At 47.6% G+C, this 57671-nt stretch carries 44 protein-coding genes and 1 other annotated feature (2 of these 45 only partly in view); of the genes, 13 read left to right on the top strand and 31 right to left on the bottom strand.

All coding sequences use genetic code 11. From position 1 onward, the window contains the following. On the bottom strand, positions 1-142 hold the beginning of the coding sequence (locus tag SERAS12_RS08030) for a sodium:solute symporter (protein ID WP_013812225.1). It extends 1241 nt beyond the left edge of the window; 142 of the gene's 1383 nt are visible here — the first part of the coding sequence; it begins with the start codon at positions 140-142; its stop codon lies off the left edge, out of view. Between the two features lie 71 nt (positions 143-213). Beyond that, positions 214-1146, bottom strand: a complete 933-nt coding sequence (gene speB / locus SERAS12_RS08025) for an agmatinase (RefSeq protein ID WP_013812224.1) — start codon at positions 1144-1146, stop codon at positions 214-216. A 248-nt stretch (positions 1147-1394) separates the two neighbouring features. Here speB and SERAS12_RS08020 point away from each other — a divergent pair, with 248 nt between their 5' ends. After that, on the top strand, positions 1395-2336 hold the full coding sequence (locus SERAS12_RS08020) for a LysR family transcriptional regulator (protein WP_013812223.1): 942 nt from the start codon (positions 1395-1397) through the stop codon (positions 2334-2336). Here the strand turns inward: SERAS12_RS08020 and SERAS12_RS08015 are convergent. Beyond that, positions 2329-3153 carry an SDR family oxidoreductase gene (locus tag SERAS12_RS08015; RefSeq protein ID WP_004942456.1) on the bottom strand — a complete coding sequence of 275 codons (825 nt, stop codon included), beginning with the start codon at positions 3151-3153 and terminating at the stop codon, positions 2329-2331. The genes SERAS12_RS08020 and SERAS12_RS08015 overlap by 8 nt on opposite strands. 229 nt (positions 3154-3382) lie before the next feature. Here SERAS12_RS08015 and hisL point away from each other — a divergent pair, with 229 nt between their 5' ends. From hisL to hisIE, 9 genes are all read left to right on the top strand, one after another. Continuing rightward, positions 3383-3430 (top strand): his operon leader peptide, encoded by a 48-nt coding sequence (gene hisL, locus SERAS12_RS26180; RefSeq protein ID WP_110605893.1) that lies wholly within the window; start codon positions 3383-3385, stop codon positions 3428-3430. Further along, positions 3406-3532 (top strand) — a sequence feature (His leader region). It overlaps the preceding gene by 25 nt. A gap of 70 nt (positions 3533-3602) precedes the next feature. Then, positions 3603-4502 carry an ATP phosphoribosyltransferase gene (gene hisG, locus SERAS12_RS08010; protein ID WP_004942454.1) on the top strand — a complete coding sequence of 300 codons (900 nt, stop codon included), beginning with the start codon at positions 3603-3605 and terminating at the stop codon, positions 4500-4502. Between the two features lie 4 nt (positions 4503-4506). Beyond that, the gene (hisD, locus tag SERAS12_RS08005) at positions 4507-5814 is read left to right on the top strand and encodes a histidinol dehydrogenase (protein WP_013812222.1); all 1308 of its coding nucleotides are present in this window, start codon (positions 4507-4509) and stop codon (positions 5812-5814) included. Beyond that, positions 5811-6899 carry a histidinol-phosphate transaminase gene (hisC, locus tag SERAS12_RS08000; protein ID WP_013812221.1) on the top strand — a complete coding sequence of 363 codons (1089 nt, stop codon included), beginning with the start codon at positions 5811-5813 and terminating at the stop codon, positions 6897-6899. Before hisD ends, hisC begins: the two co-directional genes overlap by 4 nt. Next, positions 6896-7963: a bifunctional histidinol-phosphatase/imidazoleglycerol-phosphate dehydratase HisB gene (hisB, locus tag SERAS12_RS07995; RefSeq protein ID WP_013812220.1), complete on the top strand. Its 1068-nt coding sequence runs from the start codon at positions 6896-6898 to the stop codon at positions 7961-7963. The genes hisC and hisB overlap by 4 nt, the downstream gene beginning before the upstream one ends. Next, positions 7963-8553 carry an imidazole glycerol phosphate synthase subunit HisH gene (hisH, locus tag SERAS12_RS07990; RefSeq protein WP_004942445.1) on the top strand — a complete coding sequence of 197 codons (591 nt, stop codon included), beginning with the start codon at positions 7963-7965 and terminating at the stop codon, positions 8551-8553. Before hisB ends, hisH begins: the two co-directional genes overlap by 1 nt. Before the next feature lie 5 nt (positions 8554-8558). Next, entirely contained in the window at positions 8559-9296 is a 738-nt protein-coding gene (gene hisA / locus SERAS12_RS07985; protein ID WP_013812219.1) for a 1-(5-phosphoribosyl)-5-[(5-phosphoribosylamino)methylideneamino]imidazole-4-carboxamide isomerase, read from the top strand. Continuing rightward, on the top strand, positions 9278-10054 hold the full coding sequence (gene hisF, locus SERAS12_RS07980) for an imidazole glycerol phosphate synthase subunit HisF (RefSeq protein WP_004942441.1): 777 nt from the start codon (positions 9278-9280) through the stop codon (positions 10052-10054). The genes hisA and hisF overlap by 19 nt, the downstream gene beginning before the upstream one ends. Beyond that, positions 10048-10662, top strand: a complete 615-nt coding sequence (gene hisIE / locus SERAS12_RS07975; RefSeq protein WP_004942439.1) for a bifunctional phosphoribosyl-AMP cyclohydrolase/phosphoribosyl-ATP diphosphatase HisIE — start codon at positions 10048-10050, stop codon at positions 10660-10662. Before hisF ends, hisIE begins: the two co-directional genes overlap by 7 nt. Before the next feature lie 342 nt (positions 10663-11004). Here the strand turns inward: hisIE and gndA are convergent, their stop codons facing one another. Next, positions 11005-12411 carry an NADP-dependent phosphogluconate dehydrogenase gene (gene gndA / locus SERAS12_RS07970; RefSeq protein WP_013812218.1) on the bottom strand — a complete coding sequence of 469 codons (1407 nt, stop codon included), beginning with the start codon at positions 12409-12411 and terminating at the stop codon, positions 11005-11007. 261 nt (positions 12412-12672) lie between these two features. Between gndA and SERAS12_RS07965 the strand changes: the two genes are divergently transcribed. Next, positions 12673-13713: an acyltransferase gene (locus SERAS12_RS07965; RefSeq protein ID WP_013812217.1), complete on the top strand. Its 1041-nt coding sequence runs from the start codon at positions 12673-12675 to the stop codon at positions 13711-13713. A 290-nt stretch (positions 13714-14003) separates the two neighbouring features. On the opposite strand, the gene SERAS12_RS07960 is transcribed toward SERAS12_RS07965, so the two are convergent. The 25 genes from SERAS12_RS07960 to galU all read right to left on the bottom strand — a co-directional run bounded on the left by SERAS12_RS07960 (position 14004) and on the right by galU (position 50750). Continuing rightward, positions 14004-17636, bottom strand: a complete 3633-nt coding sequence (locus tag SERAS12_RS07960; protein ID WP_013812216.1) for a glycosyltransferase — start codon at positions 17634-17636, stop codon at positions 14004-14006. A gap of 2 nt (positions 17637-17638) precedes the next feature. Continuing rightward, the gene (locus SERAS12_RS07955) at positions 17639-18961 is read right to left on the bottom strand and encodes an ABC transporter ATP-binding protein (RefSeq protein ID WP_013812215.1); all 1323 of its coding nucleotides are present in this window, start codon (positions 18959-18961) and stop codon (positions 17639-17641) included. Then, a complete protein-coding gene (locus SERAS12_RS07950) occupies positions 18951-19784 on the bottom strand; it encodes an ABC transporter permease (RefSeq protein WP_013812214.1) in 834 nt (277 codons plus the stop codon). The genes SERAS12_RS07955 and SERAS12_RS07950 overlap by 11 nt, the downstream gene beginning before the upstream one ends. Positions 19785-19908: 124 nt before the next feature. Further along, positions 19909-20751, bottom strand: coding sequence for a glycosyltransferase family 2 protein (locus SERAS12_RS07945; protein ID WP_013812213.1), 843 nt, complete (start codon positions 20749-20751; stop codon positions 19909-19911). Positions 20752-20922: 171 nt separating this feature from the next. After that, entirely contained in the window at positions 20923-21789 is an 867-nt protein-coding gene (rfbD, locus tag SERAS12_RS07940; RefSeq protein ID WP_013812212.1) for a dTDP-4-dehydrorhamnose reductase, read from the bottom strand. Further along, complete coding sequence (rfbC, locus tag SERAS12_RS07935) at positions 21789-22322, bottom strand: dTDP-4-dehydrorhamnose 3,5-epimerase (protein ID WP_004942423.1); 534 nt, start codon at positions 22320-22322, stop codon at positions 21789-21791. The genes rfbD and rfbC overlap by 1 nt, the downstream gene beginning before the upstream one ends. Positions 22323-22721: 399 nt before the next feature. Beyond that, positions 22722-23738, bottom strand: a complete 1017-nt coding sequence (gene galE, locus SERAS12_RS07930; RefSeq protein WP_013812211.1) for a UDP-glucose 4-epimerase GalE — start codon at positions 23736-23738, stop codon at positions 22722-22724. Positions 23739-23852: 114 nt separating this feature from the next. After that, positions 23853-25220, bottom strand: coding sequence for a phosphomannomutase CpsG (gene cpsG / locus SERAS12_RS07925; RefSeq protein ID WP_013812210.1), 1368 nt, complete (start codon positions 25218-25220; stop codon positions 23853-23855). A 15-nt stretch (positions 25221-25235) separates the two neighbouring features. Further along, a complete protein-coding gene (locus SERAS12_RS07920) occupies positions 25236-26660 on the bottom strand; it encodes a mannose-1-phosphate guanylyltransferase/mannose-6-phosphate isomerase (RefSeq protein ID WP_013812209.1) in 1425 nt (474 codons plus the stop codon). A gap of 301 nt (positions 26661-26961) precedes the next feature. After that, complete coding sequence (locus tag SERAS12_RS07915; protein ID WP_013812208.1) at positions 26962-28338, bottom strand: TolC family outer membrane protein; 1377 nt, start codon at positions 28336-28338, stop codon at positions 26962-26964. Positions 28339-28340: 2 nt separating this feature from the next. Beyond that, positions 28341-29672: an HlyD family type I secretion periplasmic adaptor subunit gene (locus SERAS12_RS07910; protein ID WP_013812207.1), complete on the bottom strand. Its 1332-nt coding sequence runs from the start codon at positions 29670-29672 to the stop codon at positions 28341-28343. Positions 29673-29728: 56 nt separating this feature from the next. Beyond that, positions 29729-31495, bottom strand: a complete 1767-nt coding sequence (locus SERAS12_RS07905) for a type I secretion system permease/ATPase (RefSeq protein WP_013812206.1) — start codon at positions 31493-31495, stop codon at positions 29729-29731. A gap of 383 nt (positions 31496-31878) precedes the next feature. Next, positions 31879-34866 (bottom strand): DUF4214 domain-containing protein, encoded by a 2988-nt coding sequence (locus SERAS12_RS07900; protein WP_013812205.1) that lies wholly within the window; start codon positions 34864-34866, stop codon positions 31879-31881. Positions 34867-35653: 787 nt separating this feature from the next. After that, on the bottom strand, positions 35654-36817 hold the full coding sequence (locus tag SERAS12_RS07895) for a hypothetical protein (RefSeq protein WP_013812204.1): 1164 nt from the start codon (positions 36815-36817) through the stop codon (positions 35654-35656). A gap of 102 nt (positions 36818-36919) precedes the next feature. After that, positions 36920-38353 carry an undecaprenyl-phosphate galactose phosphotransferase WbaP gene (gene wbaP, locus SERAS12_RS07890; RefSeq protein ID WP_013812203.1) on the bottom strand — a complete coding sequence of 478 codons (1434 nt, stop codon included), beginning with the start codon at positions 38351-38353 and terminating at the stop codon, positions 36920-36922. Between the two features lie 100 nt (positions 38354-38453). After that, complete coding sequence (locus SERAS12_RS07885; protein ID WP_013812202.1) at positions 38454-39611, bottom strand: glycosyltransferase family 4 protein; 1158 nt, start codon at positions 39609-39611, stop codon at positions 38454-38456. Between the two features lie 66 nt (positions 39612-39677). Continuing rightward, positions 39678-40751: a glycosyltransferase family 1 protein gene (locus SERAS12_RS25440; RefSeq protein WP_013812201.1), complete on the bottom strand. Its 1074-nt coding sequence runs from the start codon at positions 40749-40751 to the stop codon at positions 39678-39680. A 137-nt stretch (positions 40752-40888) separates the two neighbouring features. Continuing rightward, positions 40889-43042 carry a tyrosine-protein kinase Wzc gene (gene wzc, locus SERAS12_RS07875; protein WP_013812200.1) on the bottom strand — a complete coding sequence of 718 codons (2154 nt, stop codon included), beginning with the start codon at positions 43040-43042 and terminating at the stop codon, positions 40889-40891. A gap of 15 nt (positions 43043-43057) precedes the next feature. Beyond that, the gene (locus tag SERAS12_RS25435; RefSeq protein WP_013812199.1) at positions 43058-43489 is read right to left on the bottom strand and encodes a protein-tyrosine-phosphatase; all 432 of its coding nucleotides are present in this window, start codon (positions 43487-43489) and stop codon (positions 43058-43060) included. A 9-nt stretch (positions 43490-43498) separates the two neighbouring features. After that, positions 43499-44635 (bottom strand): polysaccharide export protein, encoded by a 1137-nt coding sequence (locus SERAS12_RS07870; protein WP_013812198.1) that lies wholly within the window; start codon positions 44633-44635, stop codon positions 43499-43501. Positions 44636-44670: 35 nt separating this feature from the next. Continuing rightward, a complete protein-coding gene (locus SERAS12_RS07865; protein ID WP_013812197.1) occupies positions 44671-45765 on the bottom strand; it encodes a glycosyltransferase family 4 protein in 1095 nt (364 codons plus the stop codon). Between the two features lie 318 nt (positions 45766-46083). Further along, complete coding sequence (locus tag SERAS12_RS07860; RefSeq protein WP_013812196.1) at positions 46084-47067, bottom strand: polysaccharide pyruvyl transferase family protein; 984 nt, start codon at positions 47065-47067, stop codon at positions 46084-46086. A gap of 20 nt (positions 47068-47087) precedes the next feature. Beyond that, positions 47088-48608, bottom strand: coding sequence for a membrane protein (locus tag SERAS12_RS07855; protein WP_013812195.1), 1521 nt, complete (start codon positions 48606-48608; stop codon positions 47088-47090). Between the two features lie 305 nt (positions 48609-48913). After that, the gene (locus SERAS12_RS07850; protein WP_013812194.1) at positions 48914-49810 is read right to left on the bottom strand and encodes a UTP--glucose-1-phosphate uridylyltransferase; all 897 of its coding nucleotides are present in this window, start codon (positions 49808-49810) and stop codon (positions 48914-48916) included. Positions 49811-49850: 40 nt separating this feature from the next. Further along, the gene (gene galU / locus SERAS12_RS07845; protein WP_013812193.1) at positions 49851-50750 is read right to left on the bottom strand and encodes a UTP--glucose-1-phosphate uridylyltransferase GalU; all 900 of its coding nucleotides are present in this window, start codon (positions 50748-50750) and stop codon (positions 49851-49853) included. Between the two features lie 679 nt (positions 50751-51429). Here galU and SERAS12_RS07840 point away from each other — a divergent pair. Then, positions 51430-53016, top strand: coding sequence for a TerC family protein (locus SERAS12_RS07840; RefSeq protein ID WP_013812192.1), 1587 nt, complete (start codon positions 51430-51432; stop codon positions 53014-53016). Between the two features lie 28 nt (positions 53017-53044). Here the strand turns inward: SERAS12_RS07840 and dcuC are convergent, their stop codons facing one another. Then, complete coding sequence (gene dcuC, locus SERAS12_RS07835) at positions 53045-54403, bottom strand: anaerobic C4-dicarboxylate transporter DcuC (RefSeq protein ID WP_013812191.1); 1359 nt, start codon at positions 54401-54403, stop codon at positions 53045-53047. Positions 54404-54709: 306 nt separating this feature from the next. Between dcuC and SERAS12_RS07830 the strand changes: the two genes are divergently transcribed. Continuing rightward, positions 54710-56503 (top strand): hypothetical protein, encoded by a 1794-nt coding sequence (locus tag SERAS12_RS07830; protein ID WP_013812190.1) that lies wholly within the window; start codon positions 54710-54712, stop codon positions 56501-56503. Positions 56504-56554: 51 nt separating this feature from the next. Here the strand turns inward: SERAS12_RS07830 and asmA are convergent, their stop codons facing one another. Then, positions 56555-57671 carry the 3' portion of an outer membrane assembly protein AsmA gene (asmA, locus tag SERAS12_RS07825; RefSeq protein ID WP_013812189.1) on the bottom strand. 716 nt of this gene lie beyond the right edge of the window, so only the last 1117 of its 1833 coding nucleotides appear in the window; its start codon lies beyond the right edge, outside the window; the stop codon is at positions 56555-56557.

Raw genomic sequence — 57671 nt, 5'->3', positions numbered from 1 at the left:
ACGTACCCAGATACAGCCCCGGCCCCAGATTGCGGCCGGCAACCAGATAATCCTCTTTGGTGGTGGCACGCCGTACGCCCAACCAGCCCACCGCCCCTATCATCAAAAAATAAAACACCACTACCAGCAGATCGAGATTCATCGGCAACTCCGTATGCTTGTTGTTATTTGAACTCAGGCGCAACGGCTCCGCCGGTCCAGGTTCGCAGCGTCTTATCTGTCAGGCAGGACGCACAGCATTTCAAACAGCAGGTTTGCCGCCAGCAGAGCTGTGTTGCCGGAACGGTCATAAGCCGGCGAGACCTCCACCACGTCCGCGCCGATCAGATTTAGCCCCCGACATCCCCTGACAATCTCCAGCCCCTGCCAGACCGACAGCCCCCCCACCTCCGGCGTCCCGGTGCCTGGCGCAAACGCCGGATCCAGCCCGTCGATATCAAAGCTGAGGTAAACCGGAGCACCGCCCATTTGCTGACGCACCTCCGCCATCAACGGCACCAGCGAGCGATACCAGCACTCCTCCGCTGGCACCACACGGAACCCCTGCCGCCGCGACCAATCAAAATCGTCCGCCGCATAACCGCTGCCGCGCAGGCCAATCTGCACCACCCGTTGCGGCTCCAGCAGCCCTTCTTCATAGGCGCGGCGAAAAGTGGTGCCGTGGGCCAGCTTTTCGCCAAACATCTCTTCGTTGGTGTCAGAATGGGCGTCAACATGGATTAACCCAACCGGGCCATGGCGACAGGCTACGGCGCGCAGGATCGGCAGCGTCAGCGTGTGATCGCCCCCCAGCGTCAGCGGAACGCAGCCGTGGGACAAAATGCCGTTATAGGCCAGCTCAATGCGACGAACGCTGTCCTCCAGGCTGTAGGGATTAATGGCGATATCACCCAGATCGGCGACTTGCAGCCGCTCAAAAGGCGCGGCGCCGGTGCCCATGTTGTAGGGACGGAGCATCACCGACTCCTGGCGAATTTGCCGTGGCCCGTAGCGCGTTCCACTGCGATTCGAAGTGCCTATATCGAGAGGAACGCCGACAAAGGCCGCAGCCAGCCCCTGGGCATCATCGGCTACGGGCAGGCGCATCATGGTGGGGATGCCGGCAAAACGCGGCATTTCATTACCGCTCTGGGGTTGATTCAACATGTTTTTTCCTTTTCTCAGACGTCGAAAATGCCAACATTCAGATAACAAACACAGGCTACCCGCCGCCAGAAAGGGCTACCATTCCCTCTTTGGAATGTAAGCATCGAAAACGCCGATGCCAGTAACACATTGAACTATTGATTTTTATTTCAAATCCATGACATATGAACGCAGGCTTCCAACCTTGGATGCCCATTGCGATGATGTTATCAGAGGGTTAACGGCCGGCTATTCTTGCGGAGGGAAAGGTGCTCACCAACCTAAGCGATATCGATCTCAGACTGCTGCGGGTTTTTGTCGCCGTAGCCGAAGCCCAGGGCGTCAGCGCCGCCCAGGAGGCGCTGTTGATGAATCAGTCGACCATCAGCACCCACCTCGCCACGTTGGAGACTCGGCTGGGTTTTCGCCTGTGCCAACGTGGCCGATCCGGTTTTATGCTGACCCCGAAAGGGGAACGCATACTGATCGCCTGCCGCAGTCTGTTCAACGCGGCACGCGACTTTACCCGGGTCAGCCAGTCGCTAAATGGGTTGCTGACCGGCGATCTGCAGATCGGTCTGGTGGATAACCTGGTGTCGCTGCCGGGCAATCCGTTCAGTCGCGCCATCAAACATTTTCAGCACCGGCATCAGGATGTTCAGTTGCAGTGCCGGATTTGCGCCCCCGCCGAACTCGAACAGGGGCTGCTGAATCAACAGCTCGATCTGGGGATCGGGTACTTTGGCCAGCAGTTGAATGAATTACAGTATCAGCCGTGGCTCCAGGAAACGCAGGCGATTTATTGCAGCAACGATCATCCGCTGTTTACCGTCGAGCAACCGAGCCGCGAACAGATCGAAAATGCGCGCTGGGTTAAACGTGGCTATCTGCTGGCGCAACGGCTGTGCCCTGTCGCACCTTTAAACCTCGGCGCGGTTGCCCACCATATGGAAAGCGTTGCCCATTTGGTGCTTAGCGGGGAATATCTCGGCTACCTGCCGACCCATTACGCCGCGCGCTGGGTGGAACAAGGGGTATTGAAACAATTGGGTGGGCAAGCGCTCTCATATCAGGCGGCGTTAAACCTGGTGACACGGCCCGGCCAGCCGAAGGAGGCGTTGAGCGCGTTGCTGGAGGATTTAAATCAATTGGTGCGGGAAGCGCAAAAAACAAACCCCGCAACAGCGGGGCTTGAGAGGCGAATTAGTTGACCGGCATACGTGCCGGATCCGGGTACTGGTACTCAAACCCCAGTTCGTTGCAGATGCGGCTGCCGTCCACCAGCCGACCGCCCTGCTCGCTCTCGGCGGCAAACTGTGGCGGGGCCAGATGCAACTGCTCCGCCAGCGCCGGGTAGAACTCGCGTTTGGTCGGATGGGCCGGCGCGCACAGATTATAAACGTGGCCGCCTTTCGGCAGCTTCAGCAGCAGTTGAATGGCGGCAATCACATCATCCTGATGTACCAAATTAACCCCTTGCGAGCCGCCCTTGACGTCGACTTTGCCGGCCAGGAAACGGCCTGGGTGACGATCCGCGCCAACCAGCCCCGCCAGACGCAAAATATCCACCGAGGTGTTAGGCAGTTCATGCAACCAGCGCTCGAGCTCCGCCAACACACGCCCGGAGGGCGTCACCGGCCTCAGAGGCGAATCTTCACGCACCGTGCCGGCCGTTTCGCCATACACCGAGGTTGAACTGGTAAAAATGATGCGCGACACGCCAAAGGCCATCGCACTGTCCACCAGCATGCGAACCGCATTGAAGTAGTTTTCGCTGCCTTCTACGGTACGGCGAGCGGGCAACGTCACCACCAGCGCATCGACACTCAGCAACGGCTCCAGATCGTCCGGATCGCAAATCAGATCAGGCGTCATTTCCAGCCGATAACATTCAATCCCGCTCATGCGCGCGGCCTCGACGCCATCCGGCGTAGTTTTACTGCCGACCACGTCAAACCCACGGCTCATCAGCGACAGGGCCAGCGGCATCCCCAGCCAGCCCAGACCAATAATGGCTACCTTTTTCATTATCTTCCTCTCTTGAAGATCGCAGCGCTCTGCCCATTAAGGCTACGCCACTCCGTGAGGTGATACAATCCACCCTGCTTAAGCTTAGGTAAAACCGTGTCTAGCTAATAACCCACCCTGTTTCAATAAATTAAATTTATGACTGTAAAAAAGGGTTGCGCGACAGACAGCGGATAGTTTAGGTTAATTAGCAATTCGGTTTGTACCGACATTTTACAGAGAAAACACCATGACACGCATTCAGTTCAACCACCATCATCACCATCATCCTGACTAGTCTTTCAGGCGATGTGTGCTGGGAGACGGTTTCTTAATCTTCCAGTGGCGCGCAGAATGCAAGAGAGAGCCCTCGGAAGATTTCTTCCGAGGGTTTTTTTTTGGCTCCGGACAGACAGAAAAATAATTTTTACAATAAATTCATAAAATTACAGATTAAAACAGAGGTTACCATGCTGGACAAAACACGTTTACGGATAGCAATGCAGAAATCAGGCCGCCTGAGTGATGAATCCCAGGAACTGCTGGCGCGTTGCGGGATCAAAATCAACCTGCAACAACAACGCCTGATTGCCTTCGCCGAGAATATGCCGATTGATATCCTGCGCGTACGTGATGACGATATCCCGGGGCTGGTCATGGATGGCGTGGTTGATCTGGGCATCATCGGTGAGAACGTGCTGGAAGAAGAGCTGCTGACCCGTCGCGCACAGGGCGAAGACCCACGTTACTTCACCCTGCGCCGCCTGGACTTCGGCGGCTGCCGCCTGTCGCTGGCCGCACCGCTCGACAGTGAATACAACGGCCCGCAAAGCCTGCAAGATTCCCGTATCGCCACCTCTTACCCGCACCTGCTGAAGCAATACCTCGACAAACAGGGCGTACGTTTCAAATCTTGCCTGCTGAACGGTTCCGTCGAAGTGGCACCGCGTGCCGGTCTGGCCGACGCCATCTGTGACCTGGTCTCTACCGGCGCAACGCTGGAAGCCAATGGCCTGCGTGAAGTCGAAGTGATTTACCGCTCCAAAGCCTGCCTGATCCAGCGCGACGGCGAAATGCCGGAGGCGAAACAACAGCTGATCGATCGCCTGATGACCCGTATTCAGGGCGTGATCCAGGCACGTGAATCCAAATACATCATGCTGCACGCGCCGAGCGAGCGCCTGGACGAAATCGTCGCGCTGCTGCCGGGTGCAGAGCGCCCTACCATTCTGCCGCTGGCTGGCGCGCAAAACCGCGTGGCAATGCACATGGTCAGCAGTGAAACCCTGTTCTGGGAAACCATGGAGAAACTGAAAGCGCTCGGTGCCAGCTCCATTCTGGTGCTGCCAATTGAGAAGATGATGGAGTAACGCCATGTCGACCTTCAATACCCTCGTCAATTGGGCGGACTGCAGCGAACAACAGCGGGCAGAACTGCTGATGCGCCCGGCGATCGCAGCCGAAGACAGCATCACCCGCACGGTGCGCGAAATCCTCGACAACGTGAAGGCCAACGGTGACCAGGCGCTGCGTGACTACAGCGCCAAATTTGATAAAACCGAGGTTGGTGCGTTGCGCGTCACCGCAGAACAAATCGCCGCAGCCGGCCCCCGCCTGACTGACGAGGTCAAGCAGGCGATGGCGGTGGCGGTGGCCAATGTGGAAACCTTCCACAATGCGCAACAACTGCCGCCGGTCGATGTGGAAACCCAACCTGGCGTACGTTGCCAGCAGGTAACCCGCCCGATCGACTCCGTCGGTCTGTATATTCCCGGCGGTTCCGCACCGCTGTTTTCTACCGTGCTGATGCTGGCAACCCCGGCGCGCATCGCCGGCTGCCGCCGCGTAGTGCTTTGTTCGCCGCCGCCGATTGCCGACGAAATTCTCTATGCCGCGCAGTTGTGCGGCGTACGGGAAGTGTTTCAGGTGGGTGGCGCACAGGCGATTGCCGCCATGGCGTTCGGCACCGATTCCGTGCCACGTGTGGCGAAAATCTTCGGACCGGGCAATGCCTTTGTCACCGAAGCCAAACGCCAGATCAGCCAACGGCTGGACGGTGCGGCTATCGATATGCCGGCCGGCCCTTCCGAAGTGCTGGTGATCGCCGACAGCGGCGCCACCCCGGCGTTTGTCGCCTCTGATCTGCTGTCGCAGGCGGAACACGGCCCAGACTCCCAGGTGATCCTGCTGACCCCGGACGCAGCCATGGCGCAAGCAGTGGCCGTTGCGGTGGAGCAACAGTTAGCTCAGTTGCCGCGCGCCGAAACCGCCCGTCAAGCGCTGGCCAGCAGCCGACTGATCGTCGCCAAAGATTTGGCCGAGTGCATTGCCATCAGCAACCAATATGGCCCGGAACACCTGATCATTCAGACCCGTAACGCCCGCGAGCTGGTCGACAGCATCACCAGCGCCGGTTCGGTGTTCCTTGGCGACTGGTCGCCGGAGTCCGCCGGTGACTACGCTTCCGGCACCAACCACGTATTGCCGACCTATGGCTATACCGCCACCTGTTCCAGCCTGGGCCTGGCGGATTTCCAGAAACGCATGACGGTGCAGGAACTGACGCCGCAGGGCTTTATGAATCTGGCGGCCACCATTGAAACGCTGGCCACCGCCGAGCAATTGATTGCCCACAAAAACGCCGTCACCCTGCGCGTTGCCGCCCTGAAGGAGCAAGCATGAGCATAGAAAATCTGGCACGCGCCAACGTTCGCGAGCTGACCCCTTATCAATCGGCACGCCGCCTGGGCGGCAACGGCGACGTGTGGCTGAATGCCAACGAATACCCGACGGCGCCGGAATTCCAACTGACCGCCCAAACCTTTAACCGTTACCCGGAGTGCCAGCCCGCGTTGGTGATCGAGCGCTACGCCGATTACGCCGGGGTTAACAAAGAGCAGGTGCTGGTCAGCCGTGGGGCGGATGAGGGCATTGAGCTGCTGATCCGTGCGTTCTGCGAGCCGGGCAAAGACGCTATTTTGTTCTGTCCGCCGACCTACGGCATGTACGCCGTGAGCGCCGAAACCTTCGGCGTGGAGCGCCGCACCGTAGCGGCCAAGCAAGACTGGCAGTTGGATTTGCCGGCTATCGCCGACAGCCTGGACAACGTGAAACTGATTTATGTCTGCAGCCCGAACAACCCGACCGGCAATCTGATCGATCCCGACGACTTGCGCACGCTGCTGGAGATGGCCAAAGGCAAGGCGATCGTCGCGATTGACGAGGCCTATATCGAATTCTGCCCACAGGCAAGCTGTGCCGGTTGGTTAAAGGACTACCCGCACCTGGCGATCCTGCGCACTCTGTCGAAGGCCTTCGCGCTGGCCGGCCTGCGCTGCGGTTTTACGTTGGCTAACGAAGAGCTCATTACCCTGCTGCTGAAGGTAATTGCCCCCTACCCGCTGTCGACGCCGGTGGCCGACATCGCCGCTCAGGCGCTCAGCACCGAAGGGATCCGCACCATGCGTCAGCGCGTTACCGAGATCTCGGCCAACCGCAGCTGGCTGCAACGCGAACTGGAAAACTGCGCCTGCGTTGAACAGGTTTTCACCAGCGACAGCAATTACCTGCTGGCACGATTCACTGCCTCAAGTAATGTGTTTAAAACCTTATGGGATCAGGGCATTATCTTAAGAGACCAAAATAAACAGCCTGGGTTGTCCGGTTGCCTGCGCATCACCATAGGCACCCGCGAAGAATGTCGGCGTGTCGTCGATGCGCTGTCAGCCCTGCCCGGAGCAACCAAGACTCGCCAGGAGCCAATGTGAGCCAGAAATTCCTCTTTATTGACCGTGACGGCACGCTGATTGCTGAACCGCCAGAAGACTTCCAGGTCGATCGCCTGGACAAGCTGGCGCTGGAGCCGGACGTGATCCCTTCGCTGCTGAGTTTGCAGCAGGCGGGTTATCAACTGGTGATGATCACCAATCAGGATGGCCTCGGCACCGCCAGTTTCCCGCAGGAAACCTTCGATGCGCCACATGGCCTGATGATGCAGATCCTCAGCTCACAGGGCGTCCACTTTGAAGATATCCTGATCTGCCCGCACCTGCCGGCGGACAACTGCGACTGCCGCAAGCCGAAGACCGCGCTGGTGACAGGCTATCTGGAGCCGGGCGTGATGGATACCGCCCACAGCTATGTGATCGGCGATCGTCCGACCGACGTTCAGTTGGCGGAAAACATGGGCATTCAGGGGCTGCGCTATCAGCGCGACACGCTGGGCTGGAAAGAGATCACGCGCCAATTGACCCAACGTGACCGCCACGCGCGGGTTAATCGCGTCACCAAAGAAACGCAGATCGACGTCAACGTTTGGCTGGATCGCGAAGGCGGCAGCAAGATCAAGACCGGCGTCGGCTTCTTCGACCACATGCTGGATCAGATCGCCACCCACGGCGGCTTCCGCATGGACATCGACGTGAAAGGCGACCTGTATATCGACGATCACCACACGGTAGAAGACACCGGCCTGGCGCTCGGCGAAGCCTTGAACAAAGCGCTGGGCGACAAGCGCGGCATCGCCCGTTTCGGCTTCGTGCTGCCAATGGACGAGTGCCTGGCGCGCTGCGCGCTGGATATCTCCGGCCGCCCGCACCTGGAATATAAAGCCGAGTTCAACTACCAGCGCGTCGGCGATCTCAGCACCGAAATGGTCGAACACTTCTTTCGTTCGCTGTCGTACACCATGGGTTGCACGTTGCACCTGAAAACCAAAGGCAAAAACGACCACCACCGGGTCGAAAGCCTGTTCAAAGTGTTTGGCCGCACGCTGCGCCAGGCGATCCGCGTTGAGGGCAACACCCTCCCAAGTTCGAAAGGAGTGCTGTGATGAACGTGGTGATTCTGGACACCGGCTGCGCCAACCTTTCGTCTGTCACCTATGCGGTGCAGCGGTTGGGTTACCAGCCGGAGGTGAGCCGTGATCCGGAGATCGTGCTGCGCGCCGACAAGCTGTTCCTGCCGGGCGTCGGCACTGCGCAAGCGGCGATGGACCAATTGAAAGAGCGCGAGCTGATTGATCTGATCAAAGCCTGCACTCAGCCGGTGTTGGGCATTTGCCTCGGCATGCAGCTGCTGGCGAAAAGCAGCGAAGAAAGCGGCGGCATCAATACGCTGGGCATTATCGACACTCCGGTGATGCAGATGACCGACTTCGGCCTGCCGTTGCCGCACATGGGCTGGAATCAGGTTTCCGCGCAGGCAGGCCATCATCTGTTCCGCGGTATCGAAGACGGTGCCTACTTTTACTTCGTTCACAGCTATGCGATGCCGATATGCTCAAGCACCATCGCCCAGGCGAACTACGGCGAGCCCTTCACCGCCGCCGTGCAAAAAGACAATTTCTTCGGCGTGCAGTTTCATCCAGAGCGATCTGGAGCGGCCGGCGCGCAGCTGTTGAAAAACTTTCTGGAGATGTAGGCAGCATGATTATTCCGGCTTTGGATTTGATCGACGGTAACGTGGTGCGTTTGCATCAAGGCGATTATGGTCAGCAGCGCGACTACGGCAACGATCCGCGCTCACGTCTGCAGGACTACCAACAACAGGGCGCGCAAGTCTTGCATCTGGTCGACTTGACCGGTGCCAAGGATCCGGCGGCGCGCCAGATCCCGCTGCTGCGCAAACTGCTGGCAGGGGTTGACGTACCGGTACAGGTCGGCGGCGGTATTCGCACCGAGCAGGACGTCTCGGCCCTGCTCGAGGCTGGCGCGACCCGGGTCGTCATCGGCTCCACGGCGGTCAAGCAGCCGCAACGGGTACAGAGTTGGTTCGAACGTTACGGCGCGGAAGCCCTGGTGCTGGCGCTGGATGTACGCATCGACGCCGAAGGTACCAAGCACGTGGCAATTAGCGGCTGGCAGGAGAACTCCGACGCCACGCTGGAACAGGTGGTCGAGCAGTTTCTGCCCTACGGCCTGAAGCATGTCCTGTGCACCGACATTTCGCGTGACGGCACGTTGGCCGGCTCTAACGTGGCGCTGTATCAGGAAATCAGCCGCCGCTATCCGCAGATCGCCTTCCAGGCATCCGGCGGTATCGGCAATCTGGATGATATCGCCCAGTTACGCGGTAGCGGGGTTGAGGGCGTCATCGTAGGCCGCGCCCTGCTGGAAGGTAAATTTAGCGTTGAGGAGGCTATCGCATGCTGGCAAAACGGATAATTCCCTGTCTGGATGTGAAAGACGGGCAAGTAGTGAAAGGCGTGCAGTTCCGCAACCATGAGATCATCGGCGATATCGTGCCGTTGGCGCAACGCTATGCGCAAGAAGGCGCGGACGAGTTGGTGTTCTACGATATTACCGCCTCCAGCGATGGCCGGGTGGTAGACAAGAGCTGGGTGTCGCGCGTAGCGGAGGTGATCGATATTCCCTTCTGCGTCGCCGGCGGGATTAAAAGCCTGGAAGATGCCAGCCAGATCCTCTCTTTCGGCGCAGACAAGATTTCCATTAACTCACCGGCGCTGGCCGACCCGACGTTGATTAGCCGCCTGGCGGATCGCTTTGGCGTGCAGTGCATCGTGGTAGGGATTGATACCTGGTTCGAAGCCGACACCGGCAAGTATCACGTTAATCAGTACACCGGCGACGAAAGCCGCACCCGCGTCACAGAGTGGGAAACTCTGGACTGGGTTAAGGAAGTGCAAAAACGCGGTGCCGGCGAGATTGTGCTGAACATGATGAATCAGGACGGCGTGCGCAACGGTTACGATCTGGAACAACTTCGGCGGGTGCGGGAAGTGTGTAAAGTGCCGCTGATCGCCTCCGGCGGTGCGGGTACCATGGAACACTTTCTGGAAGCGTTCCGCGATGCGGACGTCGACGGCGCACTGGCCGCTTCGGTGTTCCACAAGCAAATCATTAATATCGGCGAACTGAAAAAGTTCCTGGCAGACCTTGGCGTGGAGATTCGCGTGTGTTAACAGAACAACAAAGAAACCAGCTGGACTGGGAAAAAACCGGGAGCCTGCTGCCGGTTATCGTTCAGCACGCCGTATCCGGCGAAGTGCTGATGCTCGGCTATATGAACCAGGAAGCGCTGGCCACCACCGAACAGAGCGGCAAGGTCACCTTTTTCTCTCGCACCAAACAGCGACTGTGGACCAAGGGCGAAAGCTCCGGCCATTTCCTGAACGTGGTCAGCATCACTCCCGATTGCGACAACGATACGCTGTTGATTTTGGCCAACCCGATTGGCCCAACCTGCCACCTGGGCAACAGCAGTTGCTTCCACCCGGCCGCCAGCGATTGGGGTTTTCTGTATCAGTTGGAGCAGCTGTTGGCGGAACGCAAGACCGCCAGCCCGGACAGCTCTTACACCGCCAGCCTGTACGCCAGCGGTACCAAGCGCATTGCGCAGAAGGTGGGTGAGGAAGGCGTGGAGACCGCGCTGGCCGCCACGGTGAACGATCGTGAAGAGTTGACCAACGAGGCTTCCGATCTGATTTATCACCTGCTGGTGCTGCTGCAGGATCAGGATCTGGATTTGAGCAAGGTGATTGGCCGGCTGCGCGAGCGGCACCAGAAATAATCCTGGCTCACAGGGGGTAAATACATTTACCCCTGATTTATGCGCGTGCAGCAGGAAATAAAAAAGCCGCCGGGTTTAATACCGGCGGCTTGAGTTTGATGGCAAAGTGGTCTTTGAACCCGAGATACCCGGGCCTAGCGCACCGAGGGGCATTATGGGACACGTCCGTGTGTCCCACCCTGCGGGCCGACATGAAGTCGTTCCAATTTGCTCCCGGCAAATGGGTCGGCGTGCAAGCCGCTACGACCCCTTCGCCACGCTCTCCCTAATAACGGGCTTTGTCAGCAGTCTGAAGCCGCCGGGTTTAATGCCGGCGGCTTTTTTATGCTTCAAACGTCGGGATTATTCCATCCATTCGGTATGGAATACGCCTTCTTTGTCGATACGTTTGTAAGTGTGGGCACCGAAGTAGTCGCGCTGCGCCTGGATCAGGTTGGCAGGCAGAACGGCTGAACGGTAGCTGTCGTAGTACGCGATGGCGGCAGAGAAGGTCGGCGTTGGGATGCCGTTTTGCACCGCGTAGGACACCACATCACGCAGCGCTTGCTGATAGTCGTCAGCGATCTGCTTGAAGTATGGCGCCAGCAGCAGGTTGGCGATGTCGGCATTGTCTGCGTAAGCGTCGGTGATTTTCTGCAGGAACTGAGCGCGGATGATGCAGCCGGCGCGGAAAATCTTGGCGATATCGCCGTAGTGCAGATCCCAGTTATTTTCCTGAGAAGCCGCTTTCAACTGAGAGAAGCCCTGCGCATAAGAAACGATTTTGCCCAGGTACAGCGCACGGCGCACTTTCTCGATGAACTCAGCTTTGTCGCCGCTTACTGGCGCAGCTTTAGGACCGGTCAGCACTTTAGACGCGGCAACGCGTTGGTCTTTCAGTGAGGACAGGTAACGCGCGAAAACGGATTCGGTGATCAGCGACAGCGGTTCGCCCAGATCCAGAGAGCTCTGGCTGGTCCATTTGCCGGTGCCTTTGTTGGCTGCTTCATCCAGGATCACATCAACCAGGTATTTACCTTCTTCGTCTTTCTTGGTGAAGATGTCTTTGGTGATGTCGATCAGGTAGCTGTTCAGTTCGCCTTTGTTCCACTCGGCGAAGGTGTCAGCCAGCTCTTCGTTGTTCAGGTTCAGCGCCTGTTTCAACAGAGAATAGGCTTCAGCAATCAGCTGCATGTCGCCGTATTCGATGCCGTTGTGCACCATCTTCACGTAGTGGCCGGCACCGTCAGCGCCGATGTAGGTCACGCAAGGCTCGCCTTCGGCTACCGCCGCGATTTTCTCCAGGATTGGCGCCACCAGCTCATACGCTTCTTTCTGGCCGCCAGGCATGATTGAAGGCCCTTTCAACGCGCCCTCTTCGCCACCGGAAACGCCGGTACCGATGAAGTTGAAGCCTTGATCAGACAGTTCGCGGTTACGACGGATGGTGTCCTGATAGTAGGTGTTGCCACCGTCGATCAGAATGTCACCTTTATCCAGGTGCGGAGTCAGGGAAGCAATGGTTTTGTCTGTCGCTTCACCCGCTTTCACCATCAGCAAAATGCGGCGTGGTTTTTCCAGCGATTCGACAAACTCTTCGACGGTGTAGAACGGCGCCAGGTTTTTGCCCGGATTCTCAGCAATAACTTCGTCAGTCTTGTCGCCTGAGCGGTTAAAGATGGAAACGGTATAACCACGGCTTTCGATGTTCAGTGCCAGATTGCGGCCCATCACCGCCATGCCGACAACGCCGATTTGTTGCTTGGACATTTAGGAACTCCTGTCTGAGGATGACACCTGTTAACGGCCCATGGCCAACAGGTTTTTGATGTGGCAAACATGTTAACTCAGGATGGCTCCACGTGGGTAGTGATTGGTGCGATAGGTCACACAATGGGACAATTTCTTAGCAAGAAATTTCATTCTTTGTTACAAAAACCATCAAAAAAAAGATGACATTCTGTGAAAAGCTTTAAAGTTGAATAAAGATAGACTAGAATCCTATATCCGTTTTTTATATAATAGATGAAAATGAAACCACTACCTTCTCATCAAAAAAATTGTTTTGATGTTTTTCGTATTCTTGCAGCATTCCTTGTTCTCTATTCACATCATTTTGCCCTCAGTGGGAAAATGGAGCCTTCCTTCCTGGGACTTGAAAGTTTCGGCGGGTTAGCTGTCGTTATATTCTTTGGTATTTCTGGATACTTGATCGCCCAATCCGGAATGAGAAGTGGGAGCTTCTTCTCATTTATGGAGAAAAGAATAAAAAGAATCTTCCCGGCGTTAGTAGTTTGTAGTCTTATTTTGTACGGTATCGTTGGTTTTTTTTTGCAACCGGAAAGCGTTTTTTCGAAAAGATCCCTTCTTGCTGTAATTAATCTCGTCGCCCTACGAGGCGCAGATCCTATTGGCATGGCCCAGGATTATATTTACCCCAATGCGATTAACGGCAGTCTTTGGACATTACCGTTAGAATTTTCTTGCTATCTTATCCTCGGCATCGCTTTTTGCTTTGTTAAAAACATCAAGCCAGTACTCATTATTCTTCTCACAATGATAGTACTCAGTATCTATTTCCTGTCAAAACCAACAACTATAGGTTTCTACTCAATCTCGTTACAGCTATTCACGCCCCGCGCCGTTTCTTTCTTTTTAGGTGCTTTAATGGCATTAAGCGAGACAAGTTGGAATAAGAAAAACACGAAGACTTTCATTTTTTTCTCCGGTGCCATTCTTCTTTATGCTCTAAAAGGGAGTTATGATATCCGTGTTCTTGGTTATATAATTATTCCTGCGCTGGTTATCATCGCTGGCTCATCACTTACAGACAGATTGATTTATGGCAGATTTGACTACTCTTACGGTGTGTATATCTATGCTTTCCCCGTGCAGCAAATAATTATAAATAATACTGCGTTGGGATTTTATAGCAGCATGTTTATAAGCGCCGGAATCACATTACTGCTGGGCGCACTCTCCTGGCATATTGTTGAGAGACCGTTCCTGCGTAGAAAGCCTTTGCCGACAACCGCCCCACAGTTCAATCCCCAGGAAATGGCTATGAAGTAAGAACTGCCGTCAATGGTAGGTTTGCTTATCCCCCCTGAAGGGGGGCTAAAAAATCATATAGTATCGCCTAAACTTTATTGTTACCCACCAGACTGCATAAAACCCATCTCCGTGATTCCTTGTTACTAATGGGGGAATAAGCTGGAATTTTCTGACATGGGTTCCGCTCAGGCTAGAGCCTCACAGGTTCAATCAACACCGCCCTATGAGGTAATGGTTTAAGACTGACAATGAAAAGCCGGCACATAAAGCGCCGGCTGATGTAGAAAGTGCATCAAATGACTAATGCATTAACCGATTATTTCATGAATCGCTCTGCGTGATAAAAATCGCTTCACATAACGTTGCAGGCGATAAGGTACCAATTTGACGCTCCACGCCAGGGCAGGATGCTTACTCAGTTTCCACAGTATCGCCAGCAATTTTTCCTTGCGCCCTTGAGGTGCAGCCGCCGCGACAGGTACAACCTCAACATAAACCGAGGAGTAAACCGAGGCAATCAGGGCCTTATAATCAATACGCCCCAACTCACTTTCCCGCAGCCAGCTCTCTTGCAAATATTCGTGCTTATAGAAATCCTCGGTACGTCTGGCATGGGCAATATCAAGTAGTGCCTCCACATTGCCGACGCCAAAGAAAGCCTTAGGATCGTTACGTAAAGACCGCCACATTTCGCACATTTTCTTAACAGAGGTATCCCATGCAATCACGCGACTGTATTGACGTCCGGTCACCCGCTCACCAAAAGCACCGATATTAGGCACCACAACCGGTATCCCCTGTTCAAGAGCGACACTTAATGTATAGCTGTAGGTTTCAGGCCACTGAGCCGGATACCAGACCACATCAGGCTTGATTTCATCCAGCTTCTGTTGCAAATCGCGACTTGAATAAGCGCCATGACATTTGACAGCATCACACAGAGGGCGGAAAGCATACCCCAAAAGGTGGAATTCGATGTCTTCATGCTTCAAGTCATTGGCCACTTCATCCAGCATCAAAGCGCCTTTTTCACGGCTTATCGCGCCAAGGACCAATACCTTAAGCTTTTGCCCCGCCTGATAAGCAGAGTTAGCTTCAGGATAAGGTGCATCAACCTCAAAGTCAGGGTGCCAGGCAATAACGCTTTTGTGCGCACTGTTCGGGAAATCACGAATGAAACGGACTTGGGTATCTGCAGAGGGGAAAATGATCCGCTCCGCACTATCCAGCCACGGCGCCAATTTTGTACGCCATTGCTCGGCGGACAGGCCTTCGGGAATAGGATAATGCTCACTGCACACCCGATCGCGGACGGCAACTTCATCACCGGCAAATAACCCGTTCTTATCGGTCAGTGTCGGGTTGGCGTTAACAAAATAGTAATCATGGATGGTAATGTCGTAGGTGCATGACAGACTATTTTTCAGATCAAAGATTTTATCGGCCACACCGATCAGATGATGGAAATGAATATGCCCAACACCGATAAAACGTAACAGATTGATCAGGGTGTCATAGCCATGAGCAATATCGATGATGAACTTCTCACGGTATACCGCATCATCCGTATTTAACGAAAGGGCGACACTACGTCCTTCAACCTCAGGGGTCAACAGCAGGAAGTGGACCTTTTCTTTATAGAATGTAGCCAGTTCACGCAGATGTTGAGTCACTCCCCCACCCATTTTATGGGAAACCAGCAGAACCTTGCTGATATCCTTCTTGGCCAGGATCCGCAATAACAACTGCTGACGGGCTTTCTTCGCAGGATCCTGCGCTATAAAGTCCATGACATCTTTGGTGTAGTTAGGGTGAAGATTATTCAGCAGTTCCAGTGCGCGTGTCTTGCGCGGGTTCTGTTCTCCGGCGAAACTTACCCCACCTTTGTGATAAACAAAGACGTTAAGCTGATGGAAATTCGGCCAACCGGCTTTCGCTGCACGCTGGCACCAATCGTTTTCCTCGCCATAGCCCCGGCCAAATGTTTCAACGTCAAAATAGCCGACCTCATTCAAACAATCACGTCGAATGTACATGCAAAAACCGACGCCGGTTGGTACTTCCACCAGATTGTTTTCGCTGCCGTAAGTCGAAAATTGATCGTCCAATTGCTGCACGTTCATTCCCATAAAGAGTTCATTATCTTCACAGAAATTAGGGAAGCTGCAAATAGTTGCATTGTTCGAGAAAGGGGTAATGCTGCCTACTCTGCCGCGTGAATATGCAGCTTCGCGAATACGCTCAAGCCAGTCGTTGGCAACCTCAACATCGCTGTTAAGAAGCAGGACATCGCGTTTTGGATTGAGCTTCATGCCACGGTTCACCGTAGCCACAAAACCCAAGTTTTGTTCATTTTCAAGCAGCGTCATGCGAGCGGTGAGCGCTCGTTCGCGTAACCATTGAGTCAGTTCTGGCTCCGGCGACGCATCGTTGATCACCACCAGTTGCGCCCAATGAGGCAAAGTCGCTAAAGCAGATTCGATGCATTCCTGAGTTTCTTCCAAACCCGCGTAAACAGGAACAACGACGTCCACAATGATCTCAGACTGCGTACCCATGGATGTTTCCAGCATGCCGATTTTTTCTTGCAACTCATTAAGTTTGACATTTTTTGACGTCAGTTCTGAATTCAAGACCTGAATTGTGCTCATTAAAGTACGAATTTTCCTTTCAACACTGCCATCTTCAATAATAGAAGATGCCTTTGCTTCCATATCAGCATCGCGCATACCATCACCACAGGTAATATAATAATTGACATGTTTCACTATTATCTCTTCCTCTGATGGAGAAGAGAGCCGGAAACGAATATAATCAACATCAAACAAAAACTCAAATGGAACCAGATACGAGAACAAATAAAATGCTAGCCGGTTTATCCTTTCTGTCTGATTAATAACATTACAGAATGCATAGGAACAGTCGCCCAAGACGGTGACAGGGACATCCAACAGCATCGCCTCTAGGCCAACACTGGAGTTTATCGTCAAAATATGCTGACAACGGGTAATAAAAGCAATGCTACTTACTGAGTGATCGATAGCATCCTTACCTTCCTGCAAAGAAAAACGACTGCCCGGATGGCTGCGAATCAGTTTTTTTCCGGCAAACGTGGAGTCAGCATAGTCAAGCAATGACTGATTGTTGAAAGAGTTGCTGAAAGCAATGATATTCGAATCGTTTTCAACCTGCAGGGCTATACCTACATCGAATTTCTCTTCAGCTTGCTCTGCCGACGCTGCTACAGCCTCGCTTCCATCTTTATCTTCAAAGGCTGGCTCATCGGTCAGTTGATGTGCTTCATGCACAATCGCGACGCCGTTTGTAAAGAAATCACGCAGATCACCAATCTGTGTATTTTCATTAAAGTTATAACAACTCTCATGATAACGCCTGGCCGCCTCGGTATTGCCATTTACTCCGCTAAAATCAAAGTAAGCAGTCGACAAATACTCTGGCGAACGCAGAGGCCCCAATTCAAGATTGACGACTCTGATATTTCTCTTTTTAGCCGCCGAATTTAATGAAGGGCAATTACACCAAGTTAGTATACACTCAATGTCATCCACATTATTCAATGCAGATAGAATCTCAGATTCCAACTCTGGAATCACTTCGGTAATGAATTTTTTAAAAAGCTCATCAGGATTATTGAAACATTGTTCAATATAGTCACCAAAAAATGACTCATCAATTAGGCTGATTTTATGATTATCTTCCAGTTCATTAAGATCTGGCAATCGGAAACCTAACCGTTTTTGCGAGTCCTCTTCAAGCTCCCAACGATGTTCTTTTTCCCATAATTCAAGAGGCGATAAATAATCACCACCCATAATGAAGCGCACAGGTTCTTTAATAGACGTCAAAACGCGATAAAAGAACCATAAATAGGGCGCTTTAACGCCTCTGAATGGGTAGGCAGGCAAGAAAACACTAATCATTATTATACCTCATCGGCAACAATTTGAATGGGTGCATGAATCACCCCACCCAGTTCTCGTGAGGACCAAAACTTGAGTTTTCCAATAGGGCGCCGCTGGTCCAGTTCTTCTCGTTCACCATTGTTAAAGCAGGCCAAACCACAGTGAATAAGATAATCACCTGCATTAATCGGCAGTTTGACTTTATATTTCAACGTTTGTGAACCAGGTTGTAACGTCAGGGGATGTCCTGCTCCGATATTATTGTCCCCCCATATATCGCCCCCTTGAGCGCGAGAGATGGAGATCCCCAAAACCACGTCAGTAATCACCTCGGAAGCCGCCAGAGTGAAGTTGAAATACAGCTCTTCACCGGACTTGACCAAAGGTTTCTCAGCCAACGGCGTTCCATCAGCTTTAATGACCGAAAATGCTTCAATTATAGCGCGCGCACTACCAAACCGCTTCTCATCCACACCGGTATTGACCGACGCTTGCTGCATGGCCCGTAACTCTTCCACGCCATAAGTGGTTGAGGAACTGACTGAAGAAGAGGGTGCGGTATCTTGGCTCTTTTCAGAAAGCAGCATGCCCTTTTCATAGGCCAGTACCGCTGCCAGGACATCCGTTGTGTCGCCGACCAATTGACCATCGCTCATCACCAGACAACGATCGGCATATTCCAAAATACTGCCGGTTGAATGGGTCACCATAATGATGGTCGTACCCTGTTGTTTCAGCGCTTCCATTCTTTTGAAACATTTATACTGGAAGCCGATATCCCCTACCGCCAGCGCTTCGTCAACGATCAGGATTTCCGGGTCAATACAGGCCTGCACCGCAAACGCCAGACGGACATACATACCGCTGGAATAGGTTTTTACCGGTTGATCGATAAACTCACCGATATCTGCAAAATCGGTGATGCTCTGAAACTTGCGATCGATTTCAGCTTTGCTTAAACCCAGCACGCTACCGTTTAGGTACACATTGTCCCGGCCGGTAAATTCAGGATTAAAACCCGCCCCCAACTCCAGTAAAGCCGCGATTCGCCCATTGACCTGAATGTCGCCGGAGGTCGGTGTCAGTGTCCCGCATATCATCTGGAGCAGTGTGGATTTACCCGCACCATTTCTGCCGATAATGCCTACCGTCTCACCCCTATTAATAGTGAATGAGACATCTCTGAGCGCCCAAAACTCGCGGAAGTAACTACGGCTTTCTCGGCGTGCAACGCGTTGTAATTTAGGTGCAAAAAACTGCTTCAGACGATCTCGTGGGCGAGAGTATATCTGGTAGCATTTGCTTAAGCCGTTAACCTGAATAGCAATCTCATTAGAGGACATCAGCAAACCCCTTTCTTGTTCTCTGGAAAAATGCATAGCCCAGCCACGCAACGACCATAGCTGCCAAGGTATACAATGCCAACCCGCCCCAGTTAGGCATACGGCCCCAGATTAAAATATTACGCGCTTGCTCAATAATAAATGTCAATGGATTCAACATGATCCAGATTCGGTACTTTTCAGGTAAAGCAGTGATCGGGAAAAACACCGGAGACAGAAACATCATCACGGTAGTAATAATCACCGTGGTTTGACCAACATCGCGGATAAATACGCCCAACGAGGCCAAAATCCAGGCCAAACCAAGACAGAATATGACCAAAGGCAAGAAAACCAACGGAGTGAACACCAGGGTCCAATGCAAATAGCCGTTAAAGAGGAAAAACGCGCCAAGCAAAACCAGCAGGCTTATCAGCGTGTGAAACAATGCGGCGCACAGACCAATGACCGGTAAGGTTTCCAAAGGAAACACCACTTTCTTCACATAGTTGGTATTACCCAAAATGATTTGCGGTGCGCGATTGATCACCTCTGCAAAAAATCCGTGGACAATCATGCCCACAAAGAGAATAACGGCGAATTGCGTGCGGCTTTCATCTCCGCCCGCTGACCAACGAGCCTTGAAAACCACTGAAAAAACAAATGTATATACGATAAGCATGAACAGTGGGTTTAAAAATGACCACGCAAGCCCCATCGCTGAGCCTTTGTAACGCCCAACAACTTCGCGTTTGGTCATCTGCAAGATTAGCTGCTTATAGCTCCATATATTACGCAACAAGGATAATGGCGACACTGGCTGATTTTTATGCGGATTGCTCATTCTCCTTCTCCTTGAGTTGCTCTGGCGATGTGCTTCATCGTCTCGTTTCCAGTAAAAATATACATAATCAATACCTTAATACCGTTAAATATGCCGGCGGCTAAACATCTATTTACTATGAATGTTACAGACTACGGGTGTCTTCTTTCATAGGAATACTCTTTAAGCACTGTTGGTTATAATGGCAGCGTTGACGATCGAAAAACCATCCCCACTTGTTAAAATAGGCTATTGCCGAACGCACATGATGGCCCAACAAAATCAGGCTCTCATAGGACCCTTTGCCAAAGACATGCGTGATTGTCGAGCCTGAAAAATAGATGATCTCAGTATGTGACAAGGCTCTGCGGCAGAGATCCACATCCTCCAGGTACATAAAGTAACGCTCGTCGAAACCGCCAAGTTTTTTCAAAAGCGATGACGTGATCAACATGAAACAGCCCGATACGGTTGGCACAGCAAAAGTTTCATCATAATTTGCCCCCTGCAATTCATAGGAAACATCCAGTTTTACCCCCATGCGGGGTATAAAACGGCGCAGCAGCAAATTCACTGGTGTCGGCAGCAATCGGCAGCTGTGCTGGAAGCGACCATCGCTATAGCATATGCGTGGGGAAACGAATTGATGCCCACCCTCGCAGGCAAAATGATGCAAACGCGCTAACGCGCCAGCTTTAAAACTGATATCCGGATTGCAGATCAGAAAATAATCACAGCGGTCGAGATAGCGTTTCATGCTCAGGTTGTGCCCATGCCCAAAACCGCCGTTTACCGCAGAATGGATGTAGCTTATGCGATCATTTCCCAGGTTGGCGGCCCAATCGGCCCCACCGTTATTGATCAGGACAATTTGACCAACGCACTGTTCGTTAAGGAGCGAAGTCAGCGTCTCCTCCACTTGCTCATAGCGGTGGTTAAAAAGCACGATAGATGCAACTATCTGAAATTTTTCTTGTTCTACAGCCATGCTGTATCTACTTCCTCAACCCATAATCTATTGCAGTAACAAAAAGTCATGCTATCTGGGTGGTCATAAGGCTCAATGCCGATCGAGATGAGGGGCAAATGATTCACCTATAAACAAAAACGTCAAAGGGGATAACATTATCCCCTTTAATCTCATCCAATTGAAAGATCATTACTGCGATAAAATCTTACGGAGCACAGTTTTAAGCTGTTGTTTCCAAGGGCTTGGTCTAAGGTTCAAAGCGCAGATTTTGTCAGTGCTGAGAATCGAGTAAGCAGGGCGTGATGCAGGAGTCGGATATTCATGGCTCGCAATAGGATTAACTTTCACCTGGTGCGGATACAGGGTGCAAGCTTGCGCCTCTTCGAAGATAATTTGCGCAAAATCGAACCAGGAAACCGCACTATCGCCACAGTAGTGATAGATACCGCAAGGCACTTGCGGTTTCGACAGCATGGCAACGACAGCGGCCGCAATATCGCCGGCATAAGTTGGGCAACCATACTGATCGCTCACTACCCCGAGCTCTCCTCGCTGTGCTCCCACTCTCAACATAGTCTTTACAAAGTTGTTACCGTATTCACTGAATACCCAAGCAGTTCTTATCACTATGGTCTTGGGATTAGCATTCAGGGCAGCATGCTCGCCATCAAGCTTGGTCTGACCATAAACGCTTTTTGGTGAACAGGGTGTATTTTCACAATAGGGTTCTGACGCAGTACCATCAAAAACATAATCGGTTGATACGTGTACAAAAGGGATGTTCAGCATTGCCGCTGCGGCAGCTAAAAAGCCAGGCCCATCGGCATTAATCGCTCTGGCACGTTCCGGTTCTGACTCAGCCTTATCTACCGCAGTATACGCGGCGGCATTGACAACAGCATCAGGCTTAAACTCAGCAACTGCCTTGGATACGGCACTTGGATCGGTGATATCCAATTGCTGACTGTCGGTCGCCATCAGCACCCAACCTTCCGGCAGGCGATCGATAAAACAACGCCCGAGTTGCCCCGCAGCGCCGGTCAAAAGTACACGCATTAAAAAAGCTCTCTGAGTAGTTTTCCCTGCAAATCTTTCGGGGACAGCAGTGGCTCGCTGATTGGCCATTCGATACCTACTTCTGGATCGTTCCAAAGCAGGCAAGCCTCATTACTCGGATCATAGTAATCGGTACACTTATATTCAAAATCAGCAGATTCCGAAACAACAACAAACCCATGGGCAAGACCCGGCGGCACCCAAAGCTGATTTTTGTTTTCTTCCGACAGGTAAACGCCTACCCATTTCTTGAACGTCGGCGAGTCGGGACGAATATCAACAACAACATCGTAGACTTCACCGCGTACTACACGAACCAGCTTACCCTGAGGTTTTGCCGTTTGGAAATGCAACCCACGCAAAACGCCGTGTGAGGAACGGGAGTGGTTGTCCTGTACAAAATCGACATCTATCCCCAACACTTCCTGGTAACGATCTTTCTGAAAAGTTTCCATGAAAAAACCGCGGTGATCACCGAAAACCTTGGGTTCTATTAGCTTTACACCTGCAACCTGCGTCTCTATTACTCTCATTAGGAACCTGCTCACAAAAAACTTTTACCCAGAGACCCCGAATTATGCTTATGAACACGCGCTATCACTGAGTCTACACTTCATTTTAAGGTGTTTTTGAACGAACCTTAAACAAAACTCACGGACGTATGACACAAATAATATATGGTCTGCGAAGGGGTGCGAGACTAGCACAATTAGCCAAAACATCCGATATCATAAAGTAAAAAAAATGCGCAATGATTTCACCCACTCGCAAAAAAAACCTTCAACTAATTGTTTTTTAATTTGTTTTATGCAAACCTCGGTTCTGCAACGTACACAAACGGTGTGTCTGCTTACATTTTATGAAATAACATTTACCCATTACCTAGCAAAGACAGCAGGTCCATACAAGAGAGTACAGACCTGCTTCCCCTCTTAGCACTGGTAACCCTGGGGGTTTTTCTTTTGCCAATTCCACGTATCGCGCATCATATCATCAATCCCGCGGCGTACTTCCCAACCCAACTCCTGACGCGCCAGGTTGGCATCAGCCCAGAACGCTGGCAGGTCTCCGTCGCGACGAGGCAAAATTTGGTATGGGATTTTTACTCCTGATGCTTTCTCAAAAGCCTTCACCATGGCCAATACCGAGTGCCCTATCCCAGCGCCCAGATTATACGCTTTGAAACCATCAACTTTTTTCAGATGATCCATCGCCATCAGGTGCCCTTCGGCCAAATCCATCACATGGATGTAATCGCGCTCCCCGGTGCCATCTTTCGTCGGGTAATCACCGCCAAATACTCCTAACTTTTCTAGTTTGCCGATGGCAACCTGAGAAATGTAAGGTAACAAATTGTTGGGGATGCCATTTGGATCTTCACCGATCATCCCCGACTCGTGGGCACCAACCGGATTGAAATAGCGTAAGGCAATAATAGAGAACTGCGGTTCCGCCTTGGCGAAATCTTGCAAAACTTGCTCCACCATCAGCTTTGATGTGCCGTAAGGGCTCGTCGTGCCGCCGATCGGGGTAGTTTCAACATAAGGGACCGGGGAGTTAGCCCCATAGACCGTAGCGGAAGAACTGAAAATGAATTGATGTACCCCCGCCCGACGCATTTCCTCGAGCAATACCAGCGTGCCGGAAACATTATTTTGATAATATTCGAGCGGTTTGCGGGTCGACTCCCCCACCGCTTTTAGCCCGGCAAAATGAATCACCGATGAAATATCATGCTCATCAAAAATGTGACGCAGGCATTCTCCGTTTTGGATATCCCCTTGGTAGAAAGTCGCCGCTTTTCCCGCCAACTGTTCAACACGGTGCAGCGACTCCTTTGATGAATTCGACAGGTTGTCCAGCACAACAACATCTTCGCCGCGTGCCAATAAAACCAATACGGTGTGAGATCCAATATAGCCTGCACCGCCGGTGACTAAAATTGCCATAACAACTCCTTACACGCGCCAATGGCGCTCAAGATACAAATCCCATGACGTTCATTCAAACAAACAGGGCTGCAAATAGCAGCCCTGTTCTGATGCAACATCGTGGTCATGACATCAGCGAGACAGCATCGCCAAAATTTCGTTTGTCTTTTCTTGCATCAACGCTACATCCGCACGTGACTCAACGTTGAGACGAACCACCGGTTCGGTATTGGATGAACGCAAGTTAAAGCGCCAATCGGCAAATTCCATGCTGATCCCATCGGTGTAATCTACCTCACCGGCCAGGGCCAGATAATGTTGCTTCACGCTTTCAATTGAAGCTGCCGGCTGCGACAGTTTGATATTGATTTCTCCTGAGGATGGGTAAGCTGCAATCCGGTCCTGCACCAGTTGCCCCAGCGTTTGGCCCTTGACACAGACCAGTTCAGCCACCAGCAGCCACGGAATCATGCCGCTATCGCAATAAGCAAAATCGCGGAAATAGTGGTGGGCGCTCATTTCACCACCATAAATGGCATCTTCTGAGCGCATACGCTCTTTAATGAAAGCATGACCCGTTTTTGACATCACCGGCACGCCGCCAGCGTTATTCACAACATCGATAGTGTTCCAGCTAAGGCGCGGATCATGAATGATTTTTGCCCCTGGTTGTTTTTGCAGGAAAGCTTCCGCCAGCAGGCCAACAATATAGTAACCCTCGATGAAATCGCCTTTTTCATCAAACAGGAAGCAACGATCGAAGTCGCCATCAAACGCGATCCCCATATCTGCACTGTGTTCACGCACGGCATTGGCAGTATCTGCGCGACACTCGGGCAATAACGGGTTAGGAATACCATTCGGGAATGTACCGTCCGGATGATGATGGACCTTAATAAACTCCAGTGGGACGTTCAGGGCCTTAAGAGATGCCTCAATCGCATCGATTGCATGCCCGGCCGCACCGTTGCCTGAGTTGATAACCAGTTTCAACGGCTTAAAGTTTTCGGTATTCACATAAGACAGCACATGCTGAACATAATCGGCCAACACGTCCTGACGCACATAGCTACCGCGCGTAGCGGCTGGTGCAGGGAACTGATTGGTTTCCGCCAGTTCCTGGATTGCCCGTAATCCGGTATCCCCGCTGATCGGGCGTGAACCTTCGCGAACCAACTTCATTCCGTTATAGTCGATGGGATTATGACTGGCCGTCACTTCCACGCCACCGTCAGCTTTCAGATGCGAGGTGGCAAAATAAACCTCTTCAGTCCCGGTCATGCCTATGTCGATAACGTCGGTGCCGGCATCCTGTAAACCTTTTGCCAGAGACAGCTTCAAACTTTCGCTGGTCAGACGCACATCACTGCCCAAAACGATGGTCTTTGGCTTCAAAAACTCGCCATAAGCACGCCCTATCCGGTAGGCAATATCATCGTTCAGTTCTTCACCTAATTTACCGCGCACGTCATAAGCTTTAAAACACGTTAACTTTTCCATCGCCAAATCCTTTAATTAAACTCTGCCATACCGATCGTGTAAACGCTCAATGTCATCTTCTTCAAGGTAAAATCCTGATCGAACCTCAATAATTTCAAGATCGATTTTCCCAGGATTCTCCAGAGTGTGAACGCTGCCGGCCGGGATGAATGTGGATTGATTTTCCGATAAAAAGAATTCTTTATCTTCAACATTCACTTTTGCCGTACCACTGACAACCACCCAGTGTTCTGCGCGATGAAGATGACGCTGTACTGACAGCCCTTCTCCAGGACGGACAATGATTTTTTTGACCTGGAAATGCTCGCCGCTGTCGATATCGCAGATCTTGCCCCATGGGCGATAAGACGAGGAATGTTGGCGGAAGTGATGAAGATTACGTTTCTTCAGTTCATCAACCACTTTTTTGACATCCTGAACGCGATCTTTAGTCGAGATCAACAACGCATCATTGGTGTTGATTACGATCAAATCATCCAAACCGATGGTCGCCACAAGAGCAGAATCCGAGGAAATATAGTTATTGTTGGAATCGATGGAGATAATCTGGCCAACGTTTACATTCCCTAAGCCATCTTTTTCGGAAACTTCCCATAAAGATGACCAAGATCCCACATCGCTCCAACCAGCATCGATAGGAATGACCACCGCATCACGCGTTTTTTCCATAACTGCATAGTCAATGGAGTCGCTTGGGCAGTGCTTGAATATTTCCTGATCGACGCGGATAAAATTCATATCACGCTGGCTGTCAGCCACGGACTGTTGCGTAGTATTAAATATTTCCGGGCTAAACTGTTTCAGTTCTTGCAAGAATTTGGCTGTTTTAAACATAAACATGCCGCTGTTCCAGCTATAGTCGCCACATTCCAGATACTCGACAGCTTTCTCCAGACAAGGTTTTTCAACAAACGAGTCAACCTTGAAGCATTCGTTAGAAAGAGCCTTACCGCGCTTGATATAACCGTAACCGGTTTCCGGATGCCCAGGAATAATGCCAAATGTCACCAAATTATCTTCGATGGCATGTTGAATTGCAGTTTTTATCGCCGAGTGGAAATTATCAATTTTTTTAATCAGATGGTCGGCGGCCAACACCAGCAGCATGCTGTCTTCGTCTTCTTCTGCCGCCAAATGTGCAGCCAACGCCACTGCAGGTGCCGTGTTACGCCCAACGGGCTCTAAAATAATATTGGTCGCAAGTTGATCGATTTCACGCAGTTGTTCAGCGACTAAAAAACGATGCCCCTCATTGCAAATAACCAATGGGGCGGCGACTTCCACACCATCGAGCCCGGATAAACGTTGCAAAGTCTGCTGCAACAGGCTAAATCCACTGTCATCAATGGATAAAAACTGCTTAGGAAACGATTCGCGTGACAGCGGCCACAGCCGGCTACCAGTACCGCCAGCCATAACCACAGGAATTAGTTTTGCCATTATTAACCCTTTACTCAGTTGTCTTTCTCATAAACGAGAGCGCCATTTATCGCCAGCCGAACCCTTCACTATAAAACCCTTCATCTACATAACAGTTACGTTTGTTATGCAAAAATCAACGCTTCCCCAGAGCCAGCTGGAGCTCAAAAGAGGTATGCGAGTACATTCATCGAAAAATGGGCCATCCTGGGTGACGATAGAAGCACTATTGACAGCTAACATAACGTATTCATGCAAAAAAGAGCAGCTTAGCGCTGCTCTTTCAGATTAATACTCATGGTCACTACACAGCGGAAATTCTCTAGCGATTATAGGAAAAATACTGCGCCACACGCTTTACATCATGCTCATCCAGGGTACCTGAATCACTTAGCAGGGTGATCCAAGCCTTGATATAGGTATATTTCGCCGACGCCAGGTCCTTTTGCGCGCTGTATAACTGTTGCTCCGCGTTAAGCACATCTACGTTGACGCGTTGCCCCGCCAGCACGCTTTGCCGGGTAGCCGTGACCTGAGTGGTTGCCGACTTGACCGCCAACTCGTAGGCAGCTAGCTTGGCGCGGCTGCTGATGCACAGGTTGAACTGCTTGCGTAAATCATTCAGCGTGCTGCCCGTCTGGGCATCCATTTCAAACATCGCCTGTCCGTAGCGTGCGGCAGCCTGTCGGGTTGACGCCGAAACGCCGCCACCGGCATAAATGGGTACGCTGACCTGCACGCCAATGCTGTCGGTGCGATATTTTTGATTAACCGTGTTATCGCTGCTGGAGTCATTTTCCGAATGTGAGGCGTAAAGCTGCACCTGGGGCATAAAACCTGCACGATTTCTTTCCACTTCATACTTCGCCGCATCAACGCCGTGGCGCGACGCCGCCAACGTCGGGTTATTTTCCAGGGCGATCTTTTGCCATTCTTCAAACCTTGAAGGGATCAGCGGTGCCACCTGGAATTTTCCTGGGCGCAACGTTTGAAGCTCATCCAGTTGGTTGAGCGGGACACCAATAATCGTCTCCAGCTCGCGTTGAGCGGCATCCAACGCATCACGCGCTTCAATCTCCTGCGCCTCGGCCAGGCTATAACGGGCCTGGGTCTCCGAAACGTCGGTAATGGTACCTTCACCGGCCCCCATTAAACGATCGTTCAGCGCCAACTGCTCTTTATAAGCCGCCTTTTGCGCAGAGGCCAACGCGATCTGGTCTTTCGAATAAGCCACCTCCACGTAGGCGGAAATCACCCGCACCGCCAAATCCAGAAACTTGCTGCGATAACGCTCATCTGACATCAGTGTTTGCGCCACGCCGGCTTTATAACGCGCATAAGCTTCATAATCGAACAATGGTTGCGTCAGCGTAATCGAGCTGGAATAGCTGCGATACTGCCTGCGCTGGGTAACTTCGCTAACATTGCCAAGAATGTCACTCGCAGGATATTTTTGCGTCTGCCAGTTTCTCGGCGAGTTCTGGTAATTGCCCGATACCTTCGGCAGCAGCCCCGCCCTGCCGATATTTTCGTTTTCGTCTCCTGCCTCTTTCTCTTTTATAGCCGCCCGGAAGGTCGGATCTTTTTCAAGTGCCAGCGAATATGCGTCTAGAATCCCTATCGAATGAACCGGCGCAGATATCGCAAACAAGAGGGTACTGATAGCAAGGCCAGCAACCTGTCGTTTAAATTGAATCAAAATTATTCCTCGGTTAAAGAAGTATGAGCGCGATCCAAAATAGGTTTAAATAGATAACTCAACAGTGAGCGCGACCCCGTCTTCACGAACACCTCAACAGGCATACCTGGTTTGATGTCTTCCCCATTCAGCATCTTCATGCCTTCAGGTGTTACCGTGATCTGCATCTGGTAGTAGGGTTCGCCGTTGGCCTTATCCACCAGCCGATCGGCGGAAACCAACGTCACCGTTCCCGGAATTTTCGGGGTCTTGTTTTGGTTGAAGGCGGTAAACATCAAATCCACCGGCAACCCGTTGTATACTTTATCGACCAACTCTACCTTCAGGCGAGAATCCACCACCAGCGTAGCCTGGCTGGGTACAACGTCCATCAGGTGGTCACCCGCTCCCACGACGCCCCCCTGAGTAAAGATGCTTAATCCGACCACGGTGCCATCTACCGACGAAGTGATGGCCGTATTGCCGAGATCAAAATTTGCCATCTCAAGCTTATTTCTGAACTCACTGGCATCCATTTGGGTCTGCGCCAACTGGGTTCTGACCTCACGCTGATAATCGGCAAAGCGCTGATCGATCCGCTGCTGAGACTCCTGCAACTGTTTTTGCACCTGGCCAATCCGCCCAACGGTTTCATCGATACTGCTGTTCACTTCGGCAAACTGGCGCTGAACTTCCAGATAGCGGTTGCGCGGCAAATAGCCATCCGCAGCCAGTTGCTTCATGCTGTTCATCTGCTCGCGCAGACTGGAAAGCTGGATCTGTTTGTTAACCCGTGAGTCCTGCAGGCCTTTTAACTGGAAACGCATGCCATCCATTGATTGCTTATAGCCGTCAATTTCGCTTTGCAGCCCCAGGCGCCGGGAAGAAAACAACTGCGTTTGCAATGCAATAATTTCGGCAACGCGTGGCTGATCTTTGATTTGCTCAAAAACGGGGGAAAAAGTGACTTTGCTTAATCCATCTCGCTCGGCGAGTAACCGCCCTTCCGAAGCCAGCGTGGTGTAGTACTGGTCCCGCAACGAAGCGACCTGAGCCTGTGCCTGCACTTGGCTCAATTGCACCAGCACTTCGCCGGCTTTCACCTTGTCACCTTCTTTAACAGCGATATTGGTGATAATGCCACTGGCCGGCGCCTGCACCGTTTTACGGTTGCCGGAGACGGTAACGGACCCAGGTGCCGCAACCCCTTTGTCCAAAGGCGCAAATGCTGCCCAGGCGAAAAAGCCAAACAGGCCAAACCCAACCACTAACCATCCCATGCGGGTGAAACGCCGCTCGTCCTGAGGGATCTGCTCTGAATACGAGTCTTGCGGCTCGCCAATTTGCGTAGACATACCAACTCCTTTGACTGCAGGCGACGCATTGCAGCGCCGCCCGGCAAGTTCACAGCTTAATTAATTTGAGTTTTTGGGATATTGCCTTCGTCCGGCTCGGAATTGACTGCGCGAACCGCCTGCTGTGGAGTCTGCGCCTTCTGAGCATTCGCCAGCGCCTGCAACACCTGCTGAGTTGGGCCAAATGCATTGACGGTACCGTTCACCAGCAACAACAATTTGCTGGTCATCGACAGCAGATTGGTTCGATGGGTAATCAAAATCACCGTTTTATTGCGTTGCTTAAGGAACAAAATCGCCTGATTCAGCGCCTTTTCACCGGCATCATCCAGGTTGGAGTTAGGTTCGTCCAACACGATCAGAGAAGGATCGCCATACAACGCACGCGCCAGGCCAATGCGCTGCTTCTGCCCGCCAGACAACCCTGCGCCACCGTTGCCTATAACCGAATCATAACCATTAGGGAAACGCAGAATCAGTTCATGTACACCAGCCAGTTTGGCGGCCTCAATCACTTTCTCTGAATCGATAGCGTTAAAACGCGCGATATTCTCGGCAATGGTGCCGGCGAACAGTTCAATGTCCTGCGGCAGGTAGCCGATATAGGGCCCCAACTCGTCTTTGTTCCATTGATAAATATCGGCGTTATCGAGCCGTACAATGCCTTCGCTTACCGGCCAAATACCGACCAACAAACGCGCCAACGTGGATTTACCGGAAGCGCTTGGCCCAATAATCCCCAGCACGTCGCCCGGTTGAATGGCAAAGCTGACGTTATGCAATACCGCATCCGCTTTGGACCCCGGCGGCGTGGCGGTTACGCCTTCTACCGAGATAACGCCTACAGGCCGAGGCAACGACATGCCCATACCACGCGGCGGGTGCTTATCAAGCAATTTTACCAGGCGTTGATAGGAGAGCTTGGCTGAGCTCCAACTTTTCCAGACGTTGATCACCTGTTCAATCGGTGCCAGCGTGCGCCCCATCAGAATAGAACCGGCAATCATCATTCCGGGAGTAATGTGGCCGTCAATCGCCAACCATCCGCCCAACCCCAGCACCAATGATTGCAGCGAGAGACGAACAAACTTGGTGATTGAGGTAACGGTGGTGGCGCGTTCGCTGGCCACACGTTGGCTATTGAGGAAGCGCTGGTGCAATGTAAACCAGCGCTGTTTAAGATTAGGCAACATGCCCAATGCCTCGATCACCTCGGCATTACGCAAGTTGGTGCTCGCCAGGCTGCTGGACATGATGGACAGCTTGCTCGCCTCGCCCAAAGGTTTCTTGGAAACCATTTCGTTGATAACCGCCAGGGCGATCAGCAACAGCGACCCCACTAGCGCAAACAAGCCAAGCCAAGGGTTGAACAGGAAAATAACCAGCAGATAGATCGGGAACCAGGGTGCATCGAAGAAAGCGAACAAAGCGCTGCCGGTAAGAAATTGGCGAACGGTAGTTAAATCACCCAGCATCTGTCCTGCATCGGAAGAGCCATTTTTAAGATTTGCCTCATACGCCGCAGTATAAATACGGGTATTCAAACGCATATCCAACTGGCTGCCGATACGGATAACCACCATGCTGCGGACATATTCCAATAACGCCATCATGCCAAACATACCCAGCATAATCAGCGTTAGCATCAGCAATGTGATCTCATTACGCGACGGAAGCACCCGGTCATAAACCTGGAGCATATAGATAGAGGGAACGAGCATTAACAAATTAATAAATGCGGTAAATATGCCAACGGTCCAGAAAATTTTGCTGCGTGTCCGTATAACATCCGCAATTTCATTGCGCGGTATAAATTGGTTCACTTTCTGCCCTTACATCATGTGCACTGTCAGCCCAATCCGCATTGATTTCTTCTAAGGAAATTCCTAAAGGGGAAAACCAAAAAAATCCTAAAGAAGACTCACCCCAAACATGCTCGAGACTGCAGATACTTTTTTTAACTATAGGTAGAGAAAGTGGATATCGGCAAGGTGGAACACGAAAAAAACCTCTCGCAACCAATTAACCTAAAACCAGTTAAAACAACAAGATGAAAGGCAGCATGAATAAAGGGGGATTACTCAGTAGAGAGATAAGTCAGAGATGATGACACTGCTCACAAATAAAAAACGGGGAGATTTAACCTCCCCGTATTATTTAACAACTAACAGTTTCAATGGAAACTATTACTCTGCGGAATTTACACTCACGCGTAATGCAGAGTATCGATCAGTTGTTGGTGGTTTTGACCTGTCAGGTAAACAACGCTGTCGTTGGTATCCAGAGTGTGGTTATTGTTGTTATCAATAATCACATAAGAACTGGCGTTATCGCCGCTCCCGCCGAACACCACAGACGCTACGCCCACTTTCGCGGTCAGTGAGTTACTGCTATCCAAACCGAGGATACCACCCAACAGGCCAATAACGCCGTTGGTCAAGCCACCAACCAAAGTCCCCAGCAGGGCATCCAGAGTATCGGAAGCACGGGTACCGTAATCCGCTACCGCGGTGCCGCTGGTATCGCTGGAAATTGTCAAGGCAGAAGCAACGTCGACAATTTTGTCTTTGGTGCTGTCAAAATCGGTGATGGTAATACCAGCCTGAGTATTACTGGCCTTCGCTTCGAAGGTATTTGCACCACTCCCACCGGTCAACGTGGTATTGCCGATCGCCGCCAGGTTATCGGCAGCTGTAGAGCCTTCCACTGTCAGTTGGTAACCATTCAGACCCAGGGCAGTCAGAACAGGCGCCAGCAGCGCGGTAGTGACAGCACTCAGTGGCAGAATGTTCAGCAACTGAACAATGATACCGTCACCGGTACCGCCGTGGCTTGAATCAAGATTCAGGCCGCCAGTATTGGCCGATGCATCGATATCACGGACGTTGCTGTAACCGCTACCCAGAGTCAGGTCAAGCAAGTGATCGCCGGTAACGGTGATGTTTTGTACCTGAGCATTGGTCCCGGTCAGCGACAAAATATTGTCAAAGTTACCGGTACCACCGGAAGCGATGTTCACGTCGGTCAATGCCGTTGGGAACAACAGGCTACTGCTGCTGTTTAACGCCAGAGAGCCTGCATTCACATCCGAAGAGCTTGTAGCGGTAAAATTAACATCAAAGTGATTGGTCGCATTCTGCAGGAAAGTAATTTCCACGCTGCTTGCCGCAGTCGCATTACCCGTAACTTCCAACTGTGCCGAGCTACCGCCGGCGGCGTTAATCACTTTCACCGCTTCAGCCAGGCCAGAGAGTACGAAGCCTTGTGAACCGATGTTGGAGGTTGCAGCCTGAACGACGTTATTGGTCAGCCCTGTGGTGCTGGATTCTGAGATTGCATTACCGGTTAACACACCAAAGTCAAAGGTATGGTTTGCCGCAGTTGAGCCGGTGTTGACCGTTGCCTTACCGATATAACCCGCCAGATCCAACTTCTCGAAATTGCTGAACTGAGAAGAGTTACTGCTAATGGTCGCGGTACGCACAACGGCGTTGCCTGACATCACGACGTTTTTGGTAATAAAGTTGGCTGAGATAGTGTCAATACCGTTACCACCGTTACCCTGAATGTTCGCGCTTACCGTATTGGCTCCACCAACAGCGGCGTTACCCAGCCATTTCAGGCTGTCGTTACCTTCGCCCAGGTTGAACTTGGCGGTTGAGGTCGCGAGACCAACGTTCGCAGCAGCAGTAACCAGCACATCATCCGCACCAGAACTGGCGTTAAGAATAACGGTGCCGTTATTTACGGTGATATCGACACCCGGGTTAACCCCGTTGTCTGACAGGTTAACCGTTGCTGCGCTGGTGCCGTTAATGGTGAGATTCGCCAGATGATCGGCGAACTTCAGGTTAACGACGCTGGCGGCATTGGCGGCAAGCAGGACATCGGTCAATACCGCAGTTTCGGCATTACTGATCTGATGTGAAGCCCCAGTGTTAACGGTCCCTGTGGCGTTGCCACCAGCCGCTGTTGTGCTCAGGGAGGCTGCAGTTTTGTACAACAAGCTGGTGCCGATATCAAATTCAAACCCGTGTTGCTGGGTTACAGTTGTGGTATCTGTTGCCGTTGAATTACGTAAATCATTGATGATAGCGAGAGTAATGGCAGACTTATTAGTACCCAAAGCAACGTATGGTGCCAGTTGAGCGGCAGTACCCGCAACACCATGTACATCTTTATAAATTAGCTGAATATAGTCATTCAGCGTAATCCCTTGCGGGAAATGGATACCAAACTCACGTGATACCAAGGCTTCCTTAATTATACCATCAGCAGTTTTGGCACCACGTTCAAGTTGTCTTGAAAAACTGCTTAACCCTAAAGCATCTATCCCACGGTCGAAAACCGACAAATAGATGGAAGCCAACTGCTCTTTAATTGCGGTACTCGAAGGGAGATATCCGTCATTATAACTCGGGGAGCTTAGCACCAGCTTTTGTTTAGCGGCGAGATCCGCACCCGATGTGATTGATTTTAAAGAATCATAGACATTGGCGATAACTTGAGCTCTGCTTGTTCCACTTGTAAGTTCATTTAAATAGGTATTAAGCTCTGAAGTAGTAGGATCACGTAAAAAACCAGCTTTAAAGATACTTTTCACAAAGTTACTGGCAGTGGCAGTTACTAACCCTGGCCTAAGTTGTAATAATGCAGTTGCAGTATCTGCCTCGGAAACAGTCCCGCCATTGATACCAGTACCATAGGTTTGAAGTATAGTATCTGTTGGATAGGTCCCCATGATGTAAGCTAAACCTTTAACAGTCGTCCCCCCTAGCCCTGTCGCAGCCCCATCCCCTGCGTAAAGCGCCGTGTTCAAAGTCTGCTGGAAAGTTTGCTGTTGTGATAATATAGTGTTATCAAAACCATTATAAGTAACTAAATCAACAGTTAATGATACAATATTTTGAGCTAACGTATTACCGTTAGACAAATAACCAGACAGTACCGCCCCAGAGGGCGCAGCCCCATAGACTTTAGTATATATAGTCGTCAAAATATCAGAGTCTGATTTTCCACTATATAATGTTTGCCCATCGTTGGATGCCAGAGTGGCACTAACAAAATCGCTTGTAGATTGTAAGCCATACTGGATATTCTGAGCCTGCAAGTCAAAAAAGGCCTCCCCCGCTTTCTGTCCCAGTATCGCGTAGTAAAGAGCAACAACATTTGTCTGAACCGCTAAAGAAGCCATAAAACCCCCAGTCATTCAATATGATGGACGATAAATTAAAAAATCACAAACTGCGATTTAAGTTAAGTACAGGTTACTTTAGCTGTCAAGATTCATAAAAATAATAAATACCCTACTGCAAAAAAAAACATTCCAAACCAATAACCATATGAGAAACATTGATAATAGAACACAGCTACCAATGGGTAATCCCTTCATTTTTAACGGTGCGATAAGATAAGTAGAATCAGGCTACGCCCTAAATGTGTCACATCGGCGTGAAGCCATTCAGTACCATATTGGGCCTCTCATGATTATAGGACCACTACAAAAGCGCTCAAGCAGAGCGAGCGCTGGTGTGTGGCAGCCGCTTTTGGACCTTAATATGGTGGACGATTTTAACCACAAGGCCTTGCGATAGAGATTGACCTGAATATCCCGGCACAGCTTGTCGTGAGAGGACTGTCTGGCTGAATATAACAGTGGGCGGTCTCACTAATCCCTGAATGACCTGACGCCCGAAGAGTAGCGGTTGATGGCTGAAAACACAAAAACCTTAAAGAGTGCATGGAAATAAAGCGGGTGTTCTTACATAACAAAAGATGTCTGTCCTTTGAGGGAAAGAAAAAGGTAAAACTGATAAAAAAAAAGCCCCTTATCATGATAATGACAAGGGGCTTTGAAAAATCAATAACCTCTACTACTAAAATTCTATAACTTATTAAATAATATTATAACCAATGAATATGCGAAAATGTAGCTGTAAACAATACAGCACGCCCCGAAACCCTAATTTTAATAAAAATAATCACTCAGTCGCGTGCGTCTTGTGATTGGTCAAAATATAATAATATGTCAGGATAATGAAGCTATCTACTGTAAAGAAAGAAACTGTCGCGGTGAATATAGCCAAGATCGCAACATCATAACTGTCAAGTTTAAGAATAACGAAAAAGAAAATAACTCCAATTAAACCAAGCAATCCCATATCCATTATCAAGCCAGAAAGGCCTACTGCAGGAACCATTCCTTGATCGGTCAAAAACTTAATCATGGGCTGATAATCAATAATACAATTATAATCGGTATTGCATCCGTATAATAGGTTGCCAATGTTCATATGAAGCATTAAATATGATGCCGAGAGTCTATGGGCAACGGATTCATTTTGGGTAAAATACTCTGGGGAACCAATATTCAAAAATTGAGCTAAAGAAACAAAGACAACTATGAATCCGATAAAGGTAATAATTACAGGAACTTTCCTTAGCAATCTTCGCATAGGATGAAGAATAAAGAACAGAACTAGAGTAATTGAAGACTTTGAAAGACTAAATAGATAACCAAGCAAAAACAGAGTTTTCTCCATCAAGCTTATCTTATTATCGCGGAAACGTATCATAAATGAAATAATAAGCAATGAAGCAAAGAAACCAGCTTCACGAGAAAGACCCGACATCCTTGGGAATAAGATTACAGTATATTGGTTAGTATACGTCATCGTCGCAAACTCGCCCCAGAAAAACTTTGAAATGGAGCCTGGACCTATTGCTGCAGAATATGATGGGCTTATCTGGTATGCTATAAATTGAATAACACACCACGTTATGGAAATAAGCATGCATACATAAACTTTATTTGTAATTTGATTTCCCATCTTAACTAAATAAGAAACGCCAAGAATCAAGACCAAAGACTTTAATGCAAGATCGTATCTAAAAAATAGCAGGCACATACTGAGCCAAACAAAAATACACAACAATACAGCTTTAGGTATTTGATTGAATGTTCTGATATATTGGAAATCAAAAAACACCAATGGGATCCACAAGTAAAGAGTGGTATTTGCAACAAAAGGACTTAGTGGACTGGCTATTATAAAAAGGGCGATAAGCCATCTTAATGCTTTTAGATAAAAAGATTCATGAGTTACTTCAGGATCTAATGCAACATTTTTTATTACTGTTGTCATCATATTTCCTTACAATGAAAAACATATAAACTAACGGCCAATAAAAACAAAAATGCACTCGCAATAGATCCTACTACGAGTGCGTATGAACAATACACTAGATTAATACGCGCCATCACGCTTAAGAACAACATTAATTGTTTTAAATAAAATAACAATATCGTTCCATAACGCCCAATTTTTCACATACCACGCGTCAAAATACACTCGCGTATCATAGTCAATATCGTTACGTCCGCTGACTTGCCACAAGCCGGTCATACCAGGCTTAGCCATGAAATAATAATCCACATCTCCAGCGTACCGTTCCAGCTCGGCTTCAACGATTGGACGGGGACCGACCAAACTCATCTCTCCAATAAAAACATTCCATAGCTGTGGTAGCTCATCAAGGCTGGTTTTACGGATAAACGAGCCGATTTTTGTAACGCGTGGATCATTTTTGAGTTTGAAATCCTTATTCCATTCTTCACGTGCTTCACTGTCACGCTCGAGTAACTCAGAAAGAACTTCTTGTGAGTTAACAACCATTGAACGAAATTTTAGACACTTAAACTTCTTACCATCGCGCCCCACTCGCTCATGGCCATAGATTGCCTTTCCACCATCCTTCGAAACCATATATGCCAGAAGTAACAGGATAGGGGACAGGATCAGCATAATTAAAGACGAACCAACTATATCGAACAACCGCTTAACAAACCGTGATGAGCGCTTAGCCAAATTGTTATTGACGCGCAAAATCATAACTTCATGACTAAAAATAAATGACATGTCAGTTCCATAGAGTGGCACCCCTCGTAACGTTGGGATCACGGAAACCGAACGACAATGATGTTTAGCTAAGTTCTTAAGCCACCAATCGCGTAAACTATGCTGTTCAAACTCAAGGGCAACTATAAATTGCGTATTTTCAACATCCGCAATTTCCCATAATTCCTGCTCACTGTTAATTACAGATATCCCAAGGTACTCTTTTTCACAAGGAGAGTCAGTACATACAAAAGCTGACACACTAAAACCAAGGATTTCTTCACTTTGTAAGGCTGCATAAGCCTCAAATGCATTTTTACCAGAACCAATAATTATCGTATTCTTTTTCCATAGCTCGAATTTATTCAGAATACGCTTTGTTAAACTCCTGCCAATAGGGACCATTATAATAATAAGGGCCCATGTAATTAACCACAATAATCTTGAAAAGTTCCATTTAGAGAATGCGACCAATGCCAAATCTAATATTGCAAATATGATCAGTGTCCGGATAATTTCCTTCAACTCAAACCAATATGGCTTCCTATATGAATAGTGACGGAGTCGAGTCCAAAACCATCCCATACAAATTAGCGATAAAGTAAAATGAGATAGAAATCTCATGTTAATTTCACTTTCCGGAATAAAATCTGTAACACTCACCGATGTAAAGTAAATAATAAAATAAGCCAACAATATTGCCGCATTAAAAAATATGACATCAGAAGTGGCAAGAAATATTTTTGGGGAAAGTCCACTCCAAAAATGATTATTTTTTTTCATCAATTTTACCCATTCCTAAAGGCCTCGTGGTTTCATTAAAATTTCACAGTATCTAGCTGGCCTAATTTTATCTATAAAATTCACACTACTTATGGATGAACTAGTAATTTATTTTTTTATTACTTTCAAATTCATTCCACTTTGAAACTATATAATTATTCATTTCTTTTCGGAATCTTTCTGACGAGAATTTCATCGCATGATCACGGCAATCTTCTGCAACGAATTTATCCTCAATTTTTTCAAACTCTTGCACAGCATCCTTTATAGCCTGAGAATTTTGATTATAGAAGAGGATACCCGTTGGCTGAGGCACACCATACGGCCTAACTGTTTCCAAGGACCCCCCTTTGCCAAAAGCAATCACTGGCGTACCACAGGCTTGAGCCTCAACAGGTGTGATGCCAAAATCTTCTTCTGCCGCAAAAATAAATGCTCGAGCTCTCTCCATATAGCTTTGCATAACTTCATTACTTTGGTACCCCAAAATTTCAATATTACTCCCTGCTTTTGACTTTATCTTCTCGATTTCACTACCATCACCTATTACCACTAATTTTTTTTCTGGCATGGCCGTGAATGCATCGACAATTAAATCCACACGTTTATAGGGTACTAACCGTGATGCTGTGACATAAAAATCTTCTTTCTCTTTCTGGAAATTGAATCTATCGACATCCACTGGAGGATAAATGACATCTGCATGGCGGCCATATACCTTCTTAATTCGACGAGCAATAAATTGAGAATTAGCCACAAAATGATCGACACCATTAGCCGTACGGCAGTCCCATAAACGAATTTTATGCAACAGCCATTTTGCTAACGCTCCTTTGATTCCATTATTAAGACCAGCCTCCCTCAAGTATTGATGCTGCAAGTCCCAGGCATAACGAATCGGTGAATGAACATAGCTAATATGGAGTTGGTCTGGGCCCGTCAAAACCCCTTTAGATACAGCATGAGAGCTAGACAGGATAACATTATGTTGTGAGACATCTAATTGCTCAATGGCCAGAGGCATTAGTGGAAGATATTTTTGATAAATTCGTTTAGCTCTCGGCAAACGTTGTATAAATGTTGTCTTTGCATGCTTGCCATTAAAGTTATTTCTGGACTCATCAGATAAAAAATCCACTACTGAATAGAGTTCAGCATTAGGATAAATTTCAATAAATTCTTTAATAACTTTCTCAGCACCTGCATAAGTGACTAACCAATCAGCTACAATGCCAATGTCAATCGTATCCTGGGACATTAAACTCTCCTGAAGCCTAAAAAAGGGTTTATCATAATCATGTAAAGTTTAAAAGCCGTTAAACGGTTATATTGACCCTTGCAAGTCATCGATAATCAAACTTAATTTTTTAGCCGAGTTATGCCATGAGAATCGTTTAATATTCTGATAACCTTTCTCAATTAATTGAAGTCTGGCATCTGGATTAGTTGCTATAAATTTCATTGCATTTTTAATTTCTTCTTGACTGTTAGGATCAAAGAAAAGAGCACTATCAGATAAAACCTCAGGCATTGAAGCAGCATTCGAAGACAATACTGGACAACCACAAGCCTGAGCTTCCAGAGGTGGGATTCCAAATCCTTCGTAAAAAGAAGGGAAAATAAATGCGTAAGCTTTAGAGTATAAATTAGCAAGTTCATCATCAGATACACGACCTAAAAATTCTATCTGATTACTCATTTCACCAACAAATTTCTCAAATTCAATCCCATTAAAATTTTTGCTTTTCTCACCAATAATTTTCAAGCTGAAGCCACTGAGCCCCTCTGTTTCAGAAAAAGCTTTAACTAACCCATGGAAGTTTTTATGAAAATTCGGAGATGACACAGCTAAAAAGAACTTATCACTCGCATCTTGCGAGCTGCATCCAGAATTTCGCTTGAACACGTTACTAGATGCATTATAAATTACATTTATCTTATTGCGGTCATAATGATATACGTCGCTAATTTCCTTTTTAGAAAACTCACTAACAGTGATTAATGAACGACTATTTTTCAGCATTAATGGCACAATAATGTTATATATGGTCCTAAATTTACGAGAGTAGCTCTGTGGGAATTTTTTATAAGTTACATCATGGTGAGTTACGACCTGATTTTTATATGAAATTGGTCCTGTATTCCCAAGGTTAATTAAAATACCCCCACCACATTTTTTTAAATATCTAGGTAATTCTACTTGCTCCCAATAATGCCCACTTCGCTTACCTATCTGTACCACGTCCAATTTAGATGCGGTATCCTCTCTGAGGATATCACCAGGAGATAAGAATACTACATCAGTCCTTATTTTCTTCAACTCTAGACTTATTTGTTCAGCAAACCGCTGTACTCCTGTGAGACCCTGTGTCAAGAATCGAGAATTGACATATATCATAATATCATGAACACCCTAGTATCGTTTATTCTTCGAACGGAGAGAAAAGAATGCGAGTATAAATATTGAAAACAAGCTGACTTCAGCGTGATATCGGCAAGCAGGTATCATTCCTGCCTGCCGATAAATACTAAGGGTTAACTTTTATATTCGTACTGATAGTAATCATAATAGTTTGCAGCACGTCTTTCGACTGCGTTCAAGATGACACCTTTAATTTCGATCCCATTTTGTTCAAAGCGGCGCATACTTACTTCAATTTCTTTAACAGTATTCATTGCGAAGCGAGCTACCATCAATGACGTCCCAACATGGTGCCCTATAATAGCTGCATCTGTTACAGCCAATATCGGCGGCGTATCTATCAAGACTAAATCATAGTTTTCCGTGGCCCAACTGATTAATGTCTCAAATCGAGAGGTCATTAATAGTTCAGCAGGATTTGGGGGGACTTGCCCACGTGAAATAAAATCCATTCCGGAAATTTCGGTTTTTTTAATGGCCTTTTCTATTTCTATTTTACCTGACAAGATATCAGAAAGGCCGTTGTTCCCTTCAAAACCTAACAAACTATGCGAATACCCCTTTCGCATATCCGCATCGATGACAAGAACTTTTTGTCCAGTTTGAGAAATAACCGCAGCTAAGTTAATGCTAACAAAAGTTTTACCAATATTTGGACTAGCACCTGAAATCATCAGAACATTATTCTTAGCTTCCATCATGGCAAAATGCAAACTTGTTCTCAGGCTCCTAATCGCCTCGATTGCAAGGTCTGCAGGGTTTTCAGTCGATAGAAGATTACCCTTCCCAGGTTGATGTCGTTTTTTGTAATTAGCAAATGTTTCTTTATCTTTCTTTTGCTGCCATTCAGAGAACGGAATGCTCGCGTAAACGTTGACACCTTCTTGCTCCAATTGTTCAGGGCTTTCAATGCCTTTATGCAGCATGGTCTTGAGTAAAACAATAGTTACAGAAATCAACATGCCCAAAATTGTGGCAATGATAATTATCAATAGAGTCCGAGGTTGGACGGGTTTAATTTGAGTTATCGCAGGGTCAACAACTCGTACATTCCCTACAGTACTCGCTTTCGTTATACTTAACTCTTGTTGCTTATTCAGCAACTGCATATAAATTTCTTTTCCAGCATCAACATCACGCGTTAGTCGAATGATTTCTTGTTGAGTTTTTGGCATGCTATTAATTTTTTTGTTTAAATTACCGCGCTCATCTTCAAGTGTTTTTCTTTTTTCCAACAATGCACGATATGCAGGATGCTCTTTAGTATAAAGCTTTGAGATTTCAGCTTCTTTGAAAGTCAATTCGTTAAGCTGTGACTCCGTCGATACAATCGTATCGAGCATTGACTTAGCTTCAAGTGACAAATCAACAGACGAGTTTTGCTGCCGAAATAGATTTAATTTATTTTCTGCCGTATCTAATGACTCTTGAACTATCGGCAGTTGTTCTTTCAGGAACGCTAAGCTTTTTGCCGCTTCTTCAGATTTTCTTTCAACATTTTGCAACAAATAATTATTGCTAATGCTCTGCAATATTTTTTTAGCTAGTACTGGGTTCGCATTCAGGTAGCTTAAATTTAAAACACCTGTGTCTTTACCCTTATCAACAACCGTAAGGTTCTTAAGAACATTATTAATTGCATTAATTTGGTATAGCTTTGTAACCAAGAATACGGTGCCAGGTTCGGCATCAATATCAGTTGCCAACATAGTTACATAGTCAGAGCTTGCTAGTTGCCCAATTTTTCCTTTAAGAATTTCAACACCGTCAGAGGATAAAATATAATTTTCTTTATCCACGACTTTTAGCTCCATTTCGGAACCAATGATACTATCTCTGACACTTAAACGTGATAGCGCTATTTTAGGTGTTTCACTTGACGTTAGCTTAGCCCAACCATTACCAAAAATAGGAAATCGCTTAACAGCGATTATAGTATCAAGTCCGAGGTCATCAACCGTCTTACCCACAACCATACGAGATTGAATTAATTCAATCTCTGTAGAAGACGAGCTTGCATCACTGCTCGATATCATTTGTGACAGATCGCTAAGGATAGCATTCCCTGTCTTATTCTCTACCTGAATCAATGCGTCTGATTGATAAATAGGAGTCGCGAACATGACATATATCATGCTTGCAACAGAGAATAAAAGGGTTATCCCTATAATCAACCAACGATGATCAATCAATATACCAAATAACCTTCCGAGATCGATGTCATCATGGCTACTGCCAGTAGCGCCAGCTCTCTTATTTTCAATCATTGTCATCTCTATTAATCAATTTAGTGCTTTAACCCATTTCTGAGCCGACTCAGCCAACAGATTATATACAAACTCAAACACCTCATCGCTTTTACGATAAGGGTCTACTACTTCTTTTCTATCATTCCAATGACCGAAAAGCATAGTCTTACCTCGAGCTTCCGGCGAAAATTGACATACCGCATCAATATGTTTCCGCTCCATAACGAGGATAAGCGAACTTTTTCTGCACATGTCAGCGGTAAGCTGGCGTGCATTATGACCATCTAAATTTAGACCATATTTATTAGCAACAGCTAGTGCTTTAGGATCTGCCGAATTGCCGACTAATGCTGAAATACCTGCTGAACTGATATCTTTGTTAGGTAATAAGTTCTTTAATAGCCGCTCACCAATTGGCGAGCGGCATATATTTCCGACACAAACAATCAAAATAGAATCGAACATCATCGGTCCCTATGGCCAGTTACGAATACGTAATGTACCTTCAGTTAGGTTATTGTAACTAGATATAGTAGGTGCCAGTTGTGATATCAAACGATTCCAACGAACAATCGGAGCAGCAGTAACATAAACAATGTCATACGGTTGTAGGTGGAATTCGGTACCCATCACCATCGCGGTAGCATCTGCCATATTTAACTGATAGATATCAGCTATTTTCTTTCCTTGAGTTCCACGCAGAGGACGAATAACAAAGACCCCTGTAGCATCGGATGTATTCTGATCCAATCCTGCTGAATTGCCTAGGGCTTCAGTTAATGTCATACCACTGCGATCCATTTTTAACGTCGCTGGTGTTTTAACTTCACCCATGACAAAAACTTTCAGTTCATCATTACGAGGTACATAAACAATATCACCAGGATACAATAATTGGTTTTGAGTCAAGTCCCCATTCTGCATAAGTTTTTGTAGTGATAATATCTGTTCCTTGCCATTATGAGTCAGAACGACATTACGCCAATCAGCGTTAGCACTTAATCCTCCAGCAGCATTAATTGCATCTAAAACAGTTAGAGGGATATTAGTAATCGCCTGCTGGCCAGACTTTTCCACTTCTCCTGTTATATATGCTTTTTGTGACCTAAATGCTGCAATGTTTACATCGACCTGCGGGCTTTCGATATACTGTGTCAAACGGTTAGAGATCTCGCTTCGCACCTGACCCGCAGTTTTTCCTGCAACGTTCACTTTACCGATATAGGGATAGAAAATCGTTCCGTCAGATTGCACCCAGTTACCTGTATCACTGGCACTACGATACTGCCCTGCAGGAGTTGTAAGTTCTGGATGATCCCAGACTGTGATGTTTAAAACATCGCCGGGACCTATTTTATACTCATAGCTTTTAGTTGCCTGTTCCAATAAAGCATTTGGCTGGGCAATAATTTTGGCAGGTCGCAGTTTTGCAATGAGACCTGGTGTCATTGGATAGACATTCACCAATTCATCGATACGAAAATCACTATCTTCCTGTTTAACAATATTTTTGCTATCTGAACTAAGATGCTGACCCGGGATGACTGTGCAACCGGACAACATTGCTCCAGATACAATAATTGCTAAAACTTTAAATCTTGGATTTATCATTATTAATCATTACCATCTGAATATTGAAGTTAAATTTATTTCGATCGCTTTTGAATATGATAGATTATCTTTTCTCTTAGAGCAGTAACTTCATCACCACTAACTTCATATAGGCTATCTATAGGTAGATAATCTAGCATACCATCCCTGCCCGCAGCAATGATCGACACATTTCTTTCTAGCGCTTCCAACATAACCAATGGAACGCCTTCAAAAAGTGACGGAATTACCAAGAAATCTATATTTTTCTCTTGAGCAATCCTCCATGAGTCAGTAACCCAGCCATGAAAATCTATTGAAATATTCTTAGGAAGTTTATGCCCCATTATCCTCAAATTGTTCATGTCAGGACCATCACCAACAACATGCAGAGCCAATTTATACTCAGTAATTCCTGATAATGCATTTATAAGAATATCATGGCCTTTTTGGTGAAACTGAACGCGACCAACAATAAAAACACTTATAGGATCATCACTATTTAATTTTCGAGTCGCGAAGTTCTCAGATTCTTTTGGAACAAAATTATGAATCACTGAAACAATTGCGGATTTATTTTTTGTTTCTATTTCCTGCTTAAAGCATTCAGATATAGTAATATACTGATTACATGCTTTATAAACCCCGAATGCAAAAAAATCTTTTATTTTTGCAAGTTTTGCGCCCATCTTCCGAAACGAATGTGCGTATGGGATATAGCTGATTAATTTTTTAGATAACAGCTTGGCGGCCAAAACAAAACCGACACCTTGTAGTATATCACCCTGGACAAGAATTATTTCACTTCGCTTTGGTATGGAATTTAGAATACTGACACAGCGAAAAAAATAAAAGGGATTAAAAAAAGCATGCAAAAACTCTGGCTTCGAACTACTGGCTTTATACGTTTTATGATTTATCGAGTTTAATAACATCGCAGCCATGATTTTCTCATTATCTTCAGGCACAAGACATATGATGTTATCTACCCCCTCGCCTAGGTTGGCTATTTTTTTTATAATTTCAATGGCCATTATTTCATGCCCACCAAAAAAAATAGAGGGGAAAATGAAATAAACCGCTGTATCCTTTGCCTTCTCCGATATTATTCTAATATCATCAATTACAGTATCATCTTGTGAATAATTCATGCTGGATTTTCCATATCTATATTACACTCTTTCAGTCATCTAAAATTTATATAAGAATATTCACATGAGAATTTATAATTATGCATTAGACAGTATTGTGTATTACGCCAAAGATGCGATATTTATGCAAGCAGTAAGTTTGTTAAGATTAAAAGGTCGCCTTTGGAATAAGTATTATTCATATTTTCCAAAAGACAACCTATTATCATTTCCGAATTGAAATATCACTATCAATACAAAAAATATTGATAGGATAAATCATCGCTAACTTTGAAAAATGAGCAGGCAATATAAACGCTGCTATTCTAATTCAAAAAATTAGTACTTTGCAAATGACTTGCACTTTTCAACGAGTGCGCGGGCATATTGTAAATGCACATCTTTATTTGAAATCTTGCTATTAATCCCGATTTTTTCTCCGCTGAATTCGAAATTCACAGTAGAATTAGCTTTATCATCAACATCAATTCTATTAAAAAAGTCAAACAGCCCATCAAATCGACAGTTGTCAACTTTATTTTTAAATCCACCATTTACAAATATCACTGGTGTTCCCATTGCCAGGCATGGGAGCGCCGTATGAATTCGTGAAGTCACAACTAGTTTAGCGTTAGCCAATCGCTTTAGGAAATCATCTGCCAGTTTAAAACCTTCATCAGCAGAAATATATGGGATGATTTGTGTTTCAAATTTAGCTTTTTCTAACAGATCTTCATCGAAGTATTTAGAGAGTACTTTCTTCCTGTGTGTAAATTCAAAAGCTCGGCCGTTAAGAACTCGCTTACCAAAACGCAGCGGTTGTCGAATAAGCTCTGGAAGAGTCTTCGAGTCATACATAACGTCGATAAAGTAAATATCATCCGTAACATTATCCCTCTTATAAGTCTCTCCTAAAGTCAATGTCATACAGCCAGAATAATACGCATCGATGCCTTTAGATTGTAACATGTCCCGAGTATAGAAATCACGACAGCCTATTGGACCACATTTCTTAAAATGCTTAATTGTTGCAGGAGTAAACATTTTCTCAGCAACTGTGCTGTTAATATGAATAGATACATAAAGTGGATCTACAGCATCTGATGGCGGGAAATTTTCCGGCAAATCCATATACCAAGCATTCATTATCATCTTTACTGGATCACCAGCATATGAATTCATATGATCTCTTGGAATAAATGAGTCTACTCGAGGGAAAAATTGCTTCGCCGCAGTACTTTGAACGTAATCCCCTAAGTTAATCCAATTACGCTTTACATAAATGTCACTTTCGTATGTTAAAACACCAAACTTATCAATCATAATTGCACCTTTAAAAAAATCTATTTAAATCGATTCTTAACTAATCTGATAATATTTTTTCTTTCATGTTCCTTGACAACAAAAATAGAAAACATGACAGTAACAAAAAATAAATTAAGCAGTGTAAGGCTCACGACGCCTATAAAACCACTCATAAGGTATTTATTTAAGTAAGTACTCAATAGAATTGAAAGCATTGAAACCAGAGCTAACCTAGGAAAATCATTAAATATAAATAACCTAGCTCTCACCCCAGTAGCTTTACTGACATATAAAACTCTAAAAAATAAAAGAATAACAGCACATACTATACGTGCTGAAACCGCAATATAAATAGAAAAACCAGTGAAGTATAGTAGGAATGTCAACATCAAGGAACTTATCATAATAGAAGATACTATAAGCTGATAATTTTTTAACTTACCTATTGCATATATAGCAGTGACATAAGGTCCAGATAAAGAATCTATCAATATATAAATAACAACAATTTTGATTAGTTCAACAAGATATTCAGGTACATTATTCAACCAAATTCCGACGATAACATCCGCATCTATAAACACAGGTATCGCAGATATCATTACCACAAACGATGTCAATTTGCATGACAATGATAACAATGAAGCAACTTCCTCATTATTCCCTGCAGAGTATTGTTTTATTATTTGCGGGTTGAATGCAGTTTGCAAGGTACCGATAATTCTATTGAATGCTATCAATACTTGCTCAGCTAGCCAAATAGCGCCATTTGCGACAACGCCAACAAAGTAATAAGTCAATAATGCAATACCTTGTGATAAGCCGACCACACTCAACGACCCAAACATAGACCAGCTTGAGAAAAATAAAATCTCTTTAAGCAAACCCGTATCTTCTTTTATTCTCAAGTTTACTTTGCATATACTTAATCTTGATGTACAGAATGAGAAATAGACGCTAAACACCAGTGAATAACCAACGAGCAAAAATATTGCATACCAAACTATTTTATTTTCAAATCCGAGAAGAGTAAATAAAAAAACCATAAACCAACGTTGAAATGCATCAAAAATCCCTATTTTTGCGAAAAGATCCATTTTTTCGCTTGCTATCATTGATGCAATAAAGGGAGTTTGCATAATCTGAAAGAGCAATGAAGCAATTGATATCTGATAAACCCAAAAAATATCATTCAAGCGGGTTTCAGGAACCTTCATTTTATACATTAAAAACCACAATCCCAGTGTTTCTGCGAAAAGTACAACTAGACCACAGATAATCAGGTGTACAATTAAACTGGTATTGAAAATTCTGTTAACCCATTGAAAATCTCCTTTACCTAATCCAATAGATAAAAAACGCTGGGTTGCAAGTGCGGATACATTTTGAATAAACGAAAAAAGAATAATTATGCTGCCGACAAGACTATATAATCCGAAATCATAAACCCCTAACGCCTCCAAAACCATTCGCGATGTATAAAGCGTCGCAAACATTATAAGCAACATTCGCCCATACAGCATGAAGGTATTCCGTGCCATTACCTTTTTATTACTCACTTAGAATTCTCTTATATAAATACAAGCAAATTATACAAGGCCAGCCCCCTTCTCAATAACTAATAACTAATTATGAATAAATATAAAATTAGGGTGAACCTAGGAGACTAGTAAAATCAGCTGCGTTACAATCATAAATTCACGCAGAAATTAATGATTCTTGTTGAACAAACGTTGAATCCAAAGCAGCCATGATAATATGGGGGCTGTAATGCAGAAAATCATAAGCCTGTTAGCTTGTAAAATTACTCAATGGTCCTGTTTTCTTCCTAAGTTGGAAACAGGACCAAACAGAAAATGAACTCTTACGACAATGATAATTTCTTAGCCCATGCTAAAAACTCTTTTCCCTGTGTAGGGTGGCGTAAACCATAGGTAACAAACGCCCGCAAATAGCCCATTTTTTCTCCGCAGTTGAATGACTCTCCAATCAACTCCATCGCTTCAACCGGTTTGTGTTTTAGCAGTTCAGCAATGGCATCTGTAAGTTGAATACGTCCCCACGCACCTGGCTCTGTTTTTTCCAGAATAGGCCAAATATCGGCGGACAGAACATAGCGCCCTACCGCCGAATAATTGGATTTAAACTGAACGTCACGACCCGGTTTTTCGATGATAGAAGTCATGCGGGAACTTTCACCGGGTTTCAAATTGTTGGTCTCGCATTCAACGACCGAGTAATCGTGCAGCACATGCTCATCAGCCGCCTGCACCAGCACCTGGCTCAATCCCGACTGTTCAAAGCGAGCAATCATGTGCGGCAGGTTATCTTTCTTAAGATCGGCTTTTGCGTCATCAAGCAGCACGTCCGGCAACAGCACGACAAACGGTGAGTCACCCACCAAAGGTTTGGCGCACAACACTGCATGGCCCAAGCCCTTAGGTTGGCCCTGACGGATGTGCATCAACGTCACGCCTTTAGGCGTAATCGACTGTACCTCATCCAGTAGTTGACGTTTTACGCGCGCCTCAAGCATCGCTTCCAACTCAAAAGAGGTATCAAAATGGTTTTCGATCGCATTCTTGGAGGAATGAGTCACCAGAATGATTTCTTTAATTCCGGCAGCAACGCACTCATTGACAATGTATTGAATCAAGGGCTTATCAACGATCGGCAACATCTCTTTGGGAATAGCCTTGGTTGCAGGCAACATGCGCATACCCAGGCCGGCAACAGGAATGACAGCTTTCAACTTGGTCATGATAATCCTCTTTCTTGTGATCGCGTTTAAGCCGCAAAACTTATTTACTGTTCAATGTCTGCTTCAGCCATTGGGTAAAATCTTCACCTTCCGAAGCATGACGCAGGCCATATTGTACGAACGCTTTCATATAGCCCAACTTATCGCCGCAGTCGTGCGATTTGCCGCTCATATGGAAAGCTTCTACGGTTTCCTGCTCCATCAGGGCGGCAATCGCATCAGTAAGCTGAATTTCATCACCGGCCCCCGGCAAGGTTTTTTCCAGCAAAGGCCAGATATCCGCAGACAACACATAACGCCCTACCACTGCCAGATTGGAAGGGGCTTCTTCTCTTGTCGGCTTTTCGACCACAGCAGTCATTGGTGTGCTTGCACCTGCTGCCAGAGTAGCACCGCCGCAATCTACAACGCCGTATTTCGACACGTCTTGTTCCGGTACTGGTTCCACCATGATTTGACTGAAGCCAGTATCCGCAAAACGCTGAATCATTTTGGCCAGGTTTTCTTTACGCAGATCGGCGGTAGAGTCATCCAGCAATACATCCGGCAATAACACGATAAAAGGCTCATCGCCGATCATTGGTTTGGCGCAGAGTACCGCGTGTCCCAGACCTTTCGCTTGGCCCTGACGGACTTGCATCACCGTCACGTCTGCTGGACAGATGGTTTGCACTTCTTCCAGCAGCTGGCGCTTAACACGCGACTCCAAAACGGCTTCGAGCTCAAAGGAGGTATCGAAGTGGTTCTCAATCGCATTTTTGGAGGAGTGAGTCACCAGAACGATATCTTTTATCCCCGCAGCAACACATTCGTTAACGATGTATTGGATTAGCGGCTTATCGACCACAGGCAACATTTCTTTAGGGATGGCTTTTGTTGCCGGCAACATACGGGTTCCCAAGCCAGCTACGGGAATCACGGCCTTCAGTCTCTTTTGCATGTTTTTTATCCATAATCAAATAACTATAATGTAGCCGAACTACCCTTTGCCTTAGGTTGTTTACGTAGTGCAGAGCGGGGATGATTCAGACACGCTACCGCCCTTGGCTTTCAGCTACCAATGCACTGTCATCGTTCTCTATAGGTGACCAAGGATTCCCGCCACGCTTTAATGTAAATTAAGGCCCGTACTTTCCGCTAAGTGATAGACATGTCACAGAGAAACAAAAAAATACGTCCTTATAACCAAACGATGATACTTGTAAATGTTTATGTGCCTAAGATTCTTATACTATTACCTTAGCGATACAAGCCTAAGATGTCCGTTGAGTACCCTTTTCAGAATAAGACTACTGCTGGGGTTTTTCAGCACAAAGTGTAGCAGCTAAATGTATTCATAACGGATTGATTTAAAAAATTATTTTTCCACCGTTTTTATCAACAAACAATGAACATCCTGCTCCACAGCTGCAACTCTCTACCGAAAAGTATCCTTTTATCTCGGTGTCACATGTTAAAAAAGCCGATGAAATATGATTTTTTATGCATTATTTTAGCTTAAAATCATGATGCCGCACTCTTCCCCGTCCCAGCACAGTTTTAAAGTTGAATTTTCCCCGCCCAACACCCATCATTCCCTTACGGCATAAGCCGTCGAACTTACAGGTGAAATTGGGCGTATGGAATGGATCGCAGATCCAACAATTTGGGCCGGCCTGGCCACTTTGGTCGTGCTGGAAATCGTTCTGGGTATAGACAACCTTATCTTTATCGCCATTCTGGCGGAAAAACTACCGAAACAACAAAGAGATAAAGCTCGCGTCGTGGGTCTGTTGCTGGCCTTGCTGATGCGTCTGGCACTGCTCGCCTCTATTTCCTGGCTGGCGACGCTGACCAAACCGCTGTTTGTGGTCGCGGAGCATCCCTTCAGCGGCCGCGATCTCATTATGCTGGTCGGTGGTATATTCTTGCTGTTCAAAGCCACCATGGAGCTGAACGAGCGGCTGGAAGGCAAGGATGATGAGCAGCAAGGGCCGCGCAAAGGCGCCCGCTTCTGGCCCGTGGTGGCGCAAATAGTGGTATTGGACGCCGTCTTCTCTCTCGATTCGGTGATCACCGCCGTCGGCATGGTTGATCACCTGGCAGTCATGATGATTGCGGTCTGTATCGCTATCGGGCTGATGCTGTTGGCCAGCAAGCCGCTGACGCGATTCGTTAACGCCCACCCGACTATCGTCATTCTGTGTCTGAGTTTCCTGCTGATGATCGGTTTCAGCCTGGTTGCGGAAGGGTTCGGCTACCATATTCCCAAGGGCTACCTGTACGCAGCGATAGGCTTCTCCGTGATGATTGAAGCATTAAACCAGCTGTCTCAGTTTAACCGTCGCCGTTTTCTGTCAAAGGTGCGGCCACTGCGCGAACGCACCGCAGAAGCGGTGCTCCGTATGCTGAACGGCAAACATGAAGAAGCAGAGGTAGACAGCCACTCCGCCAACCTGCTTGCCGACAGTGCGAGCGAAAGCGGAGAGATATTCAACCAGCAGGAACGGCACATGATAGAACGCGTGCTGGGCATGGCGCAGCGTACCGTAAGCAGCATCATGACCTCTCGCCATGACGTGGAATACCTCGAGCTGAATGATCCGCAGGAAAAGCTGACCCAGTTGCTGGAAAAAAACCAGCATACGCGCATTGTGGTGGTCGAAAACAGCGCCAGCGATGAACCGCTTGGCGTCATCCATACCCTTGATGTCCTGAAACAGCAGTTGACCCAGGTGCCGCTCGATTTACGTGCGCTGGTGCGTCAACCGTTGATTTTCCCGGAGCAGTTAACGCTGCTAAGCGCACTGGAACAGTTCAGACAGGCGCAGACGCATTTCGCTTTTGTCGTCGATGAATTCGGTTCGGTCGAGGGGGTCGTTACCCTCACAGACGTGATGGAAACTATCGCCGGCAACCTGCCGGAGGCTGGCGAGGACGTTGATGCACGGCACGACATTCAGCAAAACGAAGATGGCAGTTGGACCGCCAACGGCCATATGCCGCTGGAAGACCTGGTGCTTTATCTGCCTCTGCAGCTGGAGGATAAGCGCGAATACCACACGATAGCCGGCTTGCTGATGGAACATAGCCAGCGCATTCCCCAGGAAGGTGAGCAATTGCAGATCGGTGACTACCTGTTTGAACCGCTGGAAGTCAGTAGCCACCGTATTTTGAAAGTGAGGATCACCCCGCTGTCGGTACCGGAGCCAGACTACGAGGTATAAATCGGTGCCGGGCGATGCCCGGCTACCTTTATAGATGCTGAGGCACCAGCAGTTCGGTTGCCACAATCACCACGATCAACCCGACAATCACCGGCACCGAAGTCCGTTTCACCACGTCGAACGGCGAGATTTTCGCCATGCCTGATACCGCCACCACCACACCGGAAACCGGCGACAAAGTGCGCCCCAGGTTTGAAGCCTGCAACATCGGGATCACCAGATAGGCCGGATTGACGCCCATCTGCGCAGCCAATTTGGGGATCAGCTCCACAAAAGCATAGAACGGCGCATTCCCCGAGCCGGTGGTCATTGCCGCCAGCATGGTAATCACCACCAGTACCAACATCATGATAATGCCGCCGGTACCGAAAGACTGCGCCAGACTGATTAACCCACTGATAAAGCCGAGGGTGCTCAACCCCTGAGCGAATACGCCGGCGGCCACCAACAGCATCACCACGCTGGCAAAAGCGTCCGCCATACCGCGATACGCGACTTCCAGGCCGGTAAACACCTGTTTGGCGCTGAAACTGCGCAGGAATTCAATCACCGCCGCCAGCAACATACAGCCAACCAGCACCGTGATGATATGCAACTCCGGCCCCCATTTACCGTCAAAAACCAGCACGCCCAGGATCGGCGTGAACGGCAAAACCGCGTAGAAACCCGGCGCATGCGTGGTAATTTCACTCACATCCATAATGTGGTGCTGTTCGTTATTCTTCTTGTCGAGATAGCGTTGCCAAAAGAAATGCGCAATCGCCATACAGACAATTGCCGCAATCGAAATGGGCAAGGTGGTTTTAAAAGCGAAGTCAACCAAGGGCATTTCCGCCGTCTTGGCGGCCAATACCACGTCACCGGACGTCGGCGCCAGGATAATCGCCGCAGGAGAAGCGCAAATCGCAGCCGCAGCCCCCCGGCTAATGCCGACGTTAACCATCAATGGGAACAGCGTAGCCATCAGCAATACCCCCAGGCCAGTGGCGGAAGAGACCGCCAATGACATCAGGCAGGCGACAAAATAGGCTGCCACCATCAAAAGATACGGGGAGTTGATCATCTGCAGCGGACGGGAAGCCAACTTCACCACCACATCATTGGCACCAATGTGCGTCATATAAGCCGCAAATCCGCACAGCATCATGATCATCATGCCAAGATCGCCGCCACGGCTCATCAGCAGAATTTTAACGTACTCGATGATGTCGGTTGCACGCCACCCGGTAGACGCCGCGTCGGCAGGCAGCAGGTTTTTCCCCATCACGGCGCTGATAGCCAGCAACAGCAGGCCGCCAACCATCAGCACCCCGGTAGCGGAATAGCCTTTAATGATGTAACAGCCAACCCCGAGCACGACGACCGCCCCAATAAGAAGATCCAACATAAATTGCCCCTGGATAGTTGTGAAAAATTAGAACATAAATATTTCAATGCTAATACTATAAATAGAGTAATTTATGTTTTAAGTGATGAAAATCAAAATAATCAGAGCTTTCCTCACACAATCAATAAGTCTTCAATCTGTAAGTTAAACATTTGATCCACAGCAATCATTAGATAAATGAATCATGAACAAACCAATCCAGTAACACATTGAAAACATAGTTAACAACTTAATTTTTACAACTGACAGCCTGATGTTATTATCAATTGTGCGTCACTCACTTAACACATACCGGAAGGAGTAAGTATGAACCGACGAAACCTCGTAAAAACAATCATAGCAGGAACATCTGGTATTTTAGCGAGTAAGGTATATGCCGCTGATAATATTAGAAATACTATATCAAAAAGCACTGAAGATGATTTATCCGCCAGTAACAACCTATCAGTTTTATCCTCAAAACTCTCTGGGTACGATGGCGCAAAATATATTGGCCGCTGCCCAGACATCGAGACCCTAAGAAAAATAACACCTCAATTTTCAGGCCAAAAAATAGATGTTGTTAGCTTTTACCACGGTGATAATCTGATGTCCTCTGGAGGAGGATATTTTTATGCTGCCCAGTCGAAAGACTTGAAAGAAAAAAGTGGAATAATAATTAGAGTAGATGAAACATGGTGTTGGATAAGGGTTGATTCTGTTTCAACCAATATCTGGCCACTTGAGTGGTTGGGAATCAGAACCGGCTCCCCTCAGTATGGGGATAAAAATGCCACTATACTTCAGGGGTCTATAGTAAATAATTATCGGGTAGAGTTAGTATTCCCAAGCGGGATGACATATTTAAAGCCAGGCGTGATTAAGATCCCCGCTAACTGGGCAGGCGTTCTTCGAGGAAGCAATACCAGGAATTGCATCATCAGACCGAGTGAAGATCCCAAAGATCCCGACGTAATTTTGATTGAATATAATGTAGAGAAAAAGTTCAGTTGGGGATTGCGGATTGAAAACATCTCATTTGATGGGATGAATTACACTCTTAGCGCATTACGGATAACAAATGTCGGGTATGTGTACACTAACAACCTGCAAATATATTCTTTCCATGGCTGCAATCTTTGGTTGGACAAGGTTCAGGACTCTGTGTTTGAAGCTACCAACATCCAAGATGGGGGCTATTCCAATGGCGATAGAACAAACAATTCAAATACTACACACCCTGCATTATTACTAACCAGCACTATTAAAGATGATGCTTGCAACATGATACGATTTAATAACTGCCAAATAGAAAATAACAAATGCAGTCCTTATATTCGTATAGATAATGGCATTGGTCTAATGTTCAACCAAATCCACGCAGAAATAAGAGACCAGGAACATTGGGGGACAATGGACTTTCTAGAAATAAATAATGCTGACGTGCAAATATCAGAGCATGCAGGCTCTCGTTTCCGCAACGCTATTCTTATTAAAGGATATGGTGTAACCAGTGCTTCCGGTGGTCGCTCTTTAGGGGGAGATATCACCACTAACTCAGAAGGGAAAAGAGGGACATTGACACTGTCAAATTGTAATGTCAGGAAGATAAACATATCTGCTTATAATGGAAACCATCAGTTTTCGAATGTTACGGCAACAGATGTCATTCTGAATAAAACAGCAGGTACAGTCAGGTGGTTTGGCGGTTCAATAACCTCTCTGTCAGTGAATGATACCGTAAATCCTGCTTTAGGCGTTCACTTCGATGGAGTGATAGTCTCAAAAGATGTAGTCTTTTATAACGGTAAAAATAATACGAACGTATCTCATTCATTTATAAACAGCACTGTACTGGGAAATATAGAATTTAACTGTGTGAACAGTATTTATTATGCTAACGATATCAAAGGCACTGAAAACATAGCAACGGAACAGCGAGTTTTTGTACCGAGTAAAGTAAAAACCATGTACGGAAATGGCATTCCAACATCCGGAGAGTTTGCTCAAGGCGACAGAGTTGTAAACAATGCTCCGACTGCTGGGGGTTGGGACGGTTGGAGATGCATTGAAGCAGGCAAGCCAGGGATTTGGAAAGGATATGGGAAAATTTCTGATTAACGCATATCGAAAATTAAACTATTGATAGTATGGGGTTTCCCCCATACTATTTTAAAGCTTATCCAACAACTTTTTAAGATCCTGACCTTCACGCGAATCTTTGTTTTTATCGGCCCATTTATTCAGCGCGTCCTTGGCCCGGTTTTGCAGCGTTTTACGTAATACCTGATCAACCTGCAATTGGTAGTTAAGCTGTTGCCAAGGGCCATAAACCCGCAGTGGAATTGGCGTTTTCTGCAGTTGCTCGATCAGTTCGCCGCGCCCTTGCCAGCCGCCAGTCACCCGCACGTTAAGCACCATATCGCACTGTTTACCCGGCATATTCACCGTACCGCCACCGCTCAGATTCAACAGCGGGGAATCCGCACTCAGCTCACTGATGTTTACCGTACCACCGCTCAGGTTGGCTTTCGCCGAAAGCTGTTTCACTTCGGTAAAGCGTTGGTAATTATCCTGCCCGCGCACGCTGCTGTCGTTACGCGCCACCGCCTGCTGAATCAACTGCTGAATATTCAGTCCATGCAGTTGCGCGTCCTGCATCGCCAACTGGACGGTTCCCTTCCACCGGTGTTCAAACGACTGCGAAGTCAGGCGATCACCCGTTAAATCCCCTTGCATGCTGAATTTGCCGGTCAAAACCTGCGGCATGTCGAATGCCTTCAGAACGGCCCCCAGCTCAACCTGCTTCAATACCGGTTGCACGGCGATCACCGGTCTGCCGCCACGCGCATCCAACGAGCCCGGTAGCGCAAAGTCCCCCCCAGCCAACTGGCCGGAGAGCGTATGCACCTTCAGCAGACCTTGTTGGTTGTCTGCTTGCAGCGCCAAGTGGGCAATGTTCATGCCACGATAGGTCAGTTGGTCAACGTTCAAATTAAGCTGCGCAGTAAAGTCTCGCAACACTTCCAGATTTTGTTGCGGATCTTCCGCTTGGTTAGCTATCACCGGCGCAGCAGTCATACTCACTGCTTGTTGCGAACCCGAACTGGATTGCCAGCCGGAAAGCGTATCCAAATTCAGTGCCGTCGATGTCAGATTCATTGCATAAACCGGCACTTCGCCGAATCTCACGCTGCCACCGCCAGAGAACTGGCTGTCATTGGCGCTCAGAATCAATTGGCTTAGGGCAATTTGCTGCGGTGTTTGTTGATACGCCACCTGGGCGCTG

Source organism: Serratia sp. AS12 (assembly GCF_000214195.1).
In the GTDB taxonomy this organism is placed as follows: domain Bacteria; phylum Pseudomonadota; class Gammaproteobacteria; order Enterobacterales; family Enterobacteriaceae; genus Serratia; species Serratia plymuthica.
This window is presented reverse-complemented; position numbering and strand designations above follow the sequence as displayed.

Bases quoted from the DNA above. Each gene is read 5' to 3' on its own strand.
- speB (WP_013812224.1), bottom strand. From the start codon at position 1,146: ATGTTGAATCAACCCCAGAGCGGTAATGAAATGCCGCGTTTTGCCGGC.
- SERAS12_RS08015 (WP_004942456.1), bottom strand. From the start codon at position 3,153: ATGAAAAAGGTAGCCATTATTGGTCTGGGCTGGCTGGGGATGCCGCTG.
- hisG (WP_004942454.1), top strand. From the start codon at position 3,603: ATGCTGGACAAAACACGTTTACGGATAGCAATGCAGAAATCAGGCCGC.
- hisD (WP_013812222.1), top strand. From the start codon at position 4,507: ATGTCGACCTTCAATACCCTCGTCAATTGGGCGGACTGCAGCGAACAA.
- hisC (WP_013812221.1), top strand. From the start codon at position 5,811: ATGAGCATAGAAAATCTGGCACGCGCCAACGTTCGCGAGCTGACCCCT.
- hisH (WP_004942445.1), top strand. From the start codon at position 7,963: ATGAACGTGGTGATTCTGGACACCGGCTGCGCCAACCTTTCGTCTGTC.
- hisA (WP_013812219.1), top strand. From the start codon at position 8,559: ATGATTATTCCGGCTTTGGATTTGATCGACGGTAACGTGGTGCGTTTG.
- hisF (WP_004942441.1), top strand. From the start codon at position 9,278: ATGCTGGCAAAACGGATAATTCCCTGTCTGGATGTGAAAGACGGGCAA.
- gndA (WP_013812218.1), bottom strand. From the start codon at position 12,411: ATGTCCAAGCAACAAATCGGCGTTGTCGGCATGGCGGTGATGGGCCGC.
- SERAS12_RS07965 (WP_013812217.1), top strand. From the start codon at position 12,673: ATGAAACCACTACCTTCTCATCAAAAAAATTGTTTTGATGTTTTTCGT.
- SERAS12_RS07960 (WP_013812216.1), bottom strand. From the start codon at position 17,636: ATGATTAGTGTTTTCTTGCCTGCCTACCCATTCAGAGGCGTTAAAGCG.
- SERAS12_RS07955 (WP_013812215.1), bottom strand. From the start codon at position 18,961: ATGTCCTCTAATGAGATTGCTATTCAGGTTAACGGCTTAAGCAAATGC.
- SERAS12_RS07950 (WP_013812214.1), bottom strand. From the start codon at position 19,784: ATGAGCAATCCGCATAAAAATCAGCCAGTGTCGCCATTATCCTTGTTG.
- SERAS12_RS07945 (WP_013812213.1), bottom strand. From the start codon at position 20,751: ATGGCTGTAGAACAAGAAAAATTTCAGATAGTTGCATCTATCGTGCTT.
- rfbD (WP_013812212.1), bottom strand. From the start codon at position 21,789: ATGCGTGTACTTTTGACCGGCGCTGCGGGGCAACTCGGGCGTTGTTTT.
- rfbC (WP_004942423.1), bottom strand. From the start codon at position 22,322: ATGAGAGTAATAGAGACGCAGGTTGCAGGTGTAAAGCTAATAGAACCC.
- galE (WP_013812211.1), bottom strand. From the start codon at position 23,738: ATGGCAATTTTAGTCACCGGCGGTGCAGGCTATATTGGATCTCACACC.
- cpsG (WP_013812210.1), bottom strand. From the start codon at position 25,220: ATGGAAAAGTTAACGTGTTTTAAAGCTTATGACGTGCGCGGTAAATTA.
- SERAS12_RS07920 (WP_013812209.1), bottom strand. From the start codon at position 26,660: ATGGCAAAACTAATTCCTGTGGTTATGGCTGGCGGTACTGGTAGCCGG.
- SERAS12_RS07910 (WP_013812207.1), bottom strand. From the start codon at position 29,672: ATGTCTACGCAAATTGGCGAGCCGCAAGACTCGTATTCAGAGCAGATC.
- SERAS12_RS07900 (WP_013812205.1), bottom strand. From the start codon at position 34,866: ATGGCTTCTTTAGCGGTTCAGACAAATGTTGTTGCTCTTTACTACGCG.
- SERAS12_RS07895 (WP_013812204.1), bottom strand. From the start codon at position 36,817: ATGACAACAGTAATAAAAAATGTTGCATTAGATCCTGAAGTAACTCAT.
- wbaP (WP_013812203.1), bottom strand. From the start codon at position 38,353: ATGAAAAAAAATAATCATTTTTGGAGTGGACTTTCCCCAAAAATATTT.
- SERAS12_RS07885 (WP_013812202.1), bottom strand. From the start codon at position 39,611: ATGTCCCAGGATACGATTGACATTGGCATTGTAGCTGATTGGTTAGTC.
- SERAS12_RS25440 (WP_013812201.1), bottom strand. From the start codon at position 40,751: ATGATATATGTCAATTCTCGATTCTTGACACAGGGTCTCACAGGAGTA.
- wzc (WP_013812200.1), bottom strand. From the start codon at position 43,042: ATGATTGAAAATAAGAGAGCTGGCGCTACTGGCAGTAGCCATGATGAC.
- SERAS12_RS25435 (WP_013812199.1), bottom strand. From the start codon at position 43,489: ATGTTCGATTCTATTTTGATTGTTTGTGTCGGAAATATATGCCGCTCG.
- SERAS12_RS07870 (WP_013812198.1), bottom strand. From the start codon at position 44,635: ATGATAAATCCAAGATTTAAAGTTTTAGCAATTATTGTATCTGGAGCA.
- SERAS12_RS07865 (WP_013812197.1), bottom strand. From the start codon at position 45,765: ATGAATTATTCACAAGATGATACTGTAATTGATGATATTAGAATAATA.
- SERAS12_RS07860 (WP_013812196.1), bottom strand. From the start codon at position 47,067: ATGATTGATAAGTTTGGTGTTTTAACATACGAAAGTGACATTTATGTA.
- SERAS12_RS07850 (WP_013812194.1), bottom strand. From the start codon at position 49,810: ATGACCAAGTTGAAAGCTGTCATTCCTGTTGCCGGCCTGGGTATGCGC.
- galU (WP_013812193.1), bottom strand. From the start codon at position 50,750: ATGCAAAAGAGACTGAAGGCCGTGATTCCCGTAGCTGGCTTGGGAACC.
- SERAS12_RS07840 (WP_013812192.1), top strand. From the start codon at position 51,430: ATGGAATGGATCGCAGATCCAACAATTTGGGCCGGCCTGGCCACTTTG.
- dcuC (WP_013812191.1), bottom strand. From the start codon at position 54,403: ATGTTGGATCTTCTTATTGGGGCGGTCGTCGTGCTCGGGGTTGGCTGT.
- SERAS12_RS07830 (WP_013812190.1), top strand. From the start codon at position 54,710: ATGAACCGACGAAACCTCGTAAAAACAATCATAGCAGGAACATCTGGT.